The following is a 57,671-nucleotide window of genomic DNA, read 5'->3' as shown; positions in this document are numbered from 1 at the left end:
CTGTTCATCAAACAGCCTCAAATACGGCTCGAACACGAACCGCCGGTTGCGCGCGTAGCCGGTGATCTCGCGCAGCAGGCCGATGCCTTCCAGCCTGCTGACGATCTGGTTGGCGCCGGCGGGGGTGAGGTCCAGCCATTCGCGCACGGTGGCCACGTTGACGATGGGGTGGTCGAACAGGCGGTCCATCACGCGCTGGCCGTTGGCCGCGGCGCGGCCCAGTCCCTCGGTGATGCGGGCGCGGAACTCCTCACGCATGCGCAGGATGGCGGCGGCGGTCCGGGCGGCCTCGCGGCTGACACTGACCACCCCTTCCAGGAAGAAGCCCAGCCAGCCTTCCCAGTCCCCGGCGTCACGCACGGCCTGCAGGCGCTCGTAGTACGCGCTGCGGTGCTGCTTGAAGTAGTGCGAGAGGTAGAGCACCGGCTTGCCCAGCAGGCGCTTTTCCGTGAGCAGGAAGGTGATGAGCAGGCGCCCCATGCGGCCGTTGCCGTCGAGGAAGGGGTGGATGGTTTCGAACTGGGCATGCGCCAGCCCCACCTGGACCAGGGGCGGCAGGCCGGCGCCGTCGTGCAGGAACCTTTCCAGGTCGGACAGGGCGCCGGGCACCTCGTGGGGCGGGGGCGGAACGAAGGTGGCGTTGGCCAGGGTGCAGCCGCCGGGACCGATCCAGTTCTGGCTGGTGCGCAGATCGCCTGGCGTGAGGCGCCCGCCGCGTACGCCCTGCATCAGTTCGGCATGGATCTCGCGGATCAGGCGCACGGAGACGGGTAGGTCGGCCAGCCGGGCCAGGCCATGGTTCATGGCGCGCACGTAGTTGGCCACCTCGTTCACGTCCCTGGGGGTATCCGGGTCGAACAGTTGCGCCTCGGCAGCCAGCAGGTTCTGCAGGGAGCTTTGCGTGCCCTCGATCTGGCTGGAGAGCACGGCCTCCTTGCGGACGTACATGAACACGAACAGGTCGGGATTGGGCAGCGTGAGCACGGCGCCGTCCAGCCGCCCCAGGGCGTAGTCGGCCTCCGACAGGCGCTCGCGCAGCGGGCCGGAGAGGTCCAGGGGCGGATCCGGCGGCAGCGGCACGGGGATGAAGGCCCGGTAGCCGGCGAGCTGCTGCAGGTAGCGACCGGCCCGGAAGCGCATGGGATCGGGTGCGTTGATCATGAACGGTGACGGGCCGCTTGTTAAACGTATCGTTTAGTATGGGTGGGTTCCAGGGCCGAGTTCAACGCGGCGTTGAAAAGCCCAGGGCGGCCAGATTGGCCTCGATCGCTGCATCCAGCCGTGCCGCTTCCGCCCGCTGCTCGCGCCACTGCGCCGCCAGCCGCGCCATCTTTTCCGCGAACGGTTCGCCGTCGTCTTCCTGCGCCGCCGCGCCCACGTAGCGCCCGGGCGTGAGCACGTAGTCGTGCTTGCGGATCTCGTCCAGCGTGGCGGACTTGCAGAAGCCGGGCACGTCGGCGTATTCGCCCGCGTCCTTTTCGCCTCGCCAGGCGTGGTAGGTGTCGGCGATCTTTTTGATTTCCTCATCGGTCAGTTCGCGCCGGGTGCGGTCCACCATCACGCCCATGTTGCGGGCATCGATGAACAGCACCTGCCCGCGGCGGTCGCGCAGTCTGGTCTTCCTGACCAGGCCGTTGCTGCGGCCCTTGGCCAGGATCCAGAGGCAGGCGGGGATCTGGGTGGAGTAGAACAGCTGGCCCGGCAGCGCCACCATGCAGTCCACCACGTCCGCTTCCAGCATGGCCTTGCGGATCTCGCCTTCGCCGCTCTGGTTGGAGCTCATCGAGCCGTTGGCCAGCACCACACCCGCGGTGCCGTTGGGGGCGAGGTGGTGGTAGATGTGCTGCAGCCACGCGTAGTTGGCGTTGCCCACGGGCGGCACGCCGAACTGCCAGCGCACGTCTTCGCGCAGGCGCTCGCCGCCCCAGTCGGAGACGTTGAACGGCGGGTTGGCGAGGATGAAGTCGAACTTGAGGTCGCGCAGCTCGTCCTTGTGGAAGCTGCCTTCGTTGTTCCAGCGGATGTCGGCATCGATGCCGCGCACCGCCAGGTTCATCTTGCACAGCCGCCAGGTGGTGTAGTTGCTCTCCTGTCCGTAGATGGCGATGTCGCCGATGCGGCCGCCGTGCTCCTGCACGAACTTGTCCGACTGCACGAACATGCCGCCGGAGCCGCAGCAGGGGTCGTAGACGCGGCCGGTGTAGGGTTCCAGCATTTCCACCAGCACCCGCACCACCGAGCGCGGGGTGTAGAACTCGCCACCGCGCTTGCCTTCGGCACCGGCAAACTGGCCGAGGAAGTATTCGTACACGCGGCCGAGGACGTCCTTCGAACGGCTGCCCTCCTCGCCGAGCGCGATGCCGGAGATCAGGTCGATCAGCTCGCCGAGCATGACCTTGTTGAGCGCGGGGCGGGCGTAGTCCTTGGGCAGCACGCCCTTGAGGGATTCGTTCTCCTTCTCGATGGCGCGCATGGCGTCGTCGATCAGGGTGCCGATGGTGGGCTTCTTCGCGTTGGCCTGCAGATGCGACCAGCGCGCCTCCTTCGGCACCCAGAACACGTTTTCAGCCAGGTATTCGTCGCGGTCCTCGGCGGCGGCCGGGTCTTCGGTGAGCAGTGCCTGGTGCCTGGCCTCGAAGGCGTCGGAGATGTACTTGAGGAAGATGAGCCCCAGCGCAACGTGCTTGTAGTCGGAGGGCTCCATGTTGCCGCGCAGCTTGTCGGCGGTCTTGAAGAGGTCGGCCTCGAAGCCGAGGTTGCCGCCATTGCTTTTTTTGGTGGCGTTTTGTCTTGCCATCCTGCTTTCCCCTTTGATGATGCTCTCTTCGACGCCATGGAACCCGGCGGGACCTGGCAGCAGCGCACGGACCAAACGCTCTCCACGACATTTATCGCCAGTGGCCCCATAGGCCAAGACCTGTCGACTCCGTGCATCAGCAGCCAGTTGCCCGCAGTGGATCGCCCCCCATGAGCGTCGGCGCGACCCTCGGCACGGGACTACCAATGGCTCGTGGATGTTGCCCGCGATTGATGACGTACTGCTGAAGCCAATAGCTTCTATTCCGCACGGGAAAGCATTGCCCCAGGTGCCTGGTTGTCGGCCAACGCACCTTCGGGAAGGGGGGATATGGTGGGCCCACCAGGATTCGAACCTGGAACCAAGGGATTATGAGTCCCCTGCTCTAACCGTTGAGCTATAGGCCCGCGCTGCGGGCGGCAGTGTAGCGGATGGCCAAGCCACAGGGCAGGGCCGGGGCAGCGCGCGGCGCGTCGGCATGGGTTGGCCGCAAGCCAGGCCCAGGAAAACGCCAAGGCCCCGCATGGGCGGGGCCTTGACTGCGGCGGACCAGCGCTGGTGCGCCGGCGGGATCAGTCGATGTCGAGGAACGAGCGCAGCTGCTCGGAGCGGCTCGGGTGGCGCAGCTTGCGCAGCGCCTTGGCCTCGATCTGGCGGATGCGCTCGCGGGTGACGTCGAACTGCTTGCCGACCTCCTCCAGGGTGTGGTCGGTGTTCATGTCGATGCCGAAGCGCATGCGCAGCACCTTGGCCTCCCTCGGGGTCAGGCCCGCGAGCACCTCGCGCACCGTCTCCATCAGGTTGGTGTTGGTGGTCGCGTCGATCGGGGACTCCACGTTGGTGTCCTCGATGAAATCGCCCAGGTGCGAGTCCTCGTCGTCGCCGATCGGGGTCTCCATGGAGATCGGCTCCTTGGCGATCTTCATGACCTTGCGGATCTTGTCCTCGGGCATGTCCATCTCCTTGGCCAGCTCCTCCGGCGTGGCCTCGCGGCCGTACTGCTGGAGCATCTGGCGGGAGATGCGGTTGAGCTTGTTGATCGTCTCGATCATGTGCACCGGGATGCGGATGGTGCGCGCCTGGTCGGCGATCGAGCGGGTGATCGCCTGGCGAATCCACCAGGTGGCATAGGTCGAGAACTTGTAGCCGCGGCGGTACTCGAACTTGTCGACCGCCTTCATCAGGCCGATGTTGCCCTCCTGGATCAGGTCCAGGAACTGCAGGCCGCGGTTGGTGTACTTCTTGGCGATGGAGATCACCAGGCGCAGGTTGGCCTCGACCATCTCCTTCTTGGCCTTGCGCGCCTTGGCCTCGCCGTAGGCGAGCTGGCGGCCAATCTCGCGGATCTCGGCCAGGTCCAGGCACATGGCCTGCTCGATGGCGATGGTGGCCTGCTGCTCGGCGACGATCTGGTCCTTGACCTCGCGCAGCGCCGAGGACCACTTCTGCTTGCGCTTGAGGACCTCGTCCACCCAGTCGAGGTTGACCTGGTTGCCTTCCCAGGCACGCAGGAAGTCCTTGCGCGGCATCCTGGCGACGTTGGTGGCCAGGTGCAGCACGCGGCGTTCGCGCTCCTTGATCTCGTTGAGCACGTCGCGCAGCTTCCTGACCAGCACGTCGGTCAGCGGCAGCGGCAGCTTGAAGGTCATGAACTGCTCGGCCATCTCGGCGCGCAGCTTGACCACCTTCTTGTCCTGCGGGCCGCCCTTGGCGTGGGCCTTCTTGAACTTGGCGAAGTCGGCGGCCAGCTGCTCCATGCGGCGCGCGACCTCGGCCGGGTCGGGGCCGGTCGGGCCGGCATCGGCCTCGTCGTCGGTGGCGACCTCTTCCTCGTCGTCATCCACGTCGTCGGCCACCGCCTCGGCGGCGTCCTCGACCACCGGCGGCTCCGGGGTCTCGTCGAGCATGTCGTTGAAGCCGACCACCACCTCGGCCAGGCGCTTCTTGCCGGCCTTGTGCAGCTCGTACTCCTCCAGCAGGGTCTCGATCGAGGCCGGCACCGCGCCCAGCGCGGCCTGGACCTGGCTCAGACCCTCCTCGATGCGCTTGGCGATGGCGATCTCGCCCTCGCGGGTCAGCAGCTCGACCGTGCCCATCTCGCGCATGTACATGCGCACCGGGTCGGTGGTGCGGCCACCCTCCGAATCCAGGGCGCTCAGCGCGGCGGCGGCTTCCTCGGCGGCGGTGTCGTCGATCTCGCGGCCACCGGTGTTGCCGTCGTTGAGCAGCAGGGTCTCGACGTCCGGAGCAACCTCATGGACATCGATGCCCATGCCGTTGATCATGCCGATGATGTCTTCGATCTGTTCCGGGTCGACGAGGTCATCGGGCAGGTGGTCATTGACCTCGGCATAGGTCAGATAGCCCTGCTCCAGGCCCTTGCTGATGAGCTGCTTGATTTCGGATTGGGCTGGACGTTCGTTGGCCATGTGCGGCGCCACCGGTCTCTGGGAAGGGGTGAAGTGAACCTAGCATTATAACAGGCCGGTGGGTCCATGCCCCTTCCGGCCTTTCACATCAACGACTTAAGCCACCGACCGTTCAGCCGCTCAGGCCTGCAGGAGGAAGGTGACAGGCCCGTCGTTGACCAGGCTCACCACCATATGGGCCCCGAAGCGGCCGGTTTCCACCCTGCCGGGGATCTGCCGGTCGCATGCCGCCACCAGCTGGTTGAACACGCGTTCAGCCTCCGCCGGCGCGGCCGCGGTGCTGAAGCTGGGACGCATGCCCGAGCGCGTGTCGGCGGCCAGGGTGAACTGGCTCACCAGCAGCAGGCCGCCGCCGGTATCGAGCAGCGAGCGGTTCATCTTGCCGGCATCGTCGGCGAATACGCGGTATCCGAGCAGCCGTTGCGCCATCCGCGCCACCTCCGCCTCTCCGTCCCCCGGCTGCACCCCCACCAGGGCCAGCAGGCCCGGCCCGGTCTGGCCGACCACCTCCCCTTCGACCTCCACCGAGGCACGGGTGACGCGCTGGATCAGGGCAAGCATGCGGGGCGGTTCTCCTGCAGGACGGGGACACCCAAGCATCGGGCCTGGGCGCGCCGCTGTCACCCGCCGCCGCGGCCGCCGCGGCCGACCCGCTAGACTTGGCGGATGTCAGCGCAACGCCGTGCCCGCTTCCTGTACGCCCTCGCCTCGCTCGTGGGCAGGCTCCCGTGGCCCGTCCTGTACCGCCTCGGCGACCTGGTGGCCGCGTTCTGGCGCTGGCGCGACGTGCGCGAGAGCCGGGTCACCCGGCGCAACCTGGAGCTGGCCTTCCCGGACTGGGCGCCAGCCCGGCGCGAGGAGCTTTACCGCCAGGTGCTGCGCACCACCGCGCGCCAGGCGCTGGAGACGCTCAAGCTGTGGACCCGCCCGCCGGAGGAGAACCTGCGGCTGTTGCGCGCCCGCCACGGCGAGGCGCTGTACGACGCGGCGCTGGCCTCCGGCCGCGGCGTGATCGTGGCCGCACCGCACTTCGGCAACTGGGAGCTGCTGAACCAGTGGCTGGCTTCGCGCGGGCGCATCGCGGTGGTCTACCGGCCGCCGGAGTCGGCCACCGGCGACGCCTTCCTGCAGCTGGTGCGCGGGGTCGACAACGTGCAGCAGGTACGCGCCGAGGGCCCGGCCGTGCGCCAGCTGTGGAAGGTGCTCAAGGAAGGCGGCGCGGTCGGCATCCTGCCCGACCAGCAGCCCAAGGCCGGCGACGGCGAGTTCGCCCCGTTCTTCGGCAAGCAGGCGCTGACCATGACCCTGCTCTCGCGCCTGGCCGAGCGCACCGGCGCGCCGGTGCTGTTCGCCTGGTGCGAGCGCGTGGGCGAGGGGCCGCAGTTCGAGCTGCACGTGGAGCCGGCGCCGGCGGCGATCGGCGATCCGGATCCGCAGAAGGCGGTGGCCTGCCTCAACGCCGAGGTCGAGCGCATCGCCCGGCGCTCGCTCGCCCAGTACCAGTGGACGTACAAGCGATACACCCTGCGCCCGCCGGGCAGCAGCGAGCCGAACCCCTACGGGTAGCCGTTCCAGGGTCCGCCCCGACCCATCCGCCATGGCGAACGCTTACGATCGGCTTCCCGCGACCGCGAAGAACCGCCGTGACCGAGTCCGTGACCGAGTTCGAGCCGCCCACCCCGCCCGCCGTCCCGGCGACGGGGAGGTGGCAGCCCCTGCCACGCCGGGGCGCGGTGCTGTATGCGGGTAGCGCCGCGGTATCGGTGGCGCTGCCGGTGACGGTCGCCGCGGCGATGATCGGTCCCGTCCTGCTCGACGTCCCGCGCTGGCTCCCCGCCGCGGCCGCCGCCGTGCTGGGCGTGCTGCTGGGCGGATCGATCGGCCTGCTGCGCCACCGTCGCATCGGCTGGAGGCTGGACGATGACGGGTTCGCCACCCGTCGCGGCGGCCTCTGGCGGATGGAAACCCTGGTGCCGGTCTCGCGCGTGCAGCACCTGGACCTGGAACGCGGCCCGCTGGAGCGCCGGCTGGGCCTGGCCACGCTGGTGGTGCATACCGCCGGCACGCGCATGGCCGCGGTGAGGCTGCCGCTGCTGGCGCTGGAGGACGCCGAGGTGCTGCGCGACCGGCTGGCGCGGCAGGTCGAAGCCGGCGACGCGCTGTGAGCAGCCACGAGGCCGTCGCCGGGACCGTGCCCGAACACCGGCTCCACCCCTGGTCGTGGCTGTTCGTGCTGTTGCAGCAGCTGCGCCAGTTCGTGGTGCCGCTGCTGGCGCTGCTGGTCGCCGGTCGCCGCGACACCGGGCCGTGGGAATACGCCGGGTATGCCTCGTTCATCGGCGTGGCGGTACTGGTCGCGATCTCGATCCTGCAGTACTTCACCTACCGCTACCGGATCGGGCGCGACGGCATCAGCGTGCGCACCGGCCTGCTGCGGCGGGACCTGCGCCAGATCCCGTACGCGCGGATCCACAACGTGGTGCTGCACCAGGGACTGCTGCACCGGTTGTTCGGCGTGGCCGAGGTGCGCCTGGAGGCGGCCGGCGGACAGAAGCCGGAAGCGCAGATGCGCGTGCTTGGCCTGGACCGGGCGCTGGAGCTGGAGCAGGCGGTGCGCGACCGCGGCGCGGCCCCGTTGCCGGCCGAGGCCACGGCACCGGCCCGGTGCGATCCGCCGCTGCTGGCCCTGTCCACCGCCGAGGTGGTCCGCCTGGGCCTGGTTTCCAACCGCGGCATGATCGTGTTCGCCGCCGGCCTCGGCCTGGTGTGGCAGGTGTTCCCCGAGAAGGCCGTTGCAGGCCTGCTGCAGGACTGGTTCCGCGGCGCGATGGGCTACGCCGGGGCGCTGCACCTGGGCTGGCTGGCGATGGCTGCCGGCGTCCTCGCCTTCGCGGCGGTGTTCGTGCTGGTGCTGCGCCTGCTGTCGGTGGTCCTGGCCCTGGTCCAGTACCACGGCTTCCGCCTGGTCGAGCACCAGGGCCGGTTGACCGTGGAGCGCGGCCTGCTGGCGCGCGTGCGCACCAGCGTGGCGCCGCGCCGGATCCAGGCCTGGCACCTGGAGGAAACCCTGCTGCACCGCTGGTTCGGCCGCCGCTCCCTGCGCATCGACACCGCGGTGGGCGGCCAGGAAAACGACCCGCGCAGGCTGCGCGAGCTGGCGCCGATCGCCCCGCCGGAAACCTGCGACGCACTGCTGCGGTACCTGGTCCCGCAACTGCAGTGGCCGCCGCAGTGGAAGCCGCTGCCGCGACGCGCCTGGTGGCGGCTGTTCGCCGCCAACGTGCCGTGGAACCTGCTGCTGGCCGCGGTGCTGTGCTGGCACTTCGGCGCCTGGGGCCTGCTGGTGCTGGCCTGGCTGCCGTGGTCGGCGTACGCCGCGCGGCGCCAGGCCGGATGGATGGGCTACGCGGTGGACGCGCGCCTGGTCGCGGTGCGCGGCGGCTGGTGGTCGCGCTGGTGGCGCATGGCCGAGGTCGACAAGATCCAGGCCCTGCGCCTGCAGCGCTCGCCGCTGGACCGCTGGCTGGGCACGGCCAGCCTGCTGCTGGACACCGCCGGCGCCGGGGCGATGGCGCCGCCGCTGCGGATCCGCTTCCTGCCGGAGGCCGAGGCACGCGCGCTGCAGGCGCGGCTGGCGCGGATGCTGGCCGCGCGCCGCCTGCGCTGGTGAGCGCGGCCGCGGGTCAGAAACCCCAGTAACCCAGCTCGCGGCGGATCTGCAGCGCGCGCCAGCGCGCGGCCAGCGGCTTGCGCGCCAGGGTGTGCAGCCCGGCCTGCAGCAGCGCTTCGGTGGCGTCGATCACCCGCTCCGAGGAACGGCCGTCGCGCCAGGGATGGATCGCGTCGGCGTAGGCCGCGATCGCCTCGCGCAGCGCCGGCTCCGGCGCGAACGCGCGCGCCAGCATCGCTGGCAGCGCGGCCGGGTCGTCGAAGTCGATCATGTGCGGCTTGGGCGCGCGGTTGCGGAAGGTCACCACCGGCTTGTGCTGGACCACGAACTCGGACACCACCGAGGTGGTGTCGGCCAGAAGCACGTCGGCGGCCCGCTGCGCGGTGACCAGCTGCTCGGGCTCGACGAAGGCGGCATTGGCGCCGGCCAGGGCGCGGTAGCGCTCGAACAGCTCCGGCGCGCACTTGGGATGCAGGGTCAGCAGCCAGTAGCGACCGCCCTCGGCGACCTGGGCGGCGATCGCCTCGTACAGGTGCGGGGCCGCGCTCAGGCGCTCGGTGAAGGTGGAGGCGAACATCACCACCGGACGGCCGCCGGCCGGCGCGCACAGGGCCGCGGCGGCGCCGCCATCGTCGCGGAACAGCGGATCGAGCTTGGGCCAGCCGGTCTCGGCCACGGCGAAATGGCGCAGCCGCGCGGCCAGCGCCTGGAACGGGGCGGTGGTCGCCGGGCCCTGGGTGCAGTACAGGTCGAACAGGCCGCGTACCCGGAAGTGGCCGCGGCCGTCGGCGCGCTTCTCCACGTTGAAGCCGTGGAACAGCTGCACCTTGGCCCCGGCCACGAAGGTCGGGACCTCGTTGGAGGCGCTGAACACCGCCCGCGGCCGCAGCCGCGCCGCGCCGCGCGCGTCCACCGCGCGCACCGGCGCCGGCAGGCGCAGGCCGGACGCGCCGCCGGCCAGCAGCGCGTGGACCGCATGGCCGCGGGCGTGCAAGGCGTCGGCCAGCGGTTGCAGAATGGGCAACCCGTAGCGTTCGGTCGCAAACAGCAGGTAGTCCGCCATCAATACTCCAGCCTCCCAGCCGGACCCCTCGCAAGGCGGCACCGTGCCGCTGTCGGCGTGCATTATCGCGTTCAACGAGGCGGCCCGCATCGGCGACTGCCTGGCCTCGCTGGCGTTCTGCGACGAGATCGTGGTGGTGGATTCCGGCTCCACCGACGGCACGGTGCAGCTGTGCGAGGCCGCTGGCGCGCGCGTGCTGCAGCGGCCGTTCGACGGCTTCCGCAGCCAGAAGCAGTTCGCGGTGGAGCAGGCCCACCATGACTGGGTGCTGTGCCTGGACGCGGACGAGCGGGTCAGCCCGGAGCTGCGCGAATCGATCCTGGCCGCGCGCGCGACCGGCTTCGCCGGCGCGGCCGGCTACCGCTTCCCGCGGCTGTCGGACTACTTCGGCCGCTTCCTGCGCCACGGCAACGCCTACCCGGACCGGGTGCTGCGCCTGTTCGACCGCCGCCGCGGCGGCTGGCGCGGCCAGCGCGAGATCCACGAGGCCGCAAGCGTCGACGGCCCGGTGCGCACCCTGCGCGGCGACCTCATCCACTATCCCTACCGCTCGCTGGAGCAGCAGCTGGCCAAGACCCAGCGCTACGCAAGGATGATGGCCGAGCACGAGTTCGCGCGCGGCAAGCGCGCGTCCTGGACCAAGCTGGTGCTGTCCCCGGCGTGGCGCTTCTGGCGCGGCTACGTGCTGCGCGCCGGCTTCCTCGACGGCTGGCGCGGCCTGGTCTACGCCTACGTGCGCGCCAACTACGTGCGGCAGAAGGCGATCATGCTGTGGCTGCTGCAGCACGGACAGCCGGTGGCCGATCCGCCGCGCGAGTGACTCCCCTCTCCCTGCGGAAAGAGGGCGTGGGGTGGAGGGCCCGTGCCGCTTTGGGCGGTAGAGGGGGGTCAGCGCGGCGGCGCGGCCAGCTCGCGTGCGTCGAGGTAGCCGTCGCCGTTGGCATCCTGGCGCGCGAAGCGCTCGGCCAGGCGGCGGCGGTGTTCCTCCAGGCTGATCGGCCGGCCCTTGCCGCCGGGCTGCTCGGCCGGGGAGAGCACGCCGTCGCCGTCGCGGTCCATGCGCTCGAAGGCATAGCCCATCCAGGCCACGTACTCCTCCTGCGAGACCCGGCCGTCGCCATCGCTGTCCATGCGCGCCAGGTACTCGGAGGTACGCTCGACCTGGGCGCCGGCCGCGCCGGCGAAGGCCAGCAGCGCCCATGGCAACAGGCCCGGGCGGGTACGCCCGGGCCTGCGGCAGGCAAGGCGCGACGGGCGCTGCATCAATGCGCCAGGGCGTAGCCCTTCAGCCGCATCGAATACTCCTGCAGCGCGCGGATGCCGGAGGCCTCGGCCTCCTGGCACCAGGCCTGCAGCTGGCGCAGGCGCTCGGCGGCGTCGTTGCTGCGCGCTTCCAGCACCTCGGCCAGGCGCGCGCGGTATTCGACCAGGGCCTTGATCCGCGGGCGCTGCTGCACCCACTGCTGCAGCTGCTCGCGGGCGTCGGGCTTGAGCCAGCGGCCATCGTCGACCAGGCCGCGACGCATGCGCCGCGGCAGCAGCTCGCGCATGCGCGCGCCGGCGGCGGCGGCTTCCTCGCGCAGGGCCGGCATCAGCACGTTGCGGCGGTAGTCGGTCATGGCCTGGAAGCGGTGCGACAGCAGCGCGCGCAGGGTCTCGGTGTCCGGCACGGCGATGTTGGGGCGGATGTCCAGGCTCGGCGCGACGCGCAGCACCTTGGCCAGGCCCAGCTTCTCCAGGCCCTTGATCGCGGCCCAGCCGATGTCGAATTCCCAGCGGCGCATCGAGAAGCGCGCCGAGGACGGGAAGGCGTGGTGGTTGTTGTGCAGCTCCTCGCCGCCGATCCAGAACGCCCACGGGGTGAGGTTGGTCGAGGTGTCGGAGGATTCGAAGTTGCGATAGCCCCACCAGTGGCCCAGGCCGTTGACCACGCCGGCGGCCCAGAACGGGATCCAGGCCATCTGGATCGCCCACATGGCGATGCCCGGCAGGCCGAACAGGGTGAAGTTCACCAGCAGCAGCAGGGTCGGGCCGAGGTTGGCGTGCGGGGTGTACAGGTGGCGCTCGATCCAGTCGTCCGGCGCGCCCTTGCCGTACTGCTCGATGCTGGCGCGGTCACGGCGGGCCTCGCGGTACAGCTCCACGCCCTCCCAGAACACCTTGCCGATGCCGCGGGTCTGCGGGCTGTGCGGGTCTTCCTCGGTCTCGACCTTGGCGTGGTGCTTGCGATGGATGGCCACCCACTCGCGGGTGATCATCGAGGTGGTCAGCCAGGTCCAGAAGCGGAAGAAATGGGCGATGGCGGGATGGAAGTCCACGCCGCGGTGGGCCTGGCTGCGGTGCAGGTAAAGGGTGACGGAGAAGATCGTCAGCTGGGTGAAGACCAGCAGCACGGCCAGCAGGCCAAGCCAGCCGAGGCCGACAACGCCGGAAGTGAGGAACTGGATAACGGAATCGGACATTGCCGGTGGGACTCGCGGTAGCGGAACGGACCGGACCAGGGTCCGGCCGGGACATGATGGGCCCTCCTCCGGCAAACTTCATCCTGCACCGCACGGTCCGCGTCCTGGCGGCTGCTGCCGTTCAGGAAACATCGACATGTCCGCATCCTCCCCCCTGGCCCAGACCGCCCCCCTGCCGCCGCTGATCGAACTGGACCGCGCCAGCGTGGTGCGCGGCCAGGTGAAGGTCCTCGACAGCCTGTCCCTGCGCATCGACCAGGGCGACCACACCGCCATCCTCGGCCCCAACGGCTGCGGCAAGTCCACCCTGATCAAGCTCATCACCCGCGAGCTGTACCCGCTGGCGCGCGCCGGCGAGGCCCCGGTGCGGGTGCTGGGGCAGGCGCGCTGGCAGGTGGACCGGCTGCGTTCGCAGCTGGGCATCGTCACCGGCGACTTCGGCGCCACCCTGGCCGGCCTGGACGGGCTGAGCGTCGAGGACGCGGTGCTGGGCGGGCTGTTCGCCAGCTTTGCCCTGCCGCCGTTCAGGGAAATCGAGGACCACCAGCGCGAGCGCGCCGCCGAGGCGCTGGAGCGCGCCCATGCCCTGCCCCTGCGCCGCCGCTGCTACGCCGAGCTGTCGGCCGGCGAGCAGCGCCGGGTGCTGATCGCCCGCGCCCTGGTCAACCGCCCGCAGGCCCTGCTGCTGGACGAGCCCAGCACAGCGCTGGACCTGGTCGCCCGCGGCCACCTGCTGGCAAGCCTGCGTGGCCTGGCCCGCGAGGGGGTGACCCTGGTCCTGGTCACCCACCACGTCGAGGAAATCGTGCCGGAGATCGGCCGGGTGGTGCTGATGCAGGGCGGGCGCATCGTCGGCGACGGCGCCCCGGCGGACATGCTGACGGGCGAGCGCCTGTCGCAGGTGTTCGGCGGCCCGGTGCGGGTCTGGCAGGACCACCAGGAGGACGGGGTCCGCTACCTGGCGGCGGCGGGCTGAGGCCATGCCCGAGCTGCCCGAGGTCGAGACCACCCGCCGCGGCCTGGCCCCGCACGTGGAGGGCCGGCGGGTCACCGCGGTGACCCTGCGCCGTCCGGACCTGCGCTGGCCGATCCCGCCGGAGGTCGCCCGCGAGCTGCCCGGGCGCCGCATCGCCGCGGTGCGGCGCCGCGCCAAGTACCTGCTGCTGGATACCGACGCCGGCGACAGCGCCCTGCTGCACCTGGGCATGTCCGGCATGTTGCGCGTGCTGCCGTCCGGAACGCCGGTGAACGTCCACGACCACGTCGACATCGGCCTGGACTCGGGCCGGATACTGCGCTTCACCGATCCGCGCCGCTTCGGCTGCCTGCTGTGGCAGCCGGCCGGCACCGTGCACGAGCTGCTGCAGGGCCTGGGCCCCGAGCCGCTTTCCGGCGACTTCGACGGCGACTGGCTGTATGCGCGCAGCCGCGGCCGCAGCGCGCCGGTGAAGGCGTTCCTGATGGACCAGCGGATCGTGGTGGGCGTGGGCAACATCTACGCCGCCGAGAGCCTGTTCCGCGCCGGCATCTCGCCGCTGCGCGCGGCCGGCAAGGTTTCCCGCGCCCGCTACGTGGCCCTGGCCGACGCGGTGAAGGAGATCCTGGCCCACGCCATCACCCGCGGTGGCACCACCCTGCGCGACTTCCTCAACCCCGACGGCGCGCCCGGCTACTTCGAGCAGGAGCTTTCGGTCTACGGCCGCGGCGGCCTGCCCTGCCCGGCCTGTGGCAGCGTGCTGCGCGAGGCCAGCATCGGCCAGCGCACGAGCGCCTGGTGCCCGCGCTGCCAGCGCTGAAGGCGCGGCCAGCAAGCCCGTGGCGGCAGGCCGCTGCCGGCCGCGGCCAGGGACGCTGCCCGCCTGCCGGCCCGGCCGTGGTCCTGCCGGCCAGCCGGTGTTGCCGTTTGCTGAACAGGGGGAAGCCGCGCCAGCCATGGCCCGCGGCGGGTGCTTAAGATGACGCGCCCCTTCCCACTCCGATCGCGCCCATGCACCGACGCCAGTTCCTGGGCCGCACGGCCGCCATGCTTGCCGCCGCGGGCCTGCCGCTTCCGCTGCTGACCGCCGCGGCCGCGCCGCTGCCGCTCGGCCAGCGCCACCCCTTCGACTACGCCTGGCTCAAGGGCCATGCCCGCGCCCTGGCCGGACGTCCCTACCAGCCGCGCAGCGAGTCGCTGCCACCGTCGGTGGCGGCGCTGGACTGGGACCAGTACCAGTCGATCGGCTTCCGCCAGGACCACGCGCTGTGGGGCGACCTGCCCGGCTCGCGCTTCCAGGCCAAGTTCTTCCACCTGGGCCTGTACTTCAAGCGGCCGGTGCGCATGTTCGAAGTGGCCGGCGGCCAGGCGCAGGAACTGGCCTACGACCCGGGCATGTTCGACTACGGCCGCAGTGGCCTCGACGGCAAGCGCCTGCCGAAGGACCTGGGTTTCGCCGGCTTCCGCCTGAACTCGCCGGACGACGTGCGCCGCGACTGGGCCGCGTTCCTCGGCGCCAGCTATTTCCGCGCGGTTGGCGCGAGCATGCAGTACGGCCTGTCCGCGCGCGGCCTGGCGATCGACACCGGCATGCCGCGCCCGGAGGAATTCCCCGACTTCACCGCATTCTGGCTGGAACGCCCGCAGCCGGGCTCGGAGACCCTGGTGGTCTACGCCCTGCTGGATTCGCCCAGCGTCGCCGGCGCCTACCGCTTCGCGATCACCAGGGGCGAGCCGCTGGTGATGGACGTGGACGCGGCGCTGTACCCGCGCAAGGAGATCGAGCGGCTGGGCATCGCCCCGGCGACCAGCATGTACCAGGTCGGCGAGAACGACCGCCGCATGGGCTGGGACTGGCGCCCGGAGATCCACGACAGCGACGGGCTGGCCATGCACACCGGCAGCGGCGAGTGGATCTGGCGTCCGCTGGGCAACCCCGAGCACCTGCGCTTCAACGCCTTCGCCGACGACAACCCGCGCGGCTTCGGCCTGCTGCAGCGCGACCGCGAGTTCGACCACTACCAGGACGACGGCGTCTTCTACGAGAAGCGCCCGAGCCTGTGGGTGGAACCCAAGCACGGCTGGGGCCGCGGCTCGGTGCAGCTGGTGGAGATCCCCACCGTCGACGAGACCTTCGACAACATCGTCGCGTTCTGGAACCCGGAGGCCAGGCCGCAGCCGGGCCAGGAGCTGCTGTTCGGCTACCGCCTGTTCTGGGGCGCGCACCCGCCGGCGCGGCCGCCGCTGGCCGAATGCGTGGCCACCCGCACCGGCCTGGGCGGGGTGGTCGGCAGGAAACGCGAGTACTTCTCCTGGCGCTTCGCGGTGGACTTCGCCGGCGGCGAGCTGGCGGCACTGGCCACGGCCAACGCCGAGGTCGAGGCGGTGGTGGAGACCAGCCGCGGCCGCCTGGAGACCATCTCCGCCCGCCCGCAGCACGCGATCAAGGGCTACCGCGCCATGTTCGACGTGGTGCCGCCGGACGAGTCCACCACCCAGATCGACATCCGCCTGTACCTGCGGCACAAGGGCCGCGCCCTGACCGAGACCTGGCTGTACCAGTGGAATCCGCCGGCGCCGGCGCAGCGGGTGCTTTACTGAGCCGCCAGGAAGGCGTCACAGACGGGTCGTCAAGACAAACAGGACCACCAGGACAAAGATCACCACGCCGACGATTTCCCACCCCGAGGCGGGGAAATCCTGGTAGGTATGGCCACAGAACGGGCAGATGGAGCGCTTGGGCACCGGGGTCCAGCTGCCGCGGGAATGCAACAGCGGCGGGCCGGTGATGATCCGCGGCACCATGCGCCGCTGGCAGTTGGTGCACACCACCCGGTCGTCTCCGGCGCCGGAGACCGTACGGGAGATGATCCGCACCCCTGCTGCGCGGGGGCCCTTGCGGCCCTCGCGGTGCTCGAATGAAACCGAATCGCCCTTGCCTGGCAGATCGGCACCGGCTACGTCGCGTACGCCGAAGTACCGCTCCACGCCGTCATCGCCATGGATGAAGCCATAGCCCTTGTCGGCGGAAATGCCGGGATGCGAATGCGATTACTGGGGGACCACACCCAGGCGCTCCCGGGTTACGCCTGCGGGGCGAGGCGGATTCTGGCATGGCGCGGCCACCTGGCACTGCGAACCAGGCCACACCCCAAGCGTGGCAGGTCGCAAGTCAGCGCAAGTGCCAGAACGCCCGTTACAGCAGCGGCGCCTGCAGCGGCTCGATCAGGCCTTCGCCGCGCATGACCTTCTTGAACTCCGGGCGGCTGACCGAGACGTAGCGCTCGTTGCCGCCGATCTCCACCTGCGGGCCGTCCTGCACCGCGCGGCCCTGGGCGTCCACGCGCACGTTCATGGTCGCCTTCTTGCCGCTGTGGCAGATGGTCTTGATCTCCTGCAGCTCGTCGGCCCAGGCCAGCAGGTACTGGCTACCCTCGAACAGCTCGCCGCGGAAGTCGGTGCGCAGTCCGTAGCACAGCACCGGGATGTGCAGGCGGTCCACCACCTCGCTCAGCTGCCAGACCTGGGCCCGGGACAGGAACTGGGCCTCGTCCACCAGCACGCAGCCGAGCCGGCCGTGGGCAGCGATGTCCGCCTCCACCAGCCGCTCCAGGTCGGTGTCGCGGTCGAACGGCGTGCCCTCGGCGCGCAGGCCGATGCGCGAGGCCACCACCCCGCCGCGGCCGCCGCGGTCGTCCAGGCGCGGGGTCAGGATCAGCGTGCGCATGCCGCGTTCGCGGTAGTTGTACGCCGACTGCAGCAGCGTGGTGGTCTTCCCGGCGTTCATCGCCGAGTAGTAGAAGTAGAGCTTTGCCATCGGCGGATTTTACGGCCTGCGCGGCCCCGGCACCCAGGCCGGCGCGCGCGGGCGGGCCGGCGCGGCGGCACCCGCCGCCGGGGGCGCGGGGCAACCGGCCGCCGCCCCCGGGCCCGGCACCGGGTAGAATGCCCCGCCCGTTACACCGTTCCTGCCGTGCTCAATCCCCAGCAACGCGCCGCCGTACTGCATGACCAGGGTCCTCTGCTCGTGCTGGCAGGTGCCGGCAGCGGCAAGACCCGCGTCATCGTCGAGAAGATCGCCCACCTGATCGGTTCCGGGCGCTACCCGGCGCGGCGCATCGCGGCCATCACCTTCACCAACAAGTCGGCGAAGGAAATGCGCGAGCGCGTGGCCAAGCGGATCAAGGGCGACGCCGCCGACGGCCTGACCATCTGCACCTTCCACGCCCTGGGCCTGAAGTTCCTGCAGATCGAGCACGAGGCCGCCGGGCTCAAGCGCGGCTTCTCGATCTTCGACGCCGACGACGCCGCCGCCCAGGTCAAGGACCTGATGCCGGGGGCCAAGCCGGACTCGGTCGAGGACGCGCGCAACCTGATCTCGCGGGCCAAGAACGCCGGGCTGTCGCCGGAGCAGGCGCTGGCCATGGCCCGCTCCACCCGCGAGATGGAGGCGGCCAAGCTGTACGCGCGCTACCAGGCGCGGCTGTCCACCTTCAACGCGGTGGACTTCGACGACCTGATCCGGCTGCCGCTGCAGATCCTGGAGAGCAACGAGGAGGTCGTCCGCGCCTGGCGCGAGCGCATCGGCTACCTGCTGGTGGACGAATGCCAGGACACCAACGACGCCCAGTACCGGCTGCTGCGCGCGATCGCCGGCCCGGCCGGCAACTTCACCTGCGTGGGCGACGACGACCAGAGCATCTACGCCTGGCGCGGCGCCAACCCGGAAAACCTGCTGCAGATGGAGAAGGACTATCCGCAGCTGAAGGTGATCAAGCTGGAGCAGAACTACCGCTGCTCCAACCGCGTGCTGCGCGCGGCCAACGCCCTGATCGCGCACAACCCGCACGTGCACCTGAAGAAGCTGTGGAGCGACCAGGCCGACGGCGAGCGCATCCGGGTATGGGAGTGCCGCGACAACGAGCACGAGGCGGAGAAGGTCGCCGGCGAGATCGCGTTCCTGCACGAGGCCAGGCAGGTGCCGTGGAACGAGTTCTGCATCCTGTTCCGCAGCAACCACCAGTCGCGCCCACTGGAAAAGGCGCTGCAGCTGCTGCGCGTGCCCTACCACCTGACCGGCGGCACCGCGTTCCTGGAGCGCCAGGAAGTGAAGGACGCGCTGTCCTGGCTGCGGGTGATCGCCAACCCGGACGACGACGCCGCCTTCCTGCGCGCGGTGCAGTCGCCCAAGCGCGAGGTCGGCGCCACCTCGCTGGCGCGCCTGGCCGAGCTGGCCGCCAGCAAGCACATGCCGCTGTCGCGCGCGGCCCAGGCCATGGGTGCGCTGCAGCAGCTGCCGCCGCGCGCGGCCAACGGCCTGCGCGCGTTCAACGACGCCATCGCCGACCTGCGCGAGCACTCGGCGAAGCTGAGCGCGGCCGACCTGGTGCGGCGCCTGGCCGAGAAGTCCGGCCTGCTGGCCGAGCTGCGCGCGCAGTGCAAGGACGAGGCCTCGTTCGAGCGGCGCAAGGCCAACCTCGAGGAGCTGGCCGAATGGTTCGAGGGCGGCCCGCGCGGCGCCAACGCCGGCGACCTGGCCGCGCAGCTGGCGCTGCTGTCGCGCAACGACAAGGACGACGGCGGCAACCAGGTGCGGCTGATGAGCCTGCACGCGGCCAAGGGCCTGGAGTTCGGCTACGTGTTCATCGTCGGCTGCGAGGACGGCACCCTGCCGCACGACGCCGCGCTGGAGGAAGGCTCGCTGGAGGAGGAGCGGCGCCTGATGTACGTGGGCATCACCCGCGCCAAGCAGCGCCTGTGGCTCAGCTACAGCCGGGAGACCCGGCGCTTCCGCGAGAAGGTGCGGCTCAAGCCCAGCCGTTTCCTCGACGAACTGCCGGCCGAGGAGCTGCAGCGCGACGGCGCCGACCCGGTGGCCGACGCCGAGCGCAAGAAGGAACGCGCCAGCGCGGGTTTCGCCGCGATCCAGGCGCTGCTGGACGACTGAGCCCGGCGGCTGCCGTCGGCCTCAGTCCCACTCCATCCGGTACCAGGCCGAGGCCTGCTGCCCCGGCTGCAGCCGCGGCGCGCCGAGGTTGAAGGCGTCGGCCGGGCCGGTCTGCGGCTCCACGCAGGTCGCATGCGCGGTGCCGTCGTACACCACCCAGTGGTCGCAGTTGGAGGACAGGCGCAGGACCTGGCCGCCCCGGTGCAGCACCACCGGCGCGGTGTTGATGAAGCAGTCGTCCCACGGCGGCGGCGCCGGCGCCACCAGCGGCAGGGTGGCGATGTGGCTCTCGTCGCGCGGGTACATCGCGCTGGGCGCGAACTCCAGCCGCTCCGGCTTGCGGAACCAGGGGTGCCAGCCGAAGGTCAGCGGCATCGCCCGCGCGCCGGCGCTCACCGCCAGCTCCAGCAACAGCGCGCGCGGCTCCAGCACGATGCGCTGGCGGGCATGGCCGCCGAACGGCCAGCGCCCGTCGTGCGGCAACTCCAGCGCCAGTTCCAGCCCGTGCTGCGACTGCGCGACCACCTGCCAGGGCATGACGAAGCCGACGCCGTGGATGGCGTGGCCGCCGAGGTTGCGCGGCAGCTGGTACGCCTGGCCCTCGAACGGGAAACGGCCGTCGCGGACGCGGCCGCACCACGGCACCATCGGGTACGAGCCCCAGGCGATGGCCGCGTCCGAACCGTACTCGCCGTAGCCGACCAGCTGCTCGACGCCGTCCACCCGGATCTGGGCGACGCGGCCGCCGGCCGCCGGCGCCACGTCGATCGAGACGGCGCCGTGGGCGAGGGTCAGCAGTGGGCCGGGGGGCAGCTCGGTGAGCGGCCCCGGGAACGCGGCCTCAGCTGCCATACGGGTGCAGGGTGCGGATGCTGCCGTCGGCCTCGTAGTGCAGCTCGCTGACCTTGATCGAGCGCAGGTGGGTCACGCCGCCGGACAGCACGGAGTCGTGGTAGTACAGCCACCACTTGCCGCCGAACTCCACGATCGAGTGGTGCGTGGTCCAGCCGACCACCGGGGTGAGGATCACGCCGCGGTAGGTGAACGGACCGTACGGATTGTCGGCCGTGGCATAGCACAGCTGGTGGGTGTTGCCGGTGGAGTACGACAGGTAGTACGTGCCGTTGTACTTGTGCATCCACGGGCCTTCGAAGTAGCGGCGCGCGTGGTCGCCGGCCTTCAGCGGCCGGCCGGCCTCGTCGAGGATCACGACCTCGCGCGGGGCCTCGGCGAACTGCTTCATGTCCGCAGACAGGCGCGCCACGCGGGCGCCCAGCGCCGGCTCGTCGTCGCCCGGCTCCTCGTGCGCGGCGTCGTAGCGGTTGTCGCGGTACTTCTGCAGCTGTCCGCCCCACAGGCCGCCGAAGTACATGTAGTACTCGCCGTCGTCGTCGCCGAACACCGCCGGGTCGATCGAATAGCTGCCCTTGATCGCCTCCGGCTCCGGCTTGAACGGGCCCTCCGGGCGGTCGCCGACGGCCACGCCGATCTGGAAGATGCCGTCGGCGCGCTTGGCCGGGAAGTAGAAGTAGTACTTGCCGTCCTTGCAGGCCGCGTCCGGGGCCCACATCTGCTTGGCCGCCCATGGCACGTCCTTCACGTGCAGGGCCACGCCGCAGTCCTCGGCCGGGGCGTCCGGGGAGGCCTGGCGGAAGACGTGGTAGTCCTCCATCTGGAAGTGGCCGCCGTCGTCGTCGAACGCGGCGCCGGTCTCGATGTCGTGCGAGGGATAGATGTACAGCTTGCCCTCGAACACGTGGGCCGAGGGGTCGGCGGTGTAGATGTGGGTCACCAGCGGCTGGGAGATGGCCTTGCCGGCCAGTTCCTTCAGCTCCGCCTCGGTGTATTCGCGGTCGGCCATTTCTCTCTTTCCCTTGTTGCTTGCGGCGGATCGGTCAGGCGGCCTGGGCGACGACGCGGCGTTCGGCCAGTTCGCGCTCGATCAGCGACTCCATCGGCTTGTTGATCTTGTAGAAGAACAGCAGCGCCACCGCCGCCAGGAACGGCAGCGAGCAGTACAGGCTGACCGACAGGCGGATGCCGTCGACGGTTTCCGGGGCCTGCGCCGACAGGTCGGCGTTGTAGCCGTGGTGGGCGAGGATGCCGGCGACCAGCGCGCCGCCCACGCTCAGGCCCACCTTCAGGCCGCACAGGATGGCCGAGAAGATGATCGCGGTGGCGCGGCGGTGGTTCTTCCACTCGGAGTAGTCGGCCACGTCGGCCACCATCGCCCACAGCAGCGGGATGGTGACGCCGTAGAAGAAGCCGTGGCAGATCTGCGCCAGGAACACCAGGCCGATGCGCTGCGGCGGGATCACGTAGAAGGCCAGCATGAACAGCGTGGACAGCAGCAGGAACACGCCGAACACGTCGCGCTTGCCGAAGCGGTCGGCCAGCTTCTTGGAGAAGCCGATGCCGACCACCATCAGGATGATGCCGCCGGCGTTGAACAGGCCGAACGCCGCGGTGGTGGCGTCCTCCGGCAGCTGGAAGCCCGCCAGGCCCATGCCGGTCAGCGCCGAGTTGATCCCGCCCAGCAGGGCGTAGAAGCCGATGCCGTGCAGGAAGCGCGCCATCGACGGCTCGTCGAGGTAGTACTCGAAGTAGTAGACGTAGGTGCCGCCCTTCAGCGCCAGGGTGGTGAACACCAGGATGGTCACCAGCAGCAGGATCAGCCACGGCCGGTTGGCGACCAGGTCGGCCAGGTCCTGGCGCAGCGGGGTCTTCTGCTCCTGCGCCGGCACCACGCGCTCGCGGGTGGTGAGGAAGGTGACCAGGAAGAACACGGTGCCGACCACGGCGAACAGCAGCATGGTGTTCTGGAAGCCCTGCACGCGGTCGCCGTCGCCGAGGATCAGCACCAGCGGCAGCAGCAGCGACTGCACCACCAGCTGCGCGATCATCACCGCCACGAAGCGGTAGGCCGACAGGCTGTTGCGCTGGCCCATGTCGCCGGTGAGCACGCCGCTGAGCGCCGAGTACGGCAGGTTGTTGGCCGCGTACACCAGCACCAGCAGGGTGTAGGTGGTGGCGGCGTAGATCACCTTGCCCTGCGGGCCGAGGTCCGGCGTGGTGAACGCCAGCAGCGAAAGCACGCCGAACGGGATCGCGGTGAACAGGATCCACGGCCGGAACTTGCCCCAGCGGCTGTGGGTGCGGTCGGCCAGCACCGCCACCAGCGGGGTGAACACGAACGCACCGAGCATGCCGACCACGAAGATGATGGTCGCCGCCGTCGCCGCGGGGATGCGGTAGATGTCGGTGTAGAAGAACGCCAGGAACGTCATCAGCGTCTGGAAGATCAGGTTGGCCGCCAGGTCTCCCAGGCTGTAGCCGACCTTCTCGCGTACGGTAAGGATCTCGCTGTGGCTGCTCATGCGTCCCCGGCTCGGATGCTGGATTGGAAGGTGGAAGATGCCACCCGGACTGTCTCCCCGGATGGGTGGCGGGTGCGTGCCCATTGCACGTTACCGCTACCATCGGGCTCGAAGCATACCCGAAAGGAAGGCTTGTGCCGGCCTGTCCGCGCAGGCATTGCTTGACCGCTCATGCGGCGCTTCCGCGCGGGCCTGACGGACGCGCGCAAAAGCCTTGTTTCCAAGGGTTTTCCGCCCCCGGAAAGGACGCGGCCCACGCCGGCGCCGGAGCGCCGGGTGGGCCGCAATCCTTACTGCAGTGCAGCAATCAGAACGTGCCGCGGATGCCCACGGTGACGGTCCGGCCCGGGTCGTACAGGTCGTTCACCGCGTTCGGGAACGCGAAGTACGAACGGCGCTCCTCGCCGGTCAGGTTCAGCACGTTGAAGGTCAGCTGCGGCTGGGTCCTGATGTTCTTCAGCGTGTAGCTGGCCGACAGGTCGAGCTGGCCGCGGTCCTCGCCGTAGATCTGCGCGAACGGGATGCCCTGCTGGTTCGGACCGGTGCCGGTGGCGCCCTCGGTCCAGGTGTAGGACAGGCGCACCGAGGCGACCTCGTTCTCCCAGTAGGCGGTGGCGTTCCACAGCGACGGGGCGACGCCGTAGACGTTGTTGGACAGCGCCTCCGCGTCGCGGCCCAGGGTCTTGATGTCCAGCTTGGTGTAGTTGGCCATGATGCCCAGGCCTTCCAGCACCACGCTCAGCGGCTGCACCCAGATCGCCTCCCAGCCGCGGATCTCCAGCTCGGCGTCGGCGTTGACCTGCTGCTGCACGTTGACCGTGGCCACGTCCGGGCCGCCGCGCGAGTTGATCGCCTGCTGCTGCGAGTCGACCAGGTCCTCGAACGGAATGCCCAGGCTGCGGAACGGACGGGTGGTCACGCCCTGGTAGGTGTAGCCCTCCACGCGCTTGTTGAAAAAGGTCAGGCCGACGAAGCCCTCGGCCCCGGTGTACCACTCGCCACCGATGTCGAAGTTGGTGGAGATGTACGGGGTCAGGTCCGGGTTGCCCTGGTTGGCCACCTGCGCCGAGATGTCGGTGAAGGTGGTCGCCGGCAGCATGGAGCTGGGGTTCGGGCGGGTCATGGTGCGCGAGGCCGAGGTGCGCAGCACCACGTTGTCGGCCACGTCCCAGGCGGCGCTGAACGAAGGCAGCCACTCGGAGTAGTCGCCGTCCAGGGTCTGCCAGAAGCGGTTGCCGCCGATGGTCACCGGGCCGCTGATCTCCTGGTCGGTGGTCACGTAGCGCACGCCGAAGTTGTAGCGCAGGCCGCGGTTCATGATCTCCGACTCGCCGTTGACCATGACGTAGGCCGCCTTGGTGGTCTCGTCGAAGCCGCCGGTGGAGCCGCCGGTGTTCGGGCCGGCCGCCTCGTCCGCCGCGTCGCGGTACTGGGCGTAGTTGGTGTCGCGCATGAAGCGCTTGTAGTCCACCGAGACGAAGCCCGCCGGGCCCGGCACGATGTAGTCGGCCAGCCTGGCGTCGTCGACCAGGTCGAAGGCGTACGGCTGCCAGCCGCTGCCGGTGTCGCCGAAGCCCTGGATGCGGCGCTTGTTGTTGTCCCACGCCACGCCGAAGCTGACGTTGTTGCGGTCGTCACCCAGCTGCAGGTCGGCGCGGAAGCCGCTGGTCTCGGTGACGCGCTTCTCGTTCTGGGCCCACACGCGGCCGCCCTCCCAGGTCCAGCCCAGGTTGGGGTCGTTGAGGTCGATGTCGGTGGTCCAGCTCGGGATGCTGCCGTTGTTGGTGTACTGCAGCGTGGTGAACGGCGAGTTGAACAGGATCGTCGGCGACTCGCGGAACATCCAGCTGCGGCTGGCGTTGGCCTGCACGTCCAGCTTGATGTTCTGGTCGGCGCCGAACCAGAAGGTCGCGCCCGGGGTCACGTGCCAGTACTTGACGTCCTCGACGTACGGGCGCGCTTCCAGGAAGAACTGGGCGTTGGTGAAGGTGGCGCTGGTGACGACGTTGTTGGCGTCCAGCTGCATGTTCAGCGGGATCATCGCGCCGTTGCGGCCGACCAGGTTCATGTCCAGGCGCTGGTTGGTGCGGTGCGCCTCGGTGTACAGCACGTCGACGTAGGCCTCGACGGTCTCGTTCGGGCGCCACTGCACCGAACCGAGGAAGGCGTCGCGGTCGCGGTCGCCGGACATGTGCACCGGACGGCCCAGGCGCGGGATCAGCGCTTCGCCGATCTGGGCGGTGCTCAGGCCCGGGTTGTTGGCCTCCAGCCAGGCGGCGTCGATCGCCTGGCCCGGGGTCAGGCCGGCGGCGATGGTGGCGGCGTTGTTCGGCACCACGTCCGGGATGCGCCAACCGTTACCACCGGTGACATTGCACGGCTGGCCGAGGGCCGGGAAGGCGGCCGGGTCGCCGCCGCTGCCGCACTGGGCGTTGGTCAGGTTCGGGTTGGTCCAGCCGATGGTCTCGTAGCCCTCCACGCCCAGCTTGCCGCGCTGCGAGGTCACGCCGGCCAGCACGCCGAAGGTGCCGTCGGCGTTGGTCCAGGAGCCGATCAGGGTGCCGCGCGGGCTGGCCTTCTCGCTGTTGTCGTTGTAGTCGGCCTGCAGCGAGTAGGTCAGGTGGGTGCCCGGCATGTCGAACGGGCGCATGTTGCGCATGTCGATCACGCCCGCGGCGCCGCCTTCCGGCAGGTTCGCGGTCGGCGACTTGTAGACCGTCAGCTGGTTGAAGAACTCGGTCGGGAAGATGTTGAGGTCGACCTCGCGGTTCTGGTTGGTCGCATCCAGGCCGATCGAGGCGGTCGCCACCGAGGCGCCGTTGATGGTGGTCTTGGTGAAGCTGTTGGGCAGGCCGCGGATGGCGACGTTCAAGCCCTCGCCGTTGACGTCGCGGTTGAGCTGGATGCCGGGCACGCGCGACAGCGACTCGGCGATGTTGGTGTCGGGGAACTTGCCGATGTCCTCGGCGAAGATCGAATCGGTGAAGCCGGTGGAGTCACGCTTGGCTTCGGTCGAGTACTGCAGGCTCTGGCGGAAACCGCGCACGGTCACCGTGTCGAGCTGGACGGCCTGCTCATCCTGGCCGGCCTCGTTGTCCTGCGCGATGGCGCCGCCGCTGGCAAGCGCCAGGCACAGCAGGCCCAGGGCGCGCGACAGTTCTGTCTTGCAAGGCTTCTTCACCGTACTCCCTCCCGTTTCTGGTGGCCGGCGGCGCGACTCAAGGGGGTGCCGCAGTCCACCGGTGTCTTTCGCTGATTGGTATGTGGGTTCCGCTACCGGGCGATATCAGTTTGAAATCGATGATACCGGTCCCATGAGCGGCGGCGATGGTAGCGCCCGCTGAAAACCGTACGCAAGCGCGTGTTGGCTGAATGCGCGGATGTTGCAGCGCACGATGAAAAGCGCTGTTTTTCAAGGGACTTTTGCGGGCTCGGGATGACAGCGCTGACATCCCTGTTTTTGCGGCCGGATGCCTTGGTGATGGTTATCCCGCTGTGTTAATGATACCGATATCAATGCGGTTCACTTTCGCGGGAGGGTTTATGCTGCGCTGCAGTAAAAGACATTTTTTGTTGCGTTGCAGCAGCGCGGTGCGCGGAGGTAACCGGTGAACAAGGCCAGCCCGGCCGCCGCCGAATCCATCGGTCGCTACCGCTGGCGCGTGTGCGCCATGCTGCTGGCGGCGACCACCATCAACTACATCGACCGCCAGGTGCTGGGCGTGCTGGCGCCGTTCCTGCAGCACGAGATCGGCTGGAGCGAGCTGGAGTACGGCTACATCGTCATCGCCTTCCAGGCCGCCTACGCGATCGGCCTGCTGTGCGCCGGCGCGGTGATCGACCGCTTCGGCACCCGCATCGGCTACGCGCTGGCGATCAGCATCTGGTCGCTGGCGGCAATGGGCCACGCGCTGGCGGCCAGCGTGCTCGGCTTCATCGTCGCGCGCTTCGCGCTGGGCCTGGGCGAGGCCGGCAACTTCCCGGCCGCGGTCAAGACCGTGGCCGAGTGGTTCCCCAAGCGCGAGCGCGCGTTCGCGGTGGGCATCTTCAACGCCGGCTCCAACATCGGCGCGATCGCCGCGCCACTGATGGTGCCGGTGGTGGCCGTGGCCTGGGGCTGGCAGGCGGCGTTCCTGTGCACCGGCGTGCTCAGCGCGACCTGGCTGGCGGTGTGGCTGGCGCGCTACCGCAGTCCGGAGCAGCACCCGAAGCTGTCGCCGGCCGAGCTGGCGCACATCCGCTCCGACCCGCCGGAGTCCACGGTCAAGGTGCCGTGGCTGCGGCTGCTGCGCCACCGCCAGGCCTGGTCGTTCGTGGCCGCCAAGTTCATCACCGACCCGGTGTGGTGGCTGTTCCTGTTCTGGCTGGGCAAGTTCCTCGCCTCCGAGTACGGATTGTCGCTGGCCAAGATCGGCCCGCCGATGATCGTGGTGTACCTGATGGCCGATTTCGGCAGCATCGCCGGCGGCTGGCTGGCCGGGTGCTTCGTGCGCCTGGGCTGGAACCTCAACCGCGCGCGCAAGGGCGCGATGCTTGTGTGCGCGCTGTGCGTGGCGCCGGTGGCGCTGGTGACCCAGGTCGACAACCTGTGGCTGGCGGTGGGCCTGATCGGCCTGGCCATGGCCGGCCACCAGGGCTGGTCGGCCAACGTGCTCACCCTGCCCTCGGACATGTTCCCGCGCCAGACCGTGGCCTCGGTGGTGGGCATCGGCGGCTTCGCCGGCGCGGTGGGTGGCATGGCCATGTCGCTGTTCACCGGCGCGCAACTGCAGTCCACCGGCAGCTACGGCACGATCTTCCTGATCGCGGGCTCGGCCTACGTGGTCGCGCTGCTGGTGGTGCACCTGCTGGCGCCGCGCCTGGAACCGGCCCGTTTCGAGCTCCCGCGCGCGCCCGGCTCCTGAGCCGGCGCGTGCCCCACTGACGCCGCGACCGGTGCCACGTGCGCCGGCCGCGGCCGCCGATGCGAGAGAGACGTTGATGACCAAGCGACACCTTGCCCTGCTGCTGGGCGCCGTGCTCCTGATCCCGGGCGCGGTGTTCGCGCGCCAGGACTGCCGCGCCCCGGCCGCGGTGTGCGAAGCCCGCAGCGCCGGCAGCCTGCCGCTGATCGAGCGCGGCACCCCGCTACCGGTGCTGGTGGACGAGGGCGACTTCGAGGCAGTGAAGCTGGCCGCCGAGGCGCTGCGCGGCGACCTGGCGGCGGTCGCGGGGCGGCCGGCGGCGGAGGCCGCCACGCCGAAGCTGGCGATCATCGCCGGCACCCTGGGCCGCAGCCCGCGGGTCGATCGCATCGTCCGCGAACACCGGATTGATACCGGTGGCGTAAGCGGCGTGTGGGAGGCCTACCTGCTGCAGGTGGTGGAGCGGCCGGAGCCGGGCATCGAGCGCGCCCTGCTGGTGGCCGGCGCCGATCGCCGCGGCACCGCCTACGGCCTGTACGAGCTGTCGCGCCGGATCGGCGTCTCGCCCTGGACCTGGTGGGCCGACGTGCCGCCGCCCAGGCGCGCCAGCCTGCACGTCGCGCCGGGCCGCTTCGTCGATGCGCCCAAGGTGCGCTACCGCGGCATCTTCATCAACGACGAGGACCCGGCCCTGGGCGGCTGGAGCAAGGCGACCTTCGGCGGCACCAACCACCAGTTCTACGAGCGCGTGTTCCAGCTGGTCATGCGCCACAAGGCCAACTTCCTGTGGCCGGCGATGTGGCTGCCGCGCGCGTTCTACGACGACGATCCGAAGAATGCGGAAGTCGCCGACGCCTACGGCGTGGTGATCGGCACCAGCCACCACGAGCCGATGATGCGCGCGCACGACGAGTGGTCGCGCTACGGCAAGGGCCCGTGGGACTACCGCCGCAACGCGCAGGTGCTGCAGGAGTTCTGGCGCGGCGGCGTGGAGCGCCTGCAGGGACGCGAGGCGGTCGTCACCCTGGGCATGCGCGGCGACGGCGACGAGCCGATGAGCGAGGAGACCGCCACCGCGCTGCTGGAGCAGATCGTGGCCGACCAGCGCCGGATCATCGGCGAGGCCACCGGCAAGCCGGTGGAGCAGGTGCCGCAGGTGTGGGCGCTGTACAAGGAAGTGCAGGACTACTACGACAAGGGCATGCGCGTGCCCGACGACGTCACCCTGCTGTTCGCCGACGACAACTGGGGCAACATCCGCCGCCTGCCCGACCCGGCCGACAAGCGCCCCGGCGGCTACGGCGTGTACTACCACTTCGACTACGTCGGCGGCCCGCGCAACTACAAGTGGCTCAACACCACCCAGGTCGAACGCGCCTGGGAACAGATGCGCCTGGCCTGGGCCCACGGCGTGGAGCGGCTGTGGGTGGTCAACGTCGGCGACATCAAGCCGCAGGAACTGCCGATCAGCGCCTTCCTCGACCAGGCCTGGGATCCGGACGCGGCCGACCTGGAATGGATCAGGACCTACCCGGCGCGCTGGGCGGCCGAGCAGTTCGGCCCGGCGCATGCGCAGGCCGTCGGTGACATCCTCACCCGCTATACCCGGCTCAACGCGCGGCGCAAGCCGGAACTGATCGACGCCGCCACCTGGAGCCTGGTCCACGACCGCGAGGCCGGGCGCGTGCTGTCCGAATGGGATGCGCTGGTGGCGCAGGTGCAGGCACTGGCGCCGAAGATCCCGGCCAGCCATCGCGACGCCTGGTACCAGCTGGTCGAATACCCGGTGCTGGCCAGCGCCAACCTCAACCACCTGCACGTGGCGGTGGCGCGCAACCGGCTCTACGCCGCCCAGGGCCGCGCTTCGGCCAATGCCTGGGCCGAACAGGCACGCAAGCTGTTCGCCCGCGACGCCGAGCTGCAGCGCGTGTACGAGCAGGAGATCGCCGGCGGCAAGTGGATCCACATGATGAGCCAGCCGCGGATCGGCTATACCCACTGGCAGTCGCCGCCGCGCAACATCCTGCCGGCGCTGGCCAGCGTCGACGCGCCGGAAAAGGGCGTGACCGGCGTGGCGGTGGAAGGCGATCCGCTGGCCTACCCCGCCCTGCTCAAGGCCCCGCGCCTGCCGGAGCTGGATCCGGTCGCCGCCCCGACCCGCGAGGTGGTGGTGTTCAACCGCGGCCAGGCGCCGATCGCCTTCACCGCCACCAGCCGCGCGCCGTGGCTGAAGGTTTCCCCGGCTTCCGGCGAAGTGGCCGACGAGCAGCCGCTCAAGCTGGAAATCGACTGGGATGCCCTGCCGGAAGGCCGCCACGAGGGCGTGGTCTACATCCGTGGCCAGGACTGGACCGAAGTCTACGTAACCGTGCCGGTGCACAAGCCGCCGCAGCATCGCGGCGCGCGCGGCTTCGTCGAGGGCGACGGCGTGGTGGCGATCGAGGCCGAGCACTACGCGCGCGCGGTGCCGCCGCCCGGCGGGCGGTGGCAGGTGATCCCCAACCTGGGCCGCACCCTGTCGGCGGTCGCCGCCTGGCCGGCCACCGGCGAACCGCTGGTGCCCGGCGGCGACGGCGCGCGCCTGGAATACCCGGTGGTGATGCACGAGGACGGCGAGGTCGAGCTGCGCGTGCTGGTCTCGCCGACCCTGGACGTGCGCAACCGCGGCGGCCTGCGCTACGCGGTCTCGGTCAACGACGAGCCGCCGCAACTGGTCAACATCCGCCTGGATCCCAGCCCCGGCGATCCGGACTTCACCGCCTGGGAAGCGGCGGTGATCGACAACGTGCACGTGGCCCGTTCCCGCCACCGCGTGCGCGCCGGCGCCAACACGGTGAAGCTGTGGCTGGTCGATCCTGCGCTGGTGTTCCAGCGCATCGAGCTGGCGCGCCGGCCCATCCCCACCACCCTCGGACCCGCGGAAAGCGCGCGCCGCTGACGGCGCGCGTCCTCCACCCACCCGCATCGACACGGAAGATCCATGAGCACCACCGGCCGCCCGCTGCACCTGCACGAAGACCGCCTGTTCCCCTCCGATCCGACCCAGCGCGCGATCGCGCGCCGCCTGTATTCGCAGGTCGAGGGGCTGCCGATCATCAGCCCGCACGGGCATACCGACCCGGCCTGGTTCGCCGGCAACGCCAGCTTCGCCAACGCCACCGAGCTGCTGCTGGTGCCGGACCACTACGTGTTCCGCATGCTCTACAGCCAGGGCATCGGCCTGGACGCATTGGGCATCCCCCGCGCCGACGGCAGCCGCGCCGCGGTCGACCCGCGCGAGGCCTGGCGCCTGTTCGCGCGCAACTTCCACCTGTTCCGCGGCACGCCCTCCTCGCTGTGGCTCAACCACGTGTTCCACGAGGTGTTCGGCCTGCGCGTGCGCCTGGACGCCGGTACCGCCGACCACTACTACGACACCATCACCGCCGCGCTGCAGGACGAGGCCTTCCGCCCGCGCGCCCTGTTCGAGCGTTTCGACATCGAGGTGATCGCCACCACCGAGGGGCCGCTGGACCCGCTGGTCCACCACCAGGCGATCCGCGACAGCGGCTGGAAGGGCAAGGTGGTGACCGCCTACCGCCCCGACGAGGTGGTCGATCCCGAGCACGAGGCGTTCGCCGCCGCGCTGGAACGCTTCGGCGCGATCACCGGCGAGGACGTGTACAGCTGGGACGGCTACCTGCGCGCGCACCGCAACCGCCGCGCCTTCTTCAGGTCGCTGGGCGCGACCTCGACCGACCACGGCCACGAGAGCGCGCTGACCGCGGACCTGTCGCGGGCCGAGGCCGAACGCCTGTTCGCGAAGATCCTCAAGGGCGGCTTCTCGCGCGAGGAAGCGGCGCTGTTCCGCGGCCAGGTGCTGACCGAGATGGCGGCCATGAGCCTGGACGATGGCCTGGTGATGCAGCTGCACCCGGGCTGCTACCGCAACCACAACCCGCTGCTGTTCGCCCGCCACGGCCGCAACGTCGGTGCCGACCTGCCGCTGGCCACCGACTACGTGCACGCGCTCAAGCCGCTGCTGGACCGCTTCGGCAACGAGCCCGGCTTCACCTTCATCCTGTTCACCCTCGACGAGAGCACCTACTCGCGCGAGCTGGGCCCGATGGCCGGCCACTACCCCTGCCTGTACCTGGGCCCGGCCTGGTGGTTCCACGACGCGCCGGAAGGCATGTGGCGCTTCCGCGAACAGACCCTCAGCACCGCCGGCTTCTACAACACCGTCGGCTTCAACGACGACACCCGCGCCTTCCTTTCCATCCCCGCCCGCCACGACGTGGCCCGCCGCATCGACTGCGCGGTGCTGGCCAAACTGGTGGCCGAGCACCGGCTGGACGAGGACGAGGCCGCGGAGGTCGCCGTGGACCTGGCCTACCACCTGCCCAAGCGCGCGTACAGGCTGTAACCCGCGCCGCGACGCCTCCCCGGCGCGCGGCGATCCCGTCGACCACCGGAGCCTGCCCATGATCCGTCCCCGCACCGCCCTGCTTGCCACCCTGGCCCTGGCCTGCGGCAACGTCCTGGCCGCACCGCAGACGCTCAGGGAGGCCTACCGCGACGACTTCCTGGTCGGCACTGCGGTCAACGACGCCATCGTCAGCGGCGAGGACGCGGCGCAGCAGGCGCTGGCGGTGCGGCACTTCAACGCCGTCACCCTGGAGAACTCGATGAAGGCCGAGGTCCTGCACCCGGAGCCGGGCAGGTGGGACTTCGAACGCGCCGATGCCTTCGTCGGGTTCGGCCGCAGACACGGCATGTTCGTCGTCGGCCACACCCTGGTCTGGCACAACCAGACCCCGGACTGGTTCTTCCAGGACGACGCCGGCAGGCCGGCGGACACGGCGACGATGCGCGGCCGCCTGCGCCAGTACATCCACACCGTGGCCGGGCGCTACGCCGGCAAGGTGCATGCCTGGGACGTGGTCAACGAGCAGATCGGCGAGGATGGCCGCTACCGCGATACCGCCTGGGTGCGCGCCTACGGCGGCGACGGCGATGCGCTGCTGCGCGACGCCTTCCGCTTCGCTTCCGAGGCCGCACCGGATGCCGAGCTGTACTACAACGACTTCAACGCCTGGCGCCCGGAGAAGGTGGCCGGCATCGTGCGCATGGTGGAGATGCTGCGGGCGCACGGCATCCGCATCGACGGCGTCGGCATCCAGGGCCACTGGGGCCTCAACTACCCCTCGCTCGCCGAGATCGAGGCTGCCATCGACGCCTACCACGCCGCCGGGGTCAAGGTGATGGTCACCGAGCTGGACGTGGACGTGCTGCCGCTGACGAAGGAAGGCCAGATCATCGGCCAGTGCATGCTGCACCCGCAGTTCCAGCTGCCCGAGTTCAAGCGCTTCCTCGACCCGTACCGCGAAGGACTGCCGGACGAAGTGCAGCGCCAGCTGGCCGACCGTTACGCCGAGCTGTTCGCGCTGTTCCACCGCAAGCGCGACAAGCTGGCGCGGGTGGCGGTGTGGGGCATCGCCGACGACATGTCCTGGAAGAACGGCTACCCGATCCCCGGCCGCACCAACTACCCGCTGCTGTTCGACCGCCAGCGCCAGCCCAAGCCGGCGTTGGAGGCGGTGCTGCGGGTGCCGCAGGGCAGGTAGGCGCCGCGCTCAGCCTTCCCCGCCGGCCTGCCCGGGCTGGCAGCGCAGCGGATGCGCCCAGCCCCCGGCCTTGACCACGGCGATGCGGTCGGCCGGATCGAAGGCCACGAGGATGTCGCGCTCGCGGTCCGGTCCGCCATGGGGATCGGACCACGGCAGCCGGCGCGCGGCGATCACCAGGAACGGCGAGGTCGCCAGCACCCGCCCGGTGCCGTCCCAGCAGCCGGTGTAGGCGCACAGCGACAGGCCGCCATCGCTGGCGAAGGCCAGGTCCATGGGGGTGAACTCGCCCTTGTTGGCGGCGCTGCAGCCATCCTCCAGGCAGGTCACCTCCACGTCGTTGAAGCAGCGCCAGGTGTCGGCGCGGGCGCCGCCGCAGGCCAGGCCCAGCACCAGCGCGGCCAGCGCGCACATGGACTTGCGCATGCATCTCCCCCCCTTGGGTCTACCCGCGGCCGATGGTGCCGCGGCCCGGCGGTGTGCGCCAGCCTGAAGCGGACAGGTCGGCCGCCGCCGCGTCGCACGGATTGAGACGGCAGCCGCGTACAACCCCGCGCTCCACGCTGGAGCCGCCATGCCCGAACTAGCCCCCCTGACCGCGTTCGACCGCCCCGCCCTGCCCGTGCCCGGACCCGACGGCGCCAGCTTCGCCCTGCGCCTGGCCGGCAAGTACCAGGGCCGGGTCACCGGCCACTTCGTCCAGCCCGGGCGCGAGGGCCGCTACGCACCGCTGCCGCGGGAGCTCCCGCCGCGCCTGGCCGCGGCCCTGCGTGCGCGCGGCGTCGAACAGCTCTATTCGCACCAGGCCGAGGCCTGGGAGGCGGTGGCCGGCGGCGGCCACGTGGTGCTGGCCACGCCGACCGCCTCGGGCAAGTCGTTGTGCTACACCCTGCCGGTGGTCAGCGCGGTGATGACGCGCAAGGCCAAGGCGCTGTACCTGTTCCCGACCAAGGCCCTGGCGCAGGACCAGGTGGCCGAGTTGCTGGAGCTCAACCGCGCCGGCGACCTGGGCCTGAAGCCGGCCACCTTCGACGGCGACACCCCGGGCGACCAGCGCCAGGCGATCCGCCTCAACGGCGACATCGTGGTCTCCAACCCGGACATGCTCCACCAGGGGATCCTGCCGCACCACACCAAGTGGGCGCAGTTCTTCGAGGGCCTGGAGTACGTGGTGATCGACGAGATCCACAGCTACCGCGGCGTGTTCGGCTCGCACCTGGCCAACGTGCTGCGGCGGCTGAAGCGCGTGTGCGCGTTCTACGGCACGAAGCCGCAGTTCATCCTGTGCTCGGCCACCATCGGCAACCCGAAGGAACACGCCGAGGCGCTGCTGGAGGACGAGGTCCATGCGATCACCGAATCCGGCGCGCCCAGCGGCGACCGCCACGTGCTGCTGTGGAACCCGCCGGTGGTCAACCCGGACCTGGGCCTGCGCGCCTCGGCGCGTTCGCAGTCCACCCGCATCGCGCGCGCCGCGCTCAAGGCCGGGCTCAAGACCCTGGTGTTCGCGCGTTCGCGGACCATGGTCGAGGTGCTGACCAAGTACCTGAAGGACGTGTTCGACAGCGATCCGCGCAAGCCGGCGCGGGTGCGCGCCTACCGCGGCGGCTACCTGCCCACCGAGCGGCGCGAGGCCGAGCAGGCCATGCGCGCCGGGCGCATCGATTGCATCGTCTCGACCTCGGCGCTGGAACTGGGCGTGGACATCGGCAGCCTGGACCTGGTGGTGCTCAACGGCTACCCGGGCTCGGTGGCCGCGACCTGGCAGCGCTTCGGCCGCGCCGGCCGTCGCCGGCAGGCCTCGCTGGGGGTGATGGTGGCCAGCTCCGACCCGCTGGACCAGTACATGGTGCGGCATCCGGAATTCTTCTCCGCCGCGCCACCCGAGCACGCCCGCATCGCCCCCGACCAGCCGGTGATCCTGCTCGACCACATCCGCTGCGCCGCGTTCGAGCTGCCGTTCCTGCGGGGCGAGCGCTTCGGCAGCGTGGAGCCGGAGGTGTACCTGCAGCTGCTGGCCGAGGACGGCGTGGTGCATCCGGAAGGCGGGCGCTGGGAGTGGATCGCCGACAGCTACCCGGCCAACGCGGTGAGCCTGCGCTCGGTGGCCGACGGCAACTTCGTGGTGGTCGACCGCACCGATGGCCGCCAGGTGATCATCGCCGAGGTCGATTTCAGCTCCGCGCCGCTGATGCTCTACGAGGGCGCGATCCACATGGTGCAGTCGGTGCCCTACCAGGTGGAGCGGCTGGACTGGGAGGGCCGCAAGGCCTACGTCACCCGCACCCACGTCGACTACTACACCGATGCGATCGACTACACCAGGCTCAAGGTGCTGGAGCGCTTCGACGGCGTGATTGCCGGCGCCGGCACCTGCCACCACGGCGAGGTGCACGTGGTGAGGCGCGTGTCCGGCTACAAGAAGATCCGCTACTACACCCACGAGAACATCGGCTATGGCCCGGTGAACCTGCCGGACCAGGAGCTGCACACCTCGGCGCTGTGGTGGCAGCTGCCACAGGCCGAGCTGGAGGCGCGCTTCGCCAGCCGCCAGGACGCGCTGGACGGCTTCCTCGGCGCCGGCTACGCCCTGCACGTGGTCGCCAAGGTCGCGGTGATGGCCGAATCGGCCGACCTGCAGAAGGCGGTCGGCAGCGGCGACGGCGCCTGGTTCGCCAGCGGCGACGGCCGCGGCCGCGGCCAGCTGCGTGCACTGGACGGCAGCATGGTCGATCCCGACCGCCACGACAGCTTCGTGCCCACCGTCTACCTCTACGACAACTACCCCGGCGGCATGGGCCAGAGCGAGCCGCTGTGGAAGCGCCAGCGCGAACTGGTGGTGCGCGCACGCGAACTGGTCGAACGCTGCGACTGCCGTGCCGGCTGCCCGGCCTGCGTCGGCCCGGTGCTGGCCGCGCAGGAGGACGAGGAGACCACGCCCAAGGCGCTGGCGCTGCGCGTGCTCGGCGCGCTGGAGGCGGCATGAGCCTGTCGCTGGCGAAACTGCAGCAGCTCAAGTGCCAGGCCGGAGCCAGCACGCCGCGCCGGGCGACGCCCCCGGCCACGCCCGGCGCGGCGGCCAGCCCCGACCTGGACCAGCTGCGCAGCCTGCTGCGGGTACGCGCGCGGCCGCAGGCCACGCCGGCCAGTGGCGACCGCCAGCTGCCCGGCGAGCAGATCGCGCCAGGCCTGTACCTGGTCGAGGAACGGTTGCACGACGAGCCGCTGCCGCAGGCCTTCGACGGCCGCTTCGACCGCGGCGAGCCGATAGATCCGGCGGACCTGCTGTTCTTCGATACCGAGACCACCGGCCTGGCCGGCGGCACCGGCACGCGCGCCTTCATGGTCGGCGCGGCGGACTGGCATCACGGCCAGCTGCGCATCCGCCAGCTGACCATCGCCAGCACGTCCGCCGAGGCCGCGATGCTGGACGTGCTGGCCGGCTGGGTCGGCCCGCGCACGGTGCTGTGCAGCTACAACGGCAAGTGCTACGACGCGCCGCTGCTGGCCACCCGCTACCGCCTGGCGCGACGCGCGCACCCGTTCGCCGGGCTGCGCCACGTCGACCTGCTCTACCCCACCCGCCGCCGCTACCGCGGCGTGTACGAGAACTGCCGGCTGGCGACGATCGAACGCCAGGTACTGAAGGTGGTGCGCGAGGACGACCTGCCCGGCTCGGAGGCGCCCGCCGCCTGGCTGGGCTACCTGCGCGGCGGCGGCGCCGGGCTGCTGCGGCGGGTGCTGGCGCACAACCGCCAGGACGTGATCTCCCTGTCGCGGCTGCTGCGGCACCTGTCGGCGGCCGGGGCGGAGCAGGCCGCCGCGGGGCTGCCGGGCGAAGCCATGCTGCCGGCGCCAGTCGCCTGAGGAGCCGGCGCGCGCGGCCGTGGCAGGCATGCGCACCGGCCGCGCGCGGGGCGGGAGCTCAGCGCCGGATCCGGGTGAACTCCGAGTACTCCCACTTGCGCAGGGCCAGCACCGCGCTGCAGCCGTTGCGCGCCTCCAGCGGCAGCTGCGAATCGTGGCGGGCGAGGGTGTCGAACTCGCGCGCCAGCTTCTCCATCTCCGCGGCGATGTAGCGCATGGAGCCGTCGGACAGCATGCCGGCAAGGAAGTGGAAGCCGTCCTCCGGCTCCGCGAACGGCGCGGCGAAGAACTCCGGCAGGATCCGCTCCAGGAAGAAGCCGTGCACCGGGCCGTTGCGCCTCCAGGTGAAGTTGCGCGCGGTCAGCTTGCGGATCCGGTACGGCGGCCGGTAGTCGATGATCTTCAGCGCGTCCAGGCGCAGCAGCAGCGAGACCAGCTCTACGTGGGCAAGTACTCGCGCTTCAACCCGGTGTACGGCGAAGGCTTCCTGCGCGCCTGGCACCGCGCCGGCCTGCTGCACTTCCACGGCCACCGCGACGGGGAAGGCCGGCTGCAGGCGATCGCCGGGGTGTTCGGCCACGGCCGCGTGGTGACCACGCCGATACTGGGCTACGACACCGGCCTGCCGCGGGAACTGGGCCTCTACCGCCTGGCCGCGATCAACGTCTACCGGCATGCCGCCGCGCGCGGGCTGGAGGTCAACCTCAGTGCCGGTACAGCCGGGTTCAAGCGCCTGCGCGGCGGGCGCCCGGCGATCGAGTACAGCGCGGTCTACGCCCGCCACCTGCCGGCGCGCGCGCAGCGCGCCCTGGACCTGCTCTCGGCCGCCAGCTGCCGGCTCGGTGCGCCCCTGTTGCGGAGATTCGCACTTTGACCTGGCATCCGGACCTGTACCGCCACTGGTATGCGGTGGCACGCACCGGCGAGGTGGGCGAGCGGCCGCTGGCCGTGACCCTGCTCGACACCCATATCGCCCTGGCCCGCGCCGGCGACGGCTGGATCGCACTGGAGGACCGCTGCCCGCACCGGCACGTGCCGCTGTCGGCCGGCTGCGTGGCCGATGGCCAGCTGCGCTGTCCGTACCACGGCTGGTCGTTCGACCGCGAAGGCAGGTTGCGCCACCTGCCCGGCCTGCCCGCGCACGCCCCGCTGCCTGGCGTGAAGGTACGCAGCTTCCCGGTGGTCGAATGCGACGGCTTCCTGTGGCTGCGCCCTGGCACGGAAGGCGAGCCTGCGCCGCCGGAGCTGGTCCGCGGCACGGACCCGGCCACGCGCCGCTTCCAGTGGCGCACCACCTGGAAAGCGCACGTGCTCGATGCCATGGAGAACTTCCTGGATCCGATGCACACCCACTTCGTCCATCCCGGCCTGGTCCGGGTGGAAAGCCGGAGGGTGGCGGCACGGGCCCGTTTCCAGGCCACCAGCGAAGGCTTCACCGTCGACTACCGCGGCACGCCGAAGCAGTCCGGGCTGCTTTACCGGCTGTTCGAGTCCGAGCGCACGATGGAGCGCGCATGGTTCGCCGCCCCCGGCAGCGCGCGCCTGGAGTACCGCTACGCCAACGGCAGCCGGATCCTGTTCGACCTGCACTTCAGCCCGCGCGACGCCGGATCGACCGAAGTGTTCGTGGGACTGCACGTGGAAGGCCGGCGTGCCCCGGCCTGGGCGATCCGGCTGCTGGCCTGGCCACTGCTGAAGAAGGTCAACGACCAGGACGTGCGCATGCTGGAACTGCAGGCGGGGAACCTGGCCCGCTTTGGCCGCCGGCGCGGGGCCTCGACCCCGATCGACGTGGTCCGTCCGGCGCTGGAGCGGTTCTGGAGCGAGGGCCGCCTGCCCGCGCCCGGCGAATGCTTCGAGGTGGAGATGATGCTGTAGCCGGCGCGGGCTACAGCGCCAGGTCCAGCAGCAGCACGCCGGCCAGCCCGACCACGGAGATGGTCGATTCCATCACCGTCCACGAGCGGAAAGTCTGGGCCATGGACAGGCCGAAGAACTCCTTGAACATCCAGAAGGCCGAGTCGTTGACGTGGGAGCCGAACACGCTGCCGGCGCCCACCGCCAGCACCATCAGTTCCGGCGACACGCCGGTGCTCTCCACCAGCGGACCCACCACGCCGGCGGCGGTGATCACCGCCACGGTCGAGGAGCCGATCATCACCCGCAGCAGCGCGGTGGCCAGCCAGGCGAACAGCAGCGGTGGCATCTGCCACTGCCCGGCCAGGGCAGCGATGGTCGCGCCCACCCCGCTGTCGACCAGCACCTGCTTGAACACGCCGCCGGCGGTGATGATCAGCAGGATCACGGCGATGCCGCCGATGGCGGCATTGAGCCAGCGCGTCTGCGTCTCCAGGCCCACGCCGCGGCGATGGCCCAGGAACCAGAACGCCAGCAGGGTCGACAGCAGCAGGGCCACGGTCGGGTTTCCAAGGAACAGCAGCGCGGTGCGCACCAGGCCTTCCGGCAGCAGGCCGTCGGCAACCACCGAGACGCTGATCAGCAGCACCGGCGACAGCGCGATCAGGAACGAGCATGGCGCGCCCGGCAGCTCGCCGCGCGCACCATCTTCCGGACCGTTGAACAGGTCCGGCAGCGGCGGGTTGATGGATTTCAGCCGGCGCGAAAGCCAGGGACCGGCGATCACTACCGCCGGCACGGCCATCACCAGGCCGTACAGCAGGGTGCGGCCCATGTCCGCGCCGAAGGCATTCACCAGCACCACCGGTCCCGGATGTGGCGGCAGGAAGCAGTGGGTGGTGCTCAGCGAGGCCACGGTGGGGATGGCCAGCAGCAGGATCGGCAGGCCGGTGCGTCGCGCCAGCGAGAAGACCAGCGGCACCAGGATGATGAAGCCGGCATTGAAGTACAGCGGGATGCCGACCAGGAAGCCGGTCAGCAGCAGCGCCCACTGGATGTTGCGCTCGCCGAAGGCGCCGATCAGGGTGGTGGCGATCTTTTCCGCCGCGCCGCTTTCCTCCAGCACCTTGCCCAGGATCGCGCCGAGCACGATCACCAGCGCCAGCCCGGCCAGCGTGCTGCCGACGCCGGCATCGATGGTCCTGACCAGGTCCTGCGGCGCGATGCCCAGGGCCAGGCCCATCGGGATCGCCACCACCAGCAGCGACAGGAACGGGCTCAGCTTGCGCGCGGTGAGCAGGATCTGCAGCGCGATGGCGGCGGCGATGATGAGGAACGTGGCCATCCAGCAACTCCCCGGGAGTGAGTGGTACGACGTCCGGCCATGGCCGGCGCGATCGGTTCGTGCGGGCGCGCGGGATCAGCCCTCCGTTGCCGCGCGGCGCTGCGCCAGCGCCTCGCGGCCGGCGCGCAGGGTCTCGACGATGGCGTCCACGTCGTAGACGCAACCGCCCCAGGTCCCGCCGCTGGCTTCCTGCAGCGCGGCCCATAGCCGGGTGTCGGCCGGCAGCTTCGGATGCGGCGCGATGGCCGGATGCACCGGGCGCGAGGCCAGCACCTTCGCGCCTTCCTCCGGCGACAGCGCGTTCGCCTGGTCGGTGCCGATGAAGTCGATGCTCCCCTGCAGCGTGTTGCGGTCGATCACGATCCGCACCAGGTCGCCATCGCGCAGGCGACCGATCGGTCCGCCGGCCAGCGCCTCCGGCCCAACATGGCCGATGCAGGCGCCGGTGGAAACGCCGGAGAAACGCGCATCGGTCAGCACCGGCACGTGCTTGCCCCAGGGCAGGTACTTGAGCGCGGAGGTGAGCTGGTAGGTCTCCTCCATCCCGGTACCCGCCGGACCGCAGCCGGCCAGCACGACGACGTCACCGGCCACCACCGCGCCCTCGCCCCTGGCCTTGATCGCGGCGATGGCCTCGTGCTCGCTGGCGAACACCCGCGCCCTGCCGGTGTGGCGGTAGACGTTGTCCGCGTCGACCACGGAAGGATCGATCGAGGTGGCCTTGATCACCGAGCCATCCGGCGCGAGGTTGCCGACCGGGAACACCAGTGCAGATGTCAACCCGGCGGCGCGGGCCGCATCCGGGCCCATGATCACGTTGCCGGGATCGACGCCATCCAGCTCGCGCAGCCGCTGCCGCGCGATGCGGCGTGCCTGGCTGTGCTCCCACCATTCCAGGTTCTCGCCGACGGTGCGGCCGCTGACCGTGGGGATGTCCAGGTGCAGCAGTCCCATGTCGCGCAGGTGCAGCATCACCTCGGGCACGCCGCCGGCCATGAACACCTGCACCGTGGGATGGTGGCGCGGGCCGTTGGGCAGCGCGTCGACCAGGCGCGGCGTGGCGCGATTGGCCGCGGTCCAGTCGGCCACCGTGGGTGCGGCAAGTCCGGCGGCACGCGCGATCGCCGGCACGTGCAGCAGCAGGTTGGTGGACCCGCCGAAGGCCGCATGCACCAGCAGCGCGTTCTCCACCGCCTTGCGGGTGAGGATGGCCGACAGCGGCGTGCCGGCCTGGGCCAGCCGCATCAGGGCCAGCGCCGAGCGCCGCGCCATGTCCAGCCATACCGGCTCGCCGGAAGGCGCCAGCGCGCTGTGTGGCAGGGCCATGCCCAGCGCCTCGGCGATCACCTGCGAGGTCGCGGCGGTGCCGAGGAACTGGCAGCCGCCACCCGGCGAGCCGCAGGCACGGCAGCCCATGGCCGCGGCGTGTTCCAGGTCGATCAGCCCGTGCGCATAGCGCGCGCCGATGGTCTGCACCTTGGCCGTGTCCTCGGCACCGCGCGCCGGCAGGGTCACGCCGCCGGGCACGATCACGCCGGGCAGGTCGCCGCAGCCGGCCAGGGCCAGCATCATTGCCGGCAGGCCCTTGTCGCAGGTGGCGATGCCCAGCACGCCGCGACGCGTGGGCAGCGAGCGCACCAGGCGGCGCATGGTCATCGCCGCGTCATTGCGGTACGGCAGGCTGTCGAACATGCCGGTCGTGCCCTGGGTGCGGCCGTCGCACGGATCCGAGCACATCACCGAGAACGGCAGGCCGCCGTTGGCCGCGAACGTCTCCGCGGCCGCGCGCACCAGGCGGTCGATCTCCCAGTGGCCGGTATGCAGGCCGAGCGCGACCGGCTGGCCGTCCCCGGCACGCAGGCCACCCTGGGTGCTGACGATCAGGTACGGATCGCGCGCGATCTCGCTGGCGCGCCAGCCCATGCCGGCATTCTGGGTCATGCCGAACAGGTGCCCGCTGGGCGCCTGGCGCAGCATCGTATCGTCGATCGGCAGGCGCCCGGGCGGACCCTCGCCGGAGGTACGGGTTTCCGCCAGGGCGGTTCCGTCGCCGAGGATCGCGTCGAGGGCATCAGCCTGCATCGTTCACCTCATGCGTCGGCGGTGGTCCACTTGCCATCCACCAGGCGCCACAGGGTGCCGGTGGGATTGGCATCGCGCAGCGCCGGCGGCAGCCGGTGCGGGCGCACGTTGTCGTAGCTGTGCAACGCGGAGAAGCGCAGCAGCGAGGCCGGGATGCCGACCGCGGTGAACGCCGGGTGGCCGGTGGCCGGATACGGGCCGCCGTGGTTCTGCGCCGGCGACACCGCCACGCCGGTGGGCATGCGGTCGTTGATCAGGCGGCCGACGCGGGTGCGCAGCACCGGCGCGATCACGTCGTACTGCGCATCGTCCGAGCCGGCGGTGTCGCTGTAGATGGTACCGGTCAGGTTGCCCTCCAGCGCATGCGCGACCTGCAGCATCTGCTCTTCCGACTCGGCCAGCACCAGCAGGCAGACCTGGCCGAAGGCCTCGTTCTGCAGCTCGTGCGGCGCCTCGAGGAAGCGCTTGCCGGATACCCGCAGCAGGGTCGGCTGGAAGGCGTAGCCGGCCGCTTCCTCGGCGATGCCGCCGCCGGCCAGCAGTTCGGCGCCGGCGGCGCGCAGCGCGGCCACCGCCTCGGCCACGGCTTCCGGCGCGCGCGGGGTCAGCAGCACGCCGGCCGGCGTGGCTGCGGTCAGCCGCTGCAGTTCCTGGACGAAGGCGTCGGTGTGCTCGCCCGGCGGCAGCACGGCGATGCCCGGGCGGGTGCAGAACTGGCCGGCACCCATGGCGCAGGAGCTGGCCAGTTCGGCGGCGATCGCCGCACCGCGCTCGCGCAGGGCGCCGGCGAGGATGAACACCGGGTTGACCGAGGACATCTCCAGGTAGGCCGGCTTGCCCGCGGCATCGGCCGCGGCCTTGATCGCCATGCCCGCCGGGCGGCTGCCGGTGAAGGCAATGGCCGCGGTGCGCGGGTCGGTGACCAGGCGCAGGCCCAGCTCGTTGGAGGTGTGGAAGAACATCTGCACCGTGCCCGAGGGCAGGCCGCTGGCCTGCACCGCCTCGGCCGCGGCCTGGGCCAGCAGCAGCGAGGTATGCGGATGCGCCGGATGCGCCTTGGCGATCACCGGGTTGCCCGCGGCAATGGCCGCGGCGAAGTCGCCGCCGGACACGCCGTTGAACGCGAACGGGAAGTTGTTGGGGCCGAACACCACCACCGGGCCGCCGAGCGGGGCATGCATGGAGCGCAGGTTGTTGGCGGTGTCGATGGTTGGCCGCGCCCAGCTGCCGTCGCGCGCGGCCTGCGCGGCCTGGCGCAGCTGGCCGGTGGTGCGCGGCAGCTCGGCCTTGCGCAGGCGCGGCTCCACCGGCAGGCCGGTCTCGCGGTGCGCGGACTCGATCAGCGCCTCGGCGCGCGCCTCGATCCCGGCGGCGAAAGCCTCCAGGAACTGGGCGATGCGCTCGCCGGGCAGGCGCGCCAGTTCGGCCGCGGCGCGCTTGCCGGCTTCGAGCATGGCGTCGAGGTCTTCCCAGCCGGAGACGGGGAAGTCGTGGCTGTCGATCTCAAGCTTCTGCGAGGGGTCGAAGGCACGGAAGCTGCCGGTGGGCGCGTTGGCCGCGACCCAGCGGCCGTCGAGCAGGATGGGTTGCAGGTTGGACTTGCTCATTGCACGGGGTTCTCCAGGACCAGGCCGTCGATCTCGATGCGTACCACGTCGCCGGACTGCAGGGTGAAGGATTCGTCCGGCACGATGCCGGTGCCGGTGAACAGGAAGGCGCCGAACGGGAAGGACAGTTCGCGGAACAGGTAGCCGGCCAGCTCGTCCAGGCCGCGCTTGATCTGCGAGGTGCGGGTCTGGCCGGAGAAGGCGACCGCGCCGCCGCGCAGGATCTGCAGGCCGATCGCCAGGTCGGTCATGGCCGCGGCCGGGCACAGGCGGAGCGCCGGGCCGATCGCGCAGGAACCGTCGTAGACCTTGGCCTGCGGCAGGTACAGCGGGTTCTCGCCCTCGATGCTGCGCGAGGACACGTCGTTGCCCACGCTGTAGCCGCGGATCGCGCCGTCGGCGTCGAGCAGCAGCACCAGTTCCGGCTCGGGCACGTTCCAGTGGCTGTCGCCGCGCACCCGGATCGGCTGGCCATGGCCGACGGTACGCCAGCCGGCGGCCTTGAAGAACAGTTCCGGACGCGGCGCGGCGTAGACCTTCTGGTACACGTCCGCGCTTTGCGACTCGGCCTCGCGCGCCATGCGGCTGCTGAGGTAGGTGACGCCGCTGGCCCAGGCTTCCTGGGCATCCTCGATCGGCGCCAGCAGCGGGCCGTCGGCGGCTTCGCCGGTGGCGGCATCGTGCAGCGCCGCCTGCGCCGCCGGCGCCGGCAACGCCAGCCAGGCGGCGAGGCTGAAGCCCGCGGGCAGGTAGCGGCCGTCCAGGGCCCAGCGGGGGCCGTCGGCGGTGGCGTGGCGGGTAAGGCTTGCGGTCATGGGCACTCCACTGTTCGACGGTTGGGGGGAGCGGATCCGGCTAGGCTGCCGCCAGCGCCAGGCGCACCGCTTCCGGCGTGGCCGGATCGAGCGCGGCGTAGGCCTCGCCCAGCACGGCGGCGAAACGCGCGTCGCCCGCCAGCGTACCGAACACGCCGTCCAGCGCGAGGAACGCGTTCACGTCCCGGGCAACATCGCCCGTGCATGCCTTGCCGATCTGCGCCAGCGTCTCCGCCAGCGGATCGACGATCGCCACATCGCGGGCCGCCTGGCGGCGCACGAACTGCAGCCAGCCGGCCACCGGCAGGCACAGGCGGTCGATCGGCCGGCCGGCGGCCAGCGCATCGGCGATGGTGCCCAGCAGGCGCACCGGGATCTTCTGCGAGCCGTCCCAGGCGATCTGCGCCAGCAGGTGGCGGATGGCCGGGTTGCGGAAGCGCGCGAGGATGGCGCCAACATAGGCCTCCGGATCGAAGCCCTCCGGCCGCTGCAGCGAAGGCACGATGTCCTGGCGCATCAGCCGCTCGACGAAGCCCGCCAGCACCGGATCGCGCATGGCCTCGGCCACGCTTTCCAGCTCCATCAGCGAACCGAGGTAGGCCAGCGCCGAATGCGGGGCGTTGAGCAGGCGCAGCTTGGCGCGGTCGTAGCCGGCGATGTCGCCGCTCATCACCACGCCGGCGCGTTCCAGCGGCGGGCGGCCGTTGCGGAAATCGTCCTCCACCACCCACTGTGTGTACGGCTCGCGCTGCACCGGCCAGGCGTCGGCCACGCCCAGCGCGGACTGCACCTGCGCGCGCACGCCGTCGTCGGTGGCCGGGGTGATGCTGTCGACCATCGAGCGCGGGAAGGCGACCTCGCGTGCGATCCACTCCGCCAGCTCCGCATCGACGCGACCGGCGTAATCGAACACCGCGCGGCGCAGGCGGCCGCCGTTGTCGGCCAGGTTGTCGCAGCTGAGCACGGTATAGGCCGGCAGGCCGCGCGCGCGGCGCAGGCGCAGGCCCTCGACCAGCCAGCCGATGGCGGACACGGGCGCCTGCGGGTTGGCGAGGTCGTGGGCGATGTCCGGATGCGCGGCATCCACGCCGTCGGCGGACAGGCAATAGCCCTTCTCGGTGATGGTCAGGGTCACCAGGCGCACGTCGGGATCGGCCAGGCGCGCGGCCACCGCCTCGCGCTGCTGCGGCGCGCACAACACCTCGCGGATCGAACCGACCACCCGCAGCGCCGGCTGTTCGCCCAGCAACACCAGGGTGTACAGGCCGTCCTGCGGCGCCAGCGCATCGCGCACGCTGGCGCTGTGCAACGACACCGCGCTGATCGCCCACGCCGGATCCAAGGCCAGCAGGTCGTCCAGGTACACCGCCTGGTGGGCGCGATGGAAGGCGCCGGGACCGAAGTGGACGATGCCGATGCGGGTGGCGGCGCGGTCGTAGGCGGGGACGGCGATGCCGGCCGGGAGCCGCGCTAGCGCGGCGCTGGAAAGGCGTGGGGTGTGGGTGGAACTCATCTGCTTGCCGGTGGGGAGGGGAACGCGCATGGCCGGGCCATGCGCGGGGAAAGGGGGGCGGCGGGGCCGGTCCCGGCAGGGAAGCCGGCCCGGCCGCCTGGCGCCCGCCGCCAGCGGAGAGAACAGGCGGCGGGCACGAGCCATCAGCGCGCGACCACCTCCAGCGGCGCGCGCATGCGGATGTCGGCGCTGGAGGCACCGACCTGCACTTCGTAGCGGCCCGGGTCGACCACGTAACGGCCGGCGGCCTCGTCGTACACGCGCAGGTCGCGCTCGGGCACGATGCTGAAGCTGACCGTGCGCGACTCGCCCGGCTGCAGGTGCACGCGCTGGAAGCCGCGCAGCTCCTTCAGCGCGCGCTCGCGCCGCGGCTGCAGCGGCGCCAGGTACAGCTGCACCACCTCGTCGCCGGCGCGCTTGCCCTCGTTCTTCACGGTGACGCTGACCGCGACCTCGTCGGTCGCGCTAGCACGCTTGCGATCCAGCTTCAGCGCCGAATAGCCGAAGCGCGTGTAGGACAGGCCATGGCCGAACGGGAACAGCGGCTTGCCGGTGAAGTAACGGTAGGTGCGGCCCTTCATCGAGTAGTCGTCGAACGGCGGCAGCTGCTCGTCGGCGCTGTAGAAGGTCACCGGCAGGCGCCCGGCCGGGTTGTAGTCGCCGAACAGCACGTCGGCCACGGCGTTGCCTCCGCGCTGGCCCGGGTACCAGGCCAGCAGGATCGCCGGCAGGTTCTGCTTGGCCCAGTCGATGCCCAGGGCCGAGCCGGTGGTCAGCACCGCCACCACCGGCTTGCCGGTGGCGTGCAGCGCCTCCAGCAGCTTCTGCTGGGTCGAAGGCAGGCGGATGTCGGTGCGGTCGCCGCCGGCAAAGCCCGGGTAGTCGACCTTCATCTCCTCGCCTTCCACGTCGCCGGTCAGGCCGCCGACGAACACCACCGCGTCGGCGCTGCGCGCCGCCTCCAGCGCCTGCTCGAACGGCGGCTGCGCGCCGGGGCGCTCCCAGGCCAGCCGCACCGCGGCGTCGCGCTCGTTCTCGTAGTACTCCAGGCGGATGTCGTAGGCGCGACCGCCTTCCAGGTCCAGGCTCACGCTGTCGGCGCGCAGGCGCTCGGCGTCCTCCCAGTGGTCCAGCACCAGCTTGCCGTCCAGGTACAGGCGCATGCCGTCGTTGGCCGCGGCCTCGATCCGGTAGCGGCCGCTCACCGGTGGCAGCAGCTGCCCGCTCCAGCGGATGCTGAAGCCGTCGTTGGGCACGGCGTTGTCCGGGCCGGCCTCGCCTCGGGCCATCAGGTTGTCGGTGGGCGAGCCGCGGTCCCAGCGGAACGCGATCTGCGGGTCCACGCGCACCAGCACCGGCTGCCCGGACAGGTCCTTGTTGCGGAAGTACTCGCCGCGCAGGCCGCGCTCGTTGGAGCCCGGCGCCGGGCGCAGGTACTGCGGCTCGATCAGCGGGGTCGCCGCCGGGTCGTCGCGGCCTTCGACCAGGTCCACGCCGCGCGCGTACACCACCTCCACGCCCGGCACCGCCTCCTGGATGCCGCGCAGGATGGTCACCGGGTCGGCCGGGGTGCCGTAGTAGTTGCCCAGCAGGGCCATGGTGTCGTCGGCGGTGGGGCCGACCACGGCCAGGCGGCGGATGTCCTTCGGCAGCGGCAGGATGCCGTCGTTCTTCAGCAGCACCAGCGATTCCTGTGCCATCTTCCGCGCCAGCGCATCATGCTTGCCCGATTGGTTCACCGAGTACGGGATCTGCGCCCAGCGCACCTGCTCCGGCGGGTCGAACATGCCCAGCTGCATGCGCGCCACGAACAGCCGGGTCAGGGCGTCGTCCAGTTCGGCCTCGCTGATCAGGCCCTTGCGCACCGCCACCGGCAGGTTCTGGGCGTAGGTGCTGCCGCAGTTCAGTTCGGTGCCGTTCTTCACCGCCAGCGCGGCCGCTTCCTCGGGCGTCTCCACGATCCTGTGGTTCTTCCAGATGTCCACGATCGCCCAGCAGTCGGACATCACGTAGCCGTCGAAACCCCACTGCTGGCGCAGCAGGTCGCGCAGCAGGAAGCGGCTGGCGCTGGCCGACTCGCCGTAGACGCGGTTGTAGGCGCCCATCACCGCGTAAACGTCGGCTTCCTTCACCAGGGCCTCGAACGCCGGCAGGTAGGTGTCGTACAGGTCCTGCCTGGTCGGATGCACGTCGAAGGTGTGGCGGTCGGCCTCCGGGCCGCTGTGCACGGCGAAGTGCTTGGCGGTGGCGTCGAGCTTGCGGTACTTCGGATCCAGCGGCTGCCCGGTCTCCGGGTCCATGCCCTGCAGGCCGCGCACGAAGGACACGCCCATGCGCGCGGTCAGGAACGGATCCTCGCCGTAGGTCTCCTGGCCGCGGCCCCAGCGCGGGTCGCGGAAGATGTTGATGTTGGGCGACCAGAAGGTCAGGCCCTGGTAGCGGCCGCGCTCGCCCTTGCGCAGGAACTCGTGGTGCTTGGCGCGGGCCTCGTCGCTGATCGCCGCCGCCACCTGGTCCATCAGCGGCACGTCGAAGCTCGCCGCCATGCCGATGGCCTGCGGGAACACGGTGGCCCCGCCGGCGCGGGCGACGCCGTGCAGGGCCTCGTTCCACCAGTCGTACTGCGGCACGCCCAGGCGCTCGATCGCCGGGGCGTCGTTCTGCATCTGCGCGGCCTTTTCCTCCAGCGTCATCCGCGAGACCAGCGCGGCGGCGCGCTCCTCGAAGCCCAGCGAGGTGTCCAGCCACGGCCGCGCCTCGTCGGGCTGGGCCTGGACGCCGGGCAGCGCCGCCAGCAGGGCGAGCGCGCAGCCGCGGGCAAGCATGCGGCGGCGCAGGCGGCCGCGGGCGGGGGCGTAGCGGGCGGTTGCGTTGTTGGCGTCCATGACTCGCTCCTCTCAGGTTCGGGGATGGGTGCTACGGGACCTCAGCGCGCGGTTTCCAGGCGCGCGTGCGGGCCCAGGGTGGCGCCGATGAAGCCACCGGCCACGTCGGTGCTGAGGATGGTGCCGTCGGCATCGCGCACCAGCCACTGCACGCCGCGGCCGTCGCCGGCATCGAAGCCGAAGCCGTAGCGGCCCTCGTTGCCCTCGATGTGCAGGGTCAGCAGTTCCGTTTCCACGGACGCCGGCTGGCGCGCCACCACCTCGACCCCGCCGCCGGCCTTCTTCTCCAGGAACACCTCCGCGCCCTGGCCGCCGCGGCGCACGCCAAGGAAGTACCAGTGGTCGTCGCCCTGGAACGCGGCCAGGCCAGCGGCCACGCCCGGCGCCGGCAGCTCAAGCGCGGTGCTGGCCTCGAACACCAGGTGCTGCTGGCGGCGGGCGTAGAAGGCCATGTTGGTCTTGGCGTCCAGGCGTTCGGGCAGCGGGTGGATGGCCAGCCAGCCCGGGCGCGAGCTGCCGTCGTACCACTGCGTCTTCGGCACCCGCGGGGTCATCCAGCCCTGGCCCAGCCCGACCGTGTCGAACTCGTCGCGCCAGGTGAAATTGCCGCTCATCGGCGCCTGGTCGGCCGGCTTCTTCATGAATGACGGCCCCGGCAGCACGTACGGGATTTCCTTGTTCGGCTCCAGGATCCGCGGCCAGCCGTCCTTCCACTGCACCGGCAGCAGGAACGCCTCGCGTCCGGTGTTGTAGTGGTCGCGGCCGTAGTTGCGGCTGGCCAGGAAGGTGGCCCACCAGCTGCCGTCCGGGCCCTGGACCAGGTCGGCGTGGCCGGCGTTGGTGACCGGCAGCGGACGCTCCGGATCGAGCTCGCGCTGGGTCAGGATCGGGTTGCCCGGGTACGGCTGGTACGGGCCCCACACGTCGCGGCTGCGCAGCACCACCTGCGAGTGCTGCGGGCCGGTGCCGCCCTCGGCGCAGCTGAGGTAGTACCAGCCGTCGACCTTGTAGATGTGCGGCCCCTCGATCCAGATCGGGTTCTCCTCCGGCTTCACCCCGCCGTCGATCAGCACCTTGCGCGGGCCGAACGGCTTGCCGCTGGCGATGTCGATCTCCTGCAGCCAGATCGCGCGGTGGCCGTCGTAGCGCGCCGGGCCTTCCGGCTCGTCGTTGTTGAGGATGTAGAGCTTGCCGTCGTCATCGAAGAACAGCGACGGGTCGATGCCGCCGATGGTCGGCAGCCACACCGGGTCCGACCACGGGCCGGCCGGGTCCTTGGCGGTGACGAAGAAGTTGCCGCCGGCGTCCACCGAGGTATTGACCACGTAGAAGGTGCCGTCGTGGTACTCGATCGCCGGGGCGAACACGCCGCGCGACATGCCCAGGCCATCGAAGTCCAGCTGGCCGGGGCGGTGGATCGCGTTGCCGACCTGCTTCCAGTGCACCAGGTCCTCGCTCTCGAACACCGGGATGCCGGGGAAGAAGGCGAAGGTCGAGGCCACCAGGTAGAACTTGCCGTTGGCCGCGGTGATGCTGGGATCGGAGTGGAAGCCGGCCAGCACCGGGTTGCGGAAGCTGCCCTCCGGGAGCGGCGCCTCGAACGCAGCGTCGCGGCCGGTGTACTCGAACCAGTCGAAGTACGCCGGTGCCGCTTCCGCCGCCCGGGCGCCGGCCTCCGGTCCGGCCTGGCGCCCGCCGCAGGCGGACAGCGCCAGCGCGGCCACGGCCGCGGCGATCAGGCGGAGGGGGGTGCCGGGACGGCCGGCGCTGCGCTTGCTCATGGTCTGCTCCCTTTTTGTCCTGTGTGCCTTACCAGTCCCACATCGAGCCGTCTTCCAGGCGCGCGATCGGCAGCTGCTTGGGCGAATACGGGTACTTCGCCGCCAGCTTCTCGTCGATGTCCACGCCGATGCCCGGGGTGTCGCCCACGTACAGGCGGCCGTTGCGCAGCACGTAGTCGTGCGGGAACACCGCGTCGGTCTCGTCGGTGTGGAACATGTACTCCTGGATGCCGAAGTTCGGAACCCAGGTGTCGAAGTGCAGGGCCGCGCCCATGGTCACCGGCGACAGGTCGGTGGCGCCGTGGAAGCCGGTGCGCACCTGGTGCAGCGCGGCGAAGTCGGCCAGGCGGCGGATGTGGGTGATGCCGCCGCCGTGGACGATGGTGGTGCGGATGTAGTCGATCAGCTGGTTCTCGATCAGGTGCTTGCAGTCCCAGATCGAGTTGAACACCTCGCCCACCGCCAGCGGGGTGACCGAGTGCTTGCGGATCAGCTCGAACGACTTCTGGTTCTCGGCCGGGGTGGAATCCTCCAGCCAGAACAGGCGGTAGGGCTCGAGCGACTTGGCCAGGCGCGCGGCCTCGATCGGGGTCAGGCGGTGGTGCACGTCGTGCAGCAGTTCCACGTCCGGGCCGTGGTCGCGGCGCAGCTGCTCGAACAGCCTGGGTGCCACTTCCAGGTAGCGCGGGGTGTTCCACACGGTCTCGGCCGGCAGCTCGCTCTCGGCCGGCTCGTAGGCGCGGCCGGAGGACACGCCGTAGGCCTTCTTCACGCCCGGCACGCCGCACTGCGCGCGCACCGCGAGGAAGCCCTGCTCGATGAAGCGGCCCACCGCGTCGGAGGCCTCGGCGATGTCGCGGCCGTTGGCATGGCCGTACACCAGCGCGCCCTCGCGCGAACGCCCGCCCAGCAGCTGGTACAGCGGCAACCCGGCCATCTTGCCGAGGATGTCCCACAGCGCCACGTCGACCGCGGCGATCGCGCTCATCGTGACCGGGCCGCGGCGCCAGTACGCGCCGCGGTACAGGAACTGCCACATGTCCTCGATGCGCCCGGCGTCGCGGCCGATCAGGTTGGGCACCACGTGGTCCTGCAGGTACGAGGCCACGGCCAGCTCGCGGCCGTTGAGGGTGGCGTCGCCCAGGCCGTACACGCCCGAGCGGGTGGTGACCTTCAGGGTGACGAAGTTGCGTCCCGGGCAGGTGACGATGACCTTGGCATCGACGATCTCGCGGTCGTTCTTCGAGCCGTGGGTGGTGGTTTCGCTGGGGATCTGGCTGCTCATCGTGCGTGGTCGTCGTAGGGCATGGGGGAAACGGCGATTTCGAAGGGACCGGCCGGCAGGCCGGGACCGCCGCCGTCGCGGTCGTAGAGGGTGCATACCGGGCTGTCGGCCCAGCAGTAGCGCACGCGCGTGGCCTCGTGCGCACGGGGGGCGCGCAGGGTCACGCGGTTGTTCCACAGCTCGGCGCTGGCCCAGCGGCAGGAGCCGGGTCCGCTGCCGCAGACCTCGAAGCCGATCGGGCCTTCGGCACCGTACGCGGCCAGCTTGCCGCTGACCTGGGCGAAGGACACCACGATGGCGTCGCCGTTGCGGCTGGCGGACTCCGGCACCGGGCCGGCCGGCGCCAGCTTCTCGCCGTAGGCCAGATGGCGCATGGCGCGGGCCAGGCGGCGGCCGAGCTCCTGCTTGTTGGTGGGGTGGATGTCGTAGCGGTCGCCGATGTCGATGGTGACCACCAGGCCGGTGCCCGGGTCCTCGTCCGCCACCTGCTTCTGCGCCTGGCGCATGTTCGCCCAGTCGCTCTCGCCCGGCGCGGTCGGCGGGGTGCCGAAGTTGGGCAGCTGCACGATCATCAGCGGCAGCTTCGCGCCGAACTGGCGGCGCCAGTCGCTGCGCAGGGCGCGCAGCAGGTCGGCGTAGATGGCGTGCTCGAAGGTGTTGGACTCGCCCTGGTACCACAGCGCGCCACGCAGGCCATAGCCGCCCAGCGGGGCGATCATGCCGTTGTACAGCGTGGACAGGCCGGCGGCGCTCTGCCACGGTGCGCGCGGCGGCGTGCCCAGCTCCGGCGGGACCACGCGGTACTGCCAGCCGCCGGCCAGCGGCACCCGGGTGCCGTCGGCCAACACCAGCGCGTGTGCCTCGGCCGGGCCGGCCAGGCCGCCGTCGCGGTACGTGTCCAGCACGTTGACCACCACGGTGTTGGTGCCGGCCTGCAGCAGTCCCGGCGGCAGGCGGTACTCGCGGCCGCCGCCGGCGCCGTAGGTGCTGCCGACGGCGCGGCCGTTGACCCAGGTGGTGTCGATCTCGTCGGCCGGGCCCAGCGCCAGCACCGCGTCCTGCGCGGCCTGTTCGGCGCTCAGCTCCACCGTGGTGCGGTACCAGACCATGCCGTCGAAGGCTTCCAGTTCCGGTACGCCCCACTTCTCCCAGGCGCCGAGCTGGGCAGGCGCCGGGCGCCACTGCCCGGCCGGCGTGCCCGGCGCCCATGGGCGGTCGTCGGCGGCCACGCCCGGGCGGCCCGACCACCAGCCCTGCCACAGCTCGCCCCAGGCCCCGACCGCCTCCATCGGATCGCGCGCGTAACGCTCCAGCACGTCCAGTTCGGCGTCGTAGCGGCCGAGGGTGCGCAGCTGCCGTGCGCTGGTCCAGGCCTGGATGCGCGAGCCGCCCCAGGCGGCGTTGACCAGGCCCATGGGCACGTCCACGGTCTTCTGCAGCTCGCGGGCGAAGAAGTAGCAGGCCGCGGAGAAGTCGCGCACGGAATCCGGATCCACCGGCTTCCACGCCACCGGCTCGCTGAACCCGCGCTGCGGTTCCACCTGCGCCACCTGCGGCACGGTCAGCAGGCGGATGCGGTCGTTGCCGGCGCCGGCGATCTCGGCGCGCGCGTCCAGCGAGCGCCACACCTGCAGCTCCATGTTCGACTGCCCCGAGCACAGCCACACGTCGCCGACCATCACGTCCGACACCACCTGGCGGGCCTGGCCGGCCTGGGCGGTGAGCACGTACGGGCCGCCGGCCTTGAGCGCCGGCAGGCTCGCTTCCCAGTGACCATCGGCGCCGGCGCGCACGCGCGCGCGCTTGCCGGCGATCTCCACCTTCACCTGCTCGCCGGGCTCGGCGCGGCCCCACACCCGCAGCGGCTGGTCGCGCTGCAGCACGGCGTGGTCCTGGAACAGCGAATGCAGCAGCGGGGCGGCCGGCGTGGTGGTGTCCTGGGCCTGGGCCTGGGCCAGCGGCGCCAGGGCCAGGCCCAGCGCGGCGGCCAGATGGATCAGCTTGGTTGGGCTCACTTGCCGTCTCCGGGTGCGTACGGGAACTGCAGGGACTTGTAGTACTCCAGGTCGTGCGGCGGCGGCGCCGCGCCTTCCGGCAGCGGGCGCTGCGAGAAGGTCTGGAAGTAGGCGATGCTGGCGTCGCGCCACCACTTTGCTTCCTTTTCCTGGATGCCGAGGAACACCGCGACCTGGTGGTGCCGCTCGGTATCGACCTTGCCCTCCAGCGCGGCCCAGGTACGGCGCATGCCGCGCACGTAGTCCACGCCGCGGTCGTAGCGCAGCACCAGCTCGTCCCACAGGCTGCGGCCGGAGGCCATGCGGTGGTCCCAGGGCACGTGGTGGAACCACAGCAGGAACTCTTCCGGCACGGTGTCGAGGTTGCCGAACTGCGCTGCCACCGGCGGCGCGTACTGGCCCACGGCGTTGCTGCCGCTGGCGGTGCGGTCGAAGCCGATGCCGCGCGCGTCGGCGCGGTGGTAGTAGACCGAGGTCCAGTCCGCGCGCGGACCGCCCTCGACCCACGGACCCGGGCCGTAGTGGTGGCCGCGGCCCATCAGGTGGTGCAGGCCCAGCGGGGTCATGTAGTCGACCACCGCCTGGTGCGAGCCCATCATCATCGACACCACCGGCTCGACCACGGCCGGGTCGGTGGAGAAGGTCATGCGCGCCCAGTCGCGGGCGATGTCCTCGGCGCCGGCGTGCGGGTCCCAGGCCATGCGCCCGAACACGTACCAGTTGGCCTGGTCGAAGTGCGAGCCGCTCCAGTTGCGGTCCACGCCGATGTTGGCCACGCCGGCCATGCCGGTCAGCGCGTGCCCCTCCAGCGAGCCGTCCACGATCTTCGCCACGGTCGAACCGGGGCCGCGCGCATGGGTATCGGCGCGCAGCGCTTCCTCGTACAGCGGGCCCAGGTACACCAGGTGGGTGGCGAAGCCCAGGTACTCCTTGGTGATCTGGAACTCCATCATCAGCGGCGTCCTGGGCATGGCGCCGAACAGCGGATGGAACGGCTCGCGCGGCTGGAAGTCGATCGCGCCGTTCTTCACCTGCACCAGTACGTTGTCGGCGAACCGCCCGTCGTGCGGCACGAACTCGTTGTAGGCCTGCTTGTGGCGGTCGTCAGGTTCCTCGTGCGAGTACACGAACGCGCGCCACATCACGATGCCGCCGTGCGGGGCCAGGGCCTCGGCCAGCATGTTGGCGCCGTCGGCATGGCTGCGGCCGTAGTCCTGCGGGCCGGGCTGGCCCTCGGAATTGGCCTTGACCAGGAAGCCGCCGAAGTCGGGGATGGTGCGGTAGATCTCGTCGGCCTTGTCCTTCCACCACTGGCGCACGGCCGGATCCAGCGGATCGGCGGTCGCAAGGCCGCCGATCTCGATCGGCGCACTGAAGCGGGCGCTGAGGTAGACCTTGATGCCGTACGGGCGGAACACCGAGGCCAGGGCCGCCGCCTTCTCCAGGTACATCGGTGTCAATGCGAGCGCGCTGGTATTGACGTTGTTGAGCACCGTGCCGTTGATGCCGACCGAGGCATTGGCGCGGGCGTAGTCGGTGTAGCGCGGGTCCAGCCAGTCCGGCAGCTTGTGCCAGTCCCAGATCGATTCGCCGGCATAGCCGCGCTCGACGTAGCGGTCCAGGTTGTCCCAGTGGTTGAGCACGCGCACCTTCACCTTCGGCGCCTCGCGCAGGTCCAGCCCGGCCAGCGGCTGCCCGGTCTGCACCAGGCGCAGCAGGTGGAAACTGCCGTACAGCGCGCCCATGTCGGTGTTGGCCGCCACCACCGTGGCCGCGCGCCCGTCGATGCGGGTGCTGCGGATCAGGTAGCCCTCCTCGCCCAGGCCTTCCAGTTCGCCCTGGAGCGCCGCCAGCTGTGGCAGCGAGGCCGGGGTGCCGACCACGATCGCGCCGTCGCGCCGGGCCTGCGCGGCCAGCGCCGGCGCGCGCCCGAGCAGGCCGGACAGGCCGCGCACCAGTTCGTCACGGGCGGCGCGCTGGGTCGCGGTGTCCGCCGGGGCCACCAGCTGCGTGCCCTGGTCGCGGTACTGCTTGAGCACCGGCGCCGGCAGTGGCCGGTAGCGCAGCCACAGGTCATAGCCGTCCTCGGCCGCGGCCGGCAGCGCCAGCAGCCAGGTCAGCAGCAGCGCCAGTAGCCCCAGCAGGCCGGGACGCGCGGGATGTTTTGCAGACGCGGATCGTGCTATCGATATCACTCTTCTACTTCCGGTTGTCGCGGGCCATGGCCCGTGCCCGCACCCGGGCCGGGCGCGGGCGGGAACCACAGAGCGCGGCAGGGCCGCAGTCCATGGGGAGGGAACGCCATTGGCCACCAGCAGCAAGTCCGCACGCCGCAAGGGACGCGCGGTAACCATCCACGAGGTGGCCGCGGCGGCCGAGGTCTCGCCGATGACCGTGTCGCGGGTGATCAACGGCAACGCCAACGTGCGCCCGGAGACCCGCGAGCAGGTGATGCGCGCGGTGCGCGAACTGGGCTACACGCCGAACCTGGCGGCGCGCTCGCTGGCCGCGGCGCAGGGCACGCGGATCGCGCTGATCTACACCAACCCGTCCGGCGCCTACCTCAGCGAGCTGCTGGTCGGCGCCCTGCGCGGCGCCGCGCGCACCGCGGTGCAGCTGGTGGTCGACAGCTGGGACGGCCTCAACGCCGAGGCCGAGCGCGCCGCCGCCCGCACCCTGGCGCGCAGCGTCGCCGGCGTGCTGCTGCCGCCGCCGCTGTGCGAATCCAAGGCCGTGGTCTCGGAACTGGTCGGCGCCGACGTGCCGGTGGTGGCGCTGGCCTCGGCGCGCTTCGGCGACGACGTCTCGCACGTGCGCATCGACGATTTCCGCGCCAGCCGCGAGATCACCGAATACCTGCTCGGCCTGGGCCATACCCGGATCGGCTTCATCAAGGGCCATCCCAACCAGACCGCCAGCGCGCGGCGCTTCGAGGGTTTCCAGGCGGCGCTGGCCGCGGCCGGCATCAGCCTGGACGCCGGCATGGTCCAGCAGGGCTACTTCACCTACCGCTCCGGCCTGGAGGCGGCGGAGAAGCTGCTGGCGCGCAAGAAGCCGCCGACCGCGATCTTCGCCAGCAACGACGACATGGCCGCCGCCGTGGTCTCGGTCGCGCACCGCCGCGGCCTGGACGTGCCGCGCGACCTGTCGGTGGTCGGCTACGACGACACCTCCGCCGCCACCACGGTATGGCCGGAACTGAGCACGGTGCGCCAGCCCATCGCCTCGATGGCCGACTCGGCCATGGACATCCTGGTGCGCGCGATCAGCCGCCGCGAGAAGGACGTGCACATGGTGGTCGACCACGTGGTCGCCCACGAGCTGGTCCGGCGGGACTCGGTGGCCCCGCCGGCAGCCCGCGACTGACAGGCGGCCGGCGCCCATCGGC

Annotated in this window: 41 protein-coding genes, 1 tRNA gene and 1 pseudogene (1 of these 43 running past the window's edge); 17 read left to right on the top strand and 26 right to left on the bottom strand. The window is 71.0% G+C overall.

Annotation, left to right across the window (positions count from 1 at the left end; genetic code table 11):
* The 5 genes from EIM48_RS10275 to dtd all read right to left on the bottom strand — a co-directional run.
* On the bottom strand, positions 1-1,140 hold the 5' portion of the coding sequence (locus tag EIM48_RS10275; protein ID WP_125111654.1) for a Fic family protein. The gene continues 24 nt to the left of window position 1, outside the view; 1,140 of the gene's 1,164 nt are visible here — the first part of the coding sequence; the start codon lies at positions 1,138-1,140; its stop codon lies off the left edge, out of view.
* Positions 1,141-1,222: 82 nt separating this feature from the next.
* Positions 1,223-2,797: a class I SAM-dependent DNA methyltransferase gene (locus EIM48_RS10270; protein ID WP_125111592.1), complete on the bottom strand. Its 1,575-nt coding sequence runs from the start codon at positions 2,795-2,797 to the stop codon at positions 1,223-1,225.
* A gap of 331 nt (positions 2,798-3,128) precedes the next feature.
* Positions 3,129-3,204: transfer RNA gene (locus tag EIM48_RS10265), tRNA-Ile, on the bottom strand.
* A 165-nt stretch (positions 3,205-3,369) separates the two neighbouring features.
* Complete coding sequence (gene rpoD, locus EIM48_RS10260) at positions 3,370-5,226, bottom strand: RNA polymerase sigma factor RpoD (protein ID WP_019397173.1); 1,857 nt, start codon at positions 5,224-5,226, stop codon at positions 3,370-3,372.
* 120 nt (positions 5,227-5,346) lie between these two features.
* Positions 5,347-5,787, bottom strand: a complete 441-nt coding sequence (gene dtd, locus EIM48_RS10255) for a D-aminoacyl-tRNA deacylase (RefSeq protein WP_028915234.1) — start codon at positions 5,785-5,787, stop codon at positions 5,347-5,349.
* A gap of 105 nt (positions 5,788-5,892) precedes the next feature.
* Here dtd and EIM48_RS10250 point away from each other — a divergent pair, with 105 nt between their 5' ends.
* From EIM48_RS10250 to EIM48_RS10240, 3 genes are all read left to right on the top strand, one after another.
* Positions 5,893-6,792, top strand: coding sequence for a lauroyl acyltransferase (locus EIM48_RS10250; RefSeq protein ID WP_125111591.1), 900 nt, complete (start codon positions 5,893-5,895; stop codon positions 6,790-6,792).
* 77 nt (positions 6,793-6,869) lie between these two features.
* Entirely contained in the window at positions 6,870-7,391 is a 522-nt protein-coding gene (locus EIM48_RS10245; protein ID WP_125111590.1) for a PH domain-containing protein, read from the top strand.
* A complete protein-coding gene (locus EIM48_RS10240; RefSeq protein WP_125111589.1) occupies positions 7,388-8,896 on the top strand; it encodes a PH domain-containing protein in 1,509 nt (502 codons plus the stop codon). Before EIM48_RS10245 ends, EIM48_RS10240 begins: the two co-directional genes overlap by 4 nt.
* A gap of 13 nt (positions 8,897-8,909) precedes the next feature.
* Here the strand turns inward: EIM48_RS10240 and EIM48_RS10235 are convergent, their stop codons facing one another.
* Positions 8,910-9,962: a CDP-glycerol glycerophosphotransferase family protein gene (locus tag EIM48_RS10235; RefSeq protein ID WP_199728411.1), complete on the bottom strand. Its 1,053-nt coding sequence runs from the start codon at positions 9,960-9,962 to the stop codon at positions 8,910-8,912.
* Positions 9,963-10,002: 40 nt separating this feature from the next.
* Here EIM48_RS10235 and EIM48_RS10230 point away from each other — a divergent pair, with 40 nt between their 5' ends.
* Entirely contained in the window at positions 10,003-10,779 is a 777-nt protein-coding gene (locus EIM48_RS10230; RefSeq protein WP_125111588.1) for a glycosyltransferase family 2 protein, read from the top strand.
* A 68-nt stretch (positions 10,780-10,847) separates the two neighbouring features.
* On the opposite strand, the gene EIM48_RS10225 is transcribed toward EIM48_RS10230, so the two are convergent.
* The gene (locus EIM48_RS10225; RefSeq protein ID WP_125077184.1) at positions 10,848-11,222 is read right to left on the bottom strand and encodes an EF-hand domain-containing protein; all 375 of its coding nucleotides are present in this window, start codon (positions 11,220-11,222) and stop codon (positions 10,848-10,850) included.
* Positions 11,222-12,421, bottom strand: coding sequence for a fatty acid desaturase (locus tag EIM48_RS10220; protein ID WP_019397165.1), 1,200 nt, complete (start codon positions 12,419-12,421; stop codon positions 11,222-11,224). Before EIM48_RS10220 ends, EIM48_RS10225 begins: the two co-directional genes overlap by 1 nt.
* A gap of 136 nt (positions 12,422-12,557) precedes the next feature.
* Here EIM48_RS10220 and EIM48_RS10215 point away from each other — a divergent pair, with 136 nt between their 5' ends.
* The 3 genes from EIM48_RS10215 (at position 12,558) to EIM48_RS10205 (ending at position 15,998) form a co-directional block, all read left to right on the top strand.
* A complete protein-coding gene (locus EIM48_RS10215) occupies positions 12,558-13,397 on the top strand; it encodes an ATP-binding cassette domain-containing protein (protein WP_019397164.1) in 840 nt (279 codons plus the stop codon).
* A gap of 4 nt (positions 13,398-13,401) precedes the next feature.
* Positions 13,402-14,217 (top strand): bifunctional DNA-formamidopyrimidine glycosylase/DNA-(apurinic or apyrimidinic site) lyase, encoded by an 816-nt coding sequence (mutM, locus tag EIM48_RS10210; RefSeq protein WP_125111587.1) that lies wholly within the window; start codon positions 13,402-13,404, stop codon positions 14,215-14,217.
* Between the two features lie 191 nt (positions 14,218-14,408).
* Entirely contained in the window at positions 14,409-15,998 is a 1,590-nt protein-coding gene (locus tag EIM48_RS10205) for a glucan biosynthesis protein D (protein ID WP_019397162.1), read from the top strand.
* A gap of 15 nt (positions 15,999-16,013) precedes the next feature.
* Here the strand turns inward: EIM48_RS10205 and EIM48_RS10200 are convergent, their stop codons facing one another.
* Together EIM48_RS10200 and EIM48_RS10195 are read right to left on the bottom strand one after the other, a co-directional pair.
* Complete coding sequence (locus EIM48_RS10200; protein ID WP_233581675.1) at positions 16,014-16,385, bottom strand: hypothetical protein; 372 nt, start codon at positions 16,383-16,385, stop codon at positions 16,014-16,016.
* 208 nt (positions 16,386-16,593) lie between these two features.
* The gene (locus tag EIM48_RS10195) at positions 16,594-17,214 is read right to left on the bottom strand and encodes a thymidine kinase (protein WP_019397160.1); all 621 of its coding nucleotides are present in this window, start codon (positions 17,212-17,214) and stop codon (positions 16,594-16,596) included.
* A 156-nt stretch (positions 17,215-17,370) separates the two neighbouring features.
* Between EIM48_RS10195 and EIM48_RS10190 the strand changes: the two genes are divergently transcribed.
* Positions 17,371-19,344, top strand: coding sequence for a UvrD-helicase domain-containing protein (locus tag EIM48_RS10190; RefSeq protein ID WP_026010370.1), 1,974 nt, complete (start codon positions 17,371-17,373; stop codon positions 19,342-19,344).
* Between the two features lie 21 nt (positions 19,345-19,365).
* Here the strand turns inward: EIM48_RS10190 and EIM48_RS10185 are convergent, their stop codons facing one another.
* The 4 genes from EIM48_RS10185 to EIM48_RS10170 form a co-directional block, all read right to left on the bottom strand.
* Positions 19,366-20,196 (bottom strand): aldose epimerase, encoded by an 831-nt coding sequence (locus EIM48_RS10185; protein ID WP_028915240.1) that lies wholly within the window; start codon positions 20,194-20,196, stop codon positions 19,366-19,368.
* A complete protein-coding gene (locus tag EIM48_RS10180) occupies positions 20,186-21,205 on the bottom strand; it encodes a glycoside hydrolase family 43 protein (RefSeq protein ID WP_125108967.1) in 1,020 nt (339 codons plus the stop codon). The genes EIM48_RS10185 and EIM48_RS10180 overlap by 11 nt, the downstream gene beginning before the upstream one ends.
* A 34-nt stretch (positions 21,206-21,239) precedes the next feature.
* Entirely contained in the window at positions 21,240-22,721 is a 1,482-nt protein-coding gene (locus tag EIM48_RS10175; RefSeq protein ID WP_125111585.1) for an MFS transporter, read from the bottom strand.
* A 307-nt stretch (positions 22,722-23,028) separates the two neighbouring features.
* On the bottom strand, positions 23,029-25,902 hold the full coding sequence (locus EIM48_RS10170; RefSeq protein WP_028915242.1) for a TonB-dependent receptor: 2,874 nt from the start codon (positions 25,900-25,902) through the stop codon (positions 23,029-23,031).
* 427 nt (positions 25,903-26,329) lie between these two features.
* Here EIM48_RS10170 and EIM48_RS10165 point away from each other — a divergent pair, with 427 nt between their 5' ends.
* The 4 genes from EIM48_RS10165 to EIM48_RS10150 all read left to right on the top strand — a co-directional run bounded on the left by EIM48_RS10165 (position 26,330) and on the right by EIM48_RS10150 (position 33,231).
* Positions 26,330-27,625, top strand: coding sequence for an MFS transporter (locus EIM48_RS10165; RefSeq protein WP_125111584.1), 1,296 nt, complete (start codon positions 26,330-26,332; stop codon positions 27,623-27,625).
* 76 nt (positions 27,626-27,701) lie between these two features.
* Positions 27,702-30,563, top strand: a complete 2,862-nt coding sequence (locus EIM48_RS10160) for a glycosyl hydrolase 115 family protein (RefSeq protein ID WP_125111583.1) — start codon at positions 27,702-27,704, stop codon at positions 30,561-30,563.
* Positions 30,564-30,605: 42 nt separating this feature from the next.
* Positions 30,606-32,030, top strand: coding sequence for a glucuronate isomerase (gene uxaC / locus EIM48_RS10155; protein ID WP_019397911.1), 1,425 nt, complete (start codon positions 30,606-30,608; stop codon positions 32,028-32,030).
* A 58-nt stretch (positions 32,031-32,088) separates the two neighbouring features.
* Positions 32,089-33,231, top strand: a complete 1,143-nt coding sequence (locus tag EIM48_RS10150; protein ID WP_125111582.1) for an endo-1,4-beta-xylanase — start codon at positions 32,089-32,091, stop codon at positions 33,229-33,231.
* Positions 33,232-33,240: 9 nt separating this feature from the next.
* On the opposite strand, the gene EIM48_RS10145 is transcribed toward EIM48_RS10150, so the two are convergent.
* Positions 33,241-33,657: a hypothetical protein gene (locus tag EIM48_RS10145; protein ID WP_019397913.1), complete on the bottom strand. Its 417-nt coding sequence runs from the start codon at positions 33,655-33,657 to the stop codon at positions 33,241-33,243.
* 148 nt (positions 33,658-33,805) lie between these two features.
* Here EIM48_RS10145 and EIM48_RS10140 point away from each other — a divergent pair, with 148 nt between their 5' ends.
* Both EIM48_RS10140 and EIM48_RS10135 read left to right on the top strand, forming a co-directional pair.
* Positions 33,806-36,217: a DEAD/DEAH box helicase gene (locus EIM48_RS10140; protein ID WP_125111581.1), complete on the top strand. Its 2,412-nt coding sequence runs from the start codon at positions 33,806-33,808 to the stop codon at positions 36,215-36,217.
* A gap of 101 nt (positions 36,218-36,318) precedes the next feature.
* Positions 36,319-37,098, top strand: a pseudogene (locus tag EIM48_RS10135) (ribonuclease H-like domain-containing protein); the annotation flags it as partial.
* Between the two features lie 58 nt (positions 37,099-37,156).
* On the opposite strand, the gene EIM48_RS10130 reads toward EIM48_RS10135, so the two are convergent.
* A complete protein-coding gene (locus EIM48_RS10130) occupies positions 37,157-37,600 on the bottom strand; it encodes a hypothetical protein (RefSeq protein ID WP_199728410.1) in 444 nt (147 codons plus the stop codon).
* Here EIM48_RS10130 and EIM48_RS10125 point away from each other — a divergent pair.
* Both EIM48_RS10125 and EIM48_RS10120 read left to right on the top strand, forming a co-directional pair.
* Positions 37,541-37,972: a hypothetical protein gene (locus EIM48_RS10125; protein WP_125111580.1), complete on the top strand. Its 432-nt coding sequence runs from the start codon at positions 37,541-37,543 to the stop codon at positions 37,970-37,972. The genes EIM48_RS10130 and EIM48_RS10125 overlap by 60 nt on opposite strands.
* Positions 37,969-38,976 carry an aromatic ring-hydroxylating dioxygenase subunit alpha gene (locus EIM48_RS10120; RefSeq protein WP_019397917.1) on the top strand — a complete coding sequence of 336 codons (1,008 nt, stop codon included), beginning with the start codon at positions 37,969-37,971 and terminating at the stop codon, positions 38,974-38,976. Before EIM48_RS10125 ends, EIM48_RS10120 begins: the two co-directional genes overlap by 4 nt.
* Before the next feature lie 10 nt (positions 38,977-38,986).
* On the opposite strand, the gene EIM48_RS10115 is transcribed toward EIM48_RS10120, so the two are convergent.
* From EIM48_RS10115 to EIM48_RS10070, 10 genes are all read right to left on the bottom strand, one after another.
* Entirely contained in the window at positions 38,987-40,300 is a 1,314-nt protein-coding gene (locus tag EIM48_RS10115; protein ID WP_019397918.1) for a gluconate:H+ symporter, read from the bottom strand.
* A 75-nt stretch (positions 40,301-40,375) separates the two neighbouring features.
* A complete protein-coding gene (locus EIM48_RS10110) occupies positions 40,376-42,382 on the bottom strand; it encodes a YjhG/YagF family D-xylonate dehydratase (RefSeq protein ID WP_125111579.1) in 2,007 nt (668 codons plus the stop codon).
* Between the two features lie 8 nt (positions 42,383-42,390).
* Positions 42,391-43,989: an aldehyde dehydrogenase family protein gene (locus EIM48_RS10105; protein WP_019397920.1), complete on the bottom strand. Its 1,599-nt coding sequence runs from the start codon at positions 43,987-43,989 to the stop codon at positions 42,391-42,393.
* Positions 43,986-44,804 carry a fumarylacetoacetate hydrolase family protein gene (locus EIM48_RS10100; RefSeq protein ID WP_019397921.1) on the bottom strand — a complete coding sequence of 273 codons (819 nt, stop codon included), beginning with the start codon at positions 44,802-44,804 and terminating at the stop codon, positions 43,986-43,988. The genes EIM48_RS10105 and EIM48_RS10100 overlap by 4 nt, the downstream gene beginning before the upstream one ends.
* Before the next feature lie 40 nt (positions 44,805-44,844).
* Positions 44,845-46,317: a mannitol dehydrogenase family protein gene (locus tag EIM48_RS10095; RefSeq protein WP_028915250.1), complete on the bottom strand. Its 1,473-nt coding sequence runs from the start codon at positions 46,315-46,317 to the stop codon at positions 44,845-44,847.
* 143 nt (positions 46,318-46,460) lie between these two features.
* Positions 46,461-49,202: a glycoside hydrolase family 3 protein gene (locus tag EIM48_RS10090; RefSeq protein WP_028915251.1), complete on the bottom strand. Its 2,742-nt coding sequence runs from the start codon at positions 49,200-49,202 to the stop codon at positions 46,461-46,463.
* 41 nt (positions 49,203-49,243) lie between these two features.
* The gene (locus EIM48_RS10085; RefSeq protein WP_125111578.1) at positions 49,244-50,983 is read right to left on the bottom strand and encodes a glycoside hydrolase family 43 protein; all 1,740 of its coding nucleotides are present in this window, start codon (positions 50,981-50,983) and stop codon (positions 49,244-49,246) included.
* A gap of 28 nt (positions 50,984-51,011) precedes the next feature.
* The gene (gene manD, locus EIM48_RS10080) at positions 51,012-52,268 is read right to left on the bottom strand and encodes a D-mannonate dehydratase ManD (protein ID WP_125111577.1); all 1,257 of its coding nucleotides are present in this window, start codon (positions 52,266-52,268) and stop codon (positions 51,012-51,014) included.
* Entirely contained in the window at positions 52,265-54,283 is a 2,019-nt protein-coding gene (locus EIM48_RS10075; RefSeq protein ID WP_125111576.1) for a sialate O-acetylesterase, read from the bottom strand. The genes manD and EIM48_RS10075 overlap by 4 nt, the downstream gene beginning before the upstream one ends.
* Positions 54,280-56,415: an alpha-glucuronidase family glycosyl hydrolase gene (locus EIM48_RS10070; protein WP_276312195.1), complete on the bottom strand. Its 2,136-nt coding sequence runs from the start codon at positions 56,413-56,415 to the stop codon at positions 54,280-54,282. Before EIM48_RS10070 ends, EIM48_RS10075 begins: the two co-directional genes overlap by 4 nt.
* 172 nt (positions 56,416-56,587) lie before the next feature.
* Here EIM48_RS10070 and EIM48_RS10065 point away from each other — a divergent pair, with 172 nt between their 5' ends.
* The gene (locus EIM48_RS10065) at positions 56,588-57,649 is read left to right on the top strand and encodes a LacI family DNA-binding transcriptional regulator (RefSeq protein WP_125077204.1); all 1,062 of its coding nucleotides are present in this window, start codon (positions 56,588-56,590) and stop codon (positions 57,647-57,649) included.
* Positions 57,650-57,671: the final 22 nt, after the last annotated feature.

It is taken from the genome of Pseudoxanthomonas sp. SGNA-20 (assembly GCF_003931635.1).
In the GTDB taxonomy this organism is placed as follows: domain Bacteria; phylum Pseudomonadota; class Gammaproteobacteria; order Xanthomonadales; family Xanthomonadaceae; genus Pseudoxanthomonas.
Note: the sequence above shows the minus strand (reverse complement) of the source record. Positions and strands in the feature narration are given on the sequence as shown.

Excerpts from the sequence above, each read along its gene's own strand:
- EIM48_RS10140 (WP_125111581.1), top strand. The coding sequence starts at position 33,806 with ATGCCCGAACTAGCCCCCCTGACCGCGTTCGACCGCCCCGCCCTGCCC.
- EIM48_RS10205 (WP_019397162.1), top strand. The coding sequence starts at position 14,409 with ATGCACCGACGCCAGTTCCTGGGCCGCACGGCCGCCATGCTTGCCGCC.
- EIM48_RS10110 (WP_125111579.1), bottom strand. The coding sequence starts at position 42,382 with ATGCAGGCTGATGCCCTCGACGCGATCCTCGGCGACGGAACCGCCCTG.
- EIM48_RS10270 (WP_125111592.1), bottom strand. The coding sequence starts at position 2,797 with ATGGCAAGACAAAACGCCACCAAAAAAAGCAATGGCGGCAACCTCGGC.
- EIM48_RS10175 (WP_125111585.1), bottom strand. The coding sequence starts at position 22,721 with ATGAGCAGCCACAGCGAGATCCTTACCGTACGCGAGAAGGTCGGCTAC.
- EIM48_RS10105 (WP_019397920.1), bottom strand. The coding sequence starts at position 43,989 with ATGAGCAAGTCCAACCTGCAACCCATCCTGCTCGACGGCCGCTGGGTC.
- EIM48_RS10095 (WP_028915250.1), bottom strand. The coding sequence starts at position 46,317 with ATGAGTTCCACCCACACCCCACGCCTTTCCAGCGCCGCGCTAGCGCGG.
- EIM48_RS10185 (WP_028915240.1), bottom strand. The coding sequence starts at position 20,196 with ATGGCAGCTGAGGCCGCGTTCCCGGGGCCGCTCACCGAGCTGCCCCCC.
- EIM48_RS10225 (WP_125077184.1), bottom strand. The coding sequence starts at position 11,222 with ATGCAGCGCCCGTCGCGCCTTGCCTGCCGCAGGCCCGGGCGTACCCGC.
- EIM48_RS10145 (WP_019397913.1), bottom strand. The coding sequence starts at position 33,657 with ATGCGCAAGTCCATGTGCGCGCTGGCCGCGCTGGTGCTGGGCCTGGCC.
- EIM48_RS10085 (WP_125111578.1), bottom strand. The coding sequence starts at position 50,983 with ATGAGCAAGCGCAGCGCCGGCCGTCCCGGCACCCCCCTCCGCCTGATC.
- EIM48_RS10100 (WP_019397921.1), bottom strand. The coding sequence starts at position 44,804 with ATGACCGCAAGCCTTACCCGCCACGCCACCGCCGACGGCCCCCGCTGG.
- EIM48_RS10160 (WP_125111583.1), top strand. The coding sequence starts at position 27,702 with ATGACCAAGCGACACCTTGCCCTGCTGCTGGGCGCCGTGCTCCTGATC.
- EIM48_RS10180 (WP_125108967.1), bottom strand. The coding sequence starts at position 21,205 with ATGGCCGACCGCGAATACACCGAGGCGGAGCTGAAGGAACTGGCCGGC.
- uxaC (WP_019397911.1), top strand. The coding sequence starts at position 30,606 with ATGAGCACCACCGGCCGCCCGCTGCACCTGCACGAAGACCGCCTGTTC.
- mutM (WP_125111587.1), top strand. The coding sequence starts at position 13,402 with ATGCCCGAGCTGCCCGAGGTCGAGACCACCCGCCGCGGCCTGGCCCCG.
- EIM48_RS10250 (WP_125111591.1), top strand. The coding sequence starts at position 5,893 with ATGTCAGCGCAACGCCGTGCCCGCTTCCTGTACGCCCTCGCCTCGCTC.
- EIM48_RS10150 (WP_125111582.1), top strand. The coding sequence starts at position 32,089 with ATGATCCGTCCCCGCACCGCCCTGCTTGCCACCCTGGCCCTGGCCTGC.
- EIM48_RS10090 (WP_028915251.1), bottom strand. The coding sequence starts at position 49,202 with ATGGACGCCAACAACGCAACCGCCCGCTACGCCCCCGCCCGCGGCCGC.
- EIM48_RS10195 (WP_019397160.1), bottom strand. The coding sequence starts at position 17,214 with ATGGCAAAGCTCTACTTCTACTACTCGGCGATGAACGCCGGGAAGACC.
- EIM48_RS10220 (WP_019397165.1), bottom strand. The coding sequence starts at position 12,421 with ATGTCCGATTCCGTTATCCAGTTCCTCACTTCCGGCGTTGTCGGCCTC.
- dtd (WP_028915234.1), bottom strand. The coding sequence starts at position 5,787 with ATGCTTGCCCTGATCCAGCGCGTCACCCGTGCCTCGGTGGAGGTCGAA.
- rpoD (WP_019397173.1), bottom strand. The coding sequence starts at position 5,226 with ATGGCCAACGAACGTCCAGCCCAATCCGAAATCAAGCAGCTCATCAGC.
- EIM48_RS10115 (WP_019397918.1), bottom strand. The coding sequence starts at position 40,300 with ATGGCCACGTTCCTCATCATCGCCGCCGCCATCGCGCTGCAGATCCTG.
- EIM48_RS10215 (WP_019397164.1), top strand. The coding sequence starts at position 12,558 with ATGTCCGCATCCTCCCCCCTGGCCCAGACCGCCCCCCTGCCGCCGCTG.
- manD (WP_125111577.1), bottom strand. The coding sequence starts at position 52,268 with ATGAGCAGCCAGATCCCCAGCGAAACCACCACCCACGGCTCGAAGAAC.